57 protein-coding genes, 1 tRNA gene, 1 other RNA gene and 1 riboswitch (2 of these 60 running past the window's edge) are annotated in these 57,671 nt (G+C 43.2%); of the genes, 11 read left to right on the top strand and 48 right to left on the bottom strand.

Annotation, left to right across the window (positions count from 1 at the left end; all coding sequences use genetic code 11):
• Window positions 1-1,020: the 5' portion of a PucR family transcriptional regulator gene (locus ACXAD1_RS21170; RefSeq protein ID WP_474910897.1), read on the bottom strand. Its footprint begins 564 nt before the window's first position; 1,020 of the gene's 1,584 nt are visible here — the first part of the coding sequence; it begins with the start codon at window positions 1,018-1,020; its stop codon lies off the left edge, out of view.
• A 164-nt stretch (window positions 1,021-1,184) separates the two neighbouring features.
• On the opposite strand from ACXAD1_RS21170, the gene ACXAD1_RS21175 reads away from it, so the two are divergent.
• From ACXAD1_RS21175 to ACXAD1_RS21190, 4 genes are read left to right on the top strand one after another with little or no spacing between them, the layout of a single operon-like run.
• Window positions 1,185-2,789 carry an amidohydrolase gene (locus tag ACXAD1_RS21175; RefSeq protein WP_474910898.1) on the top strand — a complete coding sequence of 535 codons (1,605 nt, stop codon included), beginning with the start codon at window positions 1,185-1,187 and terminating at the stop codon, window positions 2,787-2,789.
• Between the two features lie 18 nt (window positions 2,790-2,807).
• On the top strand, window positions 2,808-3,011 hold the full coding sequence (locus ACXAD1_RS21180; protein WP_370223459.1) for a DUF3311 domain-containing protein: 204 nt from the start codon (window positions 2,808-2,810) through the stop codon (window positions 3,009-3,011).
• Window positions 3,008-4,492 (top strand): sodium:solute symporter family protein, encoded by a 1,485-nt coding sequence (locus ACXAD1_RS21185; RefSeq protein ID WP_206840223.1) that lies wholly within the window; start codon window positions 3,008-3,010, stop codon window positions 4,490-4,492. Before ACXAD1_RS21180 ends, ACXAD1_RS21185 begins: the two co-directional genes overlap by 4 nt.
• An 18-nt stretch (window positions 4,493-4,510) precedes the next feature.
• Window positions 4,511-5,737, top strand: coding sequence for a Zn-dependent hydrolase (locus ACXAD1_RS21190; protein ID WP_206840222.1), 1,227 nt, complete (start codon window positions 4,511-4,513; stop codon window positions 5,735-5,737).
• A gap of 63 nt (window positions 5,738-5,800) precedes the next feature.
• Here the strand turns inward: ACXAD1_RS21190 and ACXAD1_RS21195 are convergent, their stop codons facing one another.
• The 5 genes from ACXAD1_RS21195 to ACXAD1_RS21215 all read right to left on the bottom strand — a co-directional run bounded on the left by ACXAD1_RS21195 (window position 5,801) and on the right by ACXAD1_RS21215 (window position 13,143).
• Window positions 5,801-8,905 carry an MMPL family transporter gene (locus ACXAD1_RS21195; protein ID WP_474910899.1) on the bottom strand — a complete coding sequence of 1,035 codons (3,105 nt, stop codon included), beginning with the start codon at window positions 8,903-8,905 and terminating at the stop codon, window positions 5,801-5,803.
• Between the two features lie 218 nt (window positions 8,906-9,123).
• Window positions 9,124-9,573 carry a MarR family winged helix-turn-helix transcriptional regulator gene (locus tag ACXAD1_RS21200; protein WP_474910900.1) on the bottom strand — a complete coding sequence of 150 codons (450 nt, stop codon included), beginning with the start codon at window positions 9,571-9,573 and terminating at the stop codon, window positions 9,124-9,126.
• Window positions 9,574-9,673: 100 nt separating this feature from the next.
• Complete coding sequence (locus ACXAD1_RS21205) at window positions 9,674-10,645, bottom strand: nuclease-related domain-containing protein (RefSeq protein ID WP_474910901.1); 972 nt, start codon at window positions 10,643-10,645, stop codon at window positions 9,674-9,676.
• Between the two features lie 420 nt (window positions 10,646-11,065).
• Window positions 11,066-11,701, bottom strand: coding sequence for a DUF4352 domain-containing protein (locus ACXAD1_RS21210; protein WP_474910902.1), 636 nt, complete (start codon window positions 11,699-11,701; stop codon window positions 11,066-11,068).
• A gap of 65 nt (window positions 11,702-11,766) precedes the next feature.
• A complete protein-coding gene (locus ACXAD1_RS21215; protein WP_474910903.1) occupies window positions 11,767-13,143 on the bottom strand; it encodes an alkaline phosphatase in 1,377 nt (458 codons plus the stop codon).
• A gap of 174 nt (window positions 13,144-13,317) precedes the next feature.
• Between ACXAD1_RS21215 and ACXAD1_RS21220 the strand changes: the two genes are divergently transcribed.
• Window positions 13,318-13,857, top strand: a complete 540-nt coding sequence (locus ACXAD1_RS21220; protein WP_206840212.1) for a flavodoxin family protein — start codon at window positions 13,318-13,320, stop codon at window positions 13,855-13,857.
• Window positions 13,858-13,891: 34 nt separating this feature from the next.
• Here the strand turns inward: ACXAD1_RS21220 and ACXAD1_RS21225 are convergent, their stop codons facing one another.
• The 20 genes from ACXAD1_RS21225 to ACXAD1_RS21320 form a co-directional block, all read right to left on the bottom strand.
• On the bottom strand, window positions 13,892-14,992 hold the full coding sequence (locus ACXAD1_RS21225) for a mechanosensitive ion channel family protein (RefSeq protein ID WP_474910904.1): 1,101 nt from the start codon (window positions 14,990-14,992) through the stop codon (window positions 13,892-13,894).
• A gap of 100 nt (window positions 14,993-15,092) precedes the next feature.
• On the bottom strand, window positions 15,093-15,461 hold the full coding sequence (gene crcB / locus ACXAD1_RS21230; RefSeq protein ID WP_206840207.1) for a fluoride efflux transporter CrcB: 369 nt from the start codon (window positions 15,459-15,461) through the stop codon (window positions 15,093-15,095).
• Window positions 15,458-15,868, bottom strand: a complete 411-nt coding sequence (locus ACXAD1_RS21235; protein WP_474910905.1) for a fluoride efflux transporter FluC — start codon at window positions 15,866-15,868, stop codon at window positions 15,458-15,460. The genes crcB and ACXAD1_RS21235 overlap by 4 nt, the downstream gene beginning before the upstream one ends.
• A 23-nt stretch (window positions 15,869-15,891) precedes the next feature.
• Window positions 15,892-15,952, bottom strand: a riboswitch (Fluoride riboswitch).
• Between the two features lie 51 nt (window positions 15,953-16,003).
• Window positions 16,004-16,447 (bottom strand): hypothetical protein, encoded by a 444-nt coding sequence (locus ACXAD1_RS21240; protein WP_370224835.1) that lies wholly within the window; start codon window positions 16,445-16,447, stop codon window positions 16,004-16,006.
• A gap of 50 nt (window positions 16,448-16,497) precedes the next feature.
• A complete protein-coding gene (sinI, locus tag ACXAD1_RS21245) occupies window positions 16,498-16,650 on the bottom strand; it encodes a DNA-binding anti-repressor SinI (RefSeq protein WP_474910906.1) in 153 nt (50 codons plus the stop codon).
• Between the two features lie 44 nt (window positions 16,651-16,694).
• Window positions 16,695-17,333 (bottom strand): TetR/AcrR family transcriptional regulator, encoded by a 639-nt coding sequence (locus ACXAD1_RS21250; protein WP_474910907.1) that lies wholly within the window; start codon window positions 17,331-17,333, stop codon window positions 16,695-16,697.
• Between the two features lie 208 nt (window positions 17,334-17,541).
• Window positions 17,542-17,901, bottom strand: a transfer-messenger RNA (tmRNA) gene (gene ssrA, locus ACXAD1_RS21255).
• A gap of 144 nt (window positions 17,902-18,045) precedes the next feature.
• Complete coding sequence (gene smpB / locus ACXAD1_RS21260) at window positions 18,046-18,513, bottom strand: SsrA-binding protein SmpB (RefSeq protein WP_009331807.1); 468 nt, start codon at window positions 18,511-18,513, stop codon at window positions 18,046-18,048.
• A 152-nt stretch (window positions 18,514-18,665) separates the two neighbouring features.
• Window positions 18,666-20,990 (bottom strand): ribonuclease R, encoded by a 2,325-nt coding sequence (rnr, locus tag ACXAD1_RS21265; RefSeq protein WP_474910908.1) that lies wholly within the window; start codon window positions 20,988-20,990, stop codon window positions 18,666-18,668.
• Between the two features lie 37 nt (window positions 20,991-21,027).
• On the bottom strand, window positions 21,028-21,774 hold the full coding sequence (locus ACXAD1_RS21270) for an alpha/beta hydrolase (RefSeq protein WP_206840198.1): 747 nt from the start codon (window positions 21,772-21,774) through the stop codon (window positions 21,028-21,030).
• A gap of 208 nt (window positions 21,775-21,982) precedes the next feature.
• A complete protein-coding gene (gene secG / locus ACXAD1_RS21275) occupies window positions 21,983-22,216 on the bottom strand; it encodes a preprotein translocase subunit SecG (RefSeq protein ID WP_009331810.1) in 234 nt (77 codons plus the stop codon).
• Between the two features lie 332 nt (window positions 22,217-22,548).
• The gene (gene eno / locus ACXAD1_RS21280) at window positions 22,549-23,844 is read right to left on the bottom strand and encodes a phosphopyruvate hydratase (RefSeq protein WP_206840197.1); all 1,296 of its coding nucleotides are present in this window, start codon (window positions 23,842-23,844) and stop codon (window positions 22,549-22,551) included.
• Window positions 23,845-23,908: 64 nt separating this feature from the next.
• Window positions 23,909-25,444 (bottom strand): 2,3-bisphosphoglycerate-independent phosphoglycerate mutase, encoded by a 1,536-nt coding sequence (gene gpmI / locus ACXAD1_RS21285; RefSeq protein ID WP_474910909.1) that lies wholly within the window; start codon window positions 25,442-25,444, stop codon window positions 23,909-23,911.
• Window positions 25,437-26,198 carry a triose-phosphate isomerase gene (gene tpiA / locus ACXAD1_RS21290; protein ID WP_206840195.1) on the bottom strand — a complete coding sequence of 254 codons (762 nt, stop codon included), beginning with the start codon at window positions 26,196-26,198 and terminating at the stop codon, window positions 25,437-25,439. The genes gpmI and tpiA overlap by 8 nt, the downstream gene beginning before the upstream one ends.
• A 71-nt stretch (window positions 26,199-26,269) precedes the next feature.
• Complete coding sequence (locus tag ACXAD1_RS21295) at window positions 26,270-27,454, bottom strand: phosphoglycerate kinase (RefSeq protein WP_206840194.1); 1,185 nt, start codon at window positions 27,452-27,454, stop codon at window positions 26,270-26,272.
• Window positions 27,455-27,736: 282 nt separating this feature from the next.
• Complete coding sequence (gene gap / locus ACXAD1_RS21300) at window positions 27,737-28,744, bottom strand: type I glyceraldehyde-3-phosphate dehydrogenase (protein ID WP_474910910.1); 1,008 nt, start codon at window positions 28,742-28,744, stop codon at window positions 27,737-27,739.
• 45 nt (window positions 28,745-28,789) lie between these two features.
• Window positions 28,790-29,812, bottom strand: coding sequence for a sugar-binding transcriptional regulator (locus tag ACXAD1_RS21305; RefSeq protein WP_206840192.1), 1,023 nt, complete (start codon window positions 29,810-29,812; stop codon window positions 28,790-28,792).
• 135 nt (window positions 29,813-29,947) lie between these two features.
• On the bottom strand, window positions 29,948-30,196 hold the full coding sequence (locus ACXAD1_RS21310; protein WP_474910911.1) for a glutaredoxin family protein: 249 nt from the start codon (window positions 30,194-30,196) through the stop codon (window positions 29,948-29,950).
• Between the two features lie 17 nt (window positions 30,197-30,213).
• Window positions 30,214-31,545: an RNA polymerase factor sigma-54 gene (gene rpoN / locus ACXAD1_RS21315; RefSeq protein ID WP_474911338.1), complete on the bottom strand. Its 1,332-nt coding sequence runs from the start codon at window positions 31,543-31,545 to the stop codon at window positions 30,214-30,216.
• A 359-nt stretch (window positions 31,546-31,904) separates the two neighbouring features.
• Window positions 31,905-31,976: transfer RNA gene (locus tag ACXAD1_RS21320), tRNA-Arg, on the bottom strand.
• A 306-nt stretch (window positions 31,977-32,282) separates the two neighbouring features.
• On the opposite strand from ACXAD1_RS21320, the gene clpP reads away from it, so the two are divergent.
• Entirely contained in the window at window positions 32,283-32,888 is a 606-nt protein-coding gene (gene clpP / locus ACXAD1_RS21325; RefSeq protein ID WP_009331821.1) for an ATP-dependent Clp endopeptidase proteolytic subunit ClpP, read from the top strand.
• Window positions 32,889-32,931: 43 nt separating this feature from the next.
• Here the strand turns inward: clpP and ACXAD1_RS21330 are convergent, their stop codons facing one another.
• The 22 genes from ACXAD1_RS21330 to hprK form a co-directional block, all read right to left on the bottom strand.
• The gene (locus ACXAD1_RS21330) at window positions 32,932-33,189 is read right to left on the bottom strand and encodes an HPr family phosphocarrier protein (protein WP_009331822.1); all 258 of its coding nucleotides are present in this window, start codon (window positions 33,187-33,189) and stop codon (window positions 32,932-32,934) included.
• Between the two features lie 29 nt (window positions 33,190-33,218).
• Window positions 33,219-34,169, bottom strand: a complete 951-nt coding sequence (gene whiA / locus ACXAD1_RS21335) for a DNA-binding protein WhiA (RefSeq protein WP_206840189.1) — start codon at window positions 34,167-34,169, stop codon at window positions 33,219-33,221.
• 118 nt (window positions 34,170-34,287) lie between these two features.
• Window positions 34,288-35,265: a gluconeogenesis factor YvcK family protein gene (locus tag ACXAD1_RS21340; protein WP_206840187.1), complete on the bottom strand. Its 978-nt coding sequence runs from the start codon at window positions 35,263-35,265 to the stop codon at window positions 34,288-34,290.
• Window positions 35,262-36,155 carry an RNase adapter RapZ gene (gene rapZ, locus ACXAD1_RS21345; protein WP_474910912.1) on the bottom strand — a complete coding sequence of 298 codons (894 nt, stop codon included), beginning with the start codon at window positions 36,153-36,155 and terminating at the stop codon, window positions 35,262-35,264. Before rapZ ends, ACXAD1_RS21340 begins: the two co-directional genes overlap by 4 nt.
• A 28-nt stretch (window positions 36,156-36,183) precedes the next feature.
• Window positions 36,184-36,642, bottom strand: coding sequence for an 8-oxo-dGTP diphosphatase (locus ACXAD1_RS21350; RefSeq protein WP_113883709.1), 459 nt, complete (start codon window positions 36,640-36,642; stop codon window positions 36,184-36,186).
• 380 nt (window positions 36,643-37,022) lie between these two features.
• Complete coding sequence (trxB, locus tag ACXAD1_RS21355) at window positions 37,023-37,973, bottom strand: thioredoxin-disulfide reductase (RefSeq protein ID WP_474910913.1); 951 nt, start codon at window positions 37,971-37,973, stop codon at window positions 37,023-37,025.
• Window positions 37,974-38,102: 129 nt separating this feature from the next.
• Window positions 38,103-39,602: a tetratricopeptide repeat protein gene (locus ACXAD1_RS21360; RefSeq protein ID WP_370225193.1), complete on the bottom strand. Its 1,500-nt coding sequence runs from the start codon at window positions 39,600-39,602 to the stop codon at window positions 38,103-38,105.
• 147 nt (window positions 39,603-39,749) lie between these two features.
• Entirely contained in the window at window positions 39,750-40,295 is a 546-nt protein-coding gene (locus tag ACXAD1_RS21365; protein ID WP_474910914.1) for a hypothetical protein, read from the bottom strand.
• A 38-nt stretch (window positions 40,296-40,333) separates the two neighbouring features.
• A complete protein-coding gene (locus ACXAD1_RS21370) occupies window positions 40,334-40,750 on the bottom strand; it encodes a nuclease-related domain-containing protein (protein WP_474910915.1) in 417 nt (138 codons plus the stop codon).
• A gap of 243 nt (window positions 40,751-40,993) precedes the next feature.
• A complete protein-coding gene (hisIE, locus tag ACXAD1_RS21375; RefSeq protein WP_370225194.1) occupies window positions 40,994-41,638 on the bottom strand; it encodes a bifunctional phosphoribosyl-AMP cyclohydrolase/phosphoribosyl-ATP diphosphatase HisIE in 645 nt (214 codons plus the stop codon).
• Complete coding sequence (gene hisF, locus ACXAD1_RS21380) at window positions 41,635-42,393, bottom strand: imidazole glycerol phosphate synthase subunit HisF (RefSeq protein ID WP_206840175.1); 759 nt, start codon at window positions 42,391-42,393, stop codon at window positions 41,635-41,637. Before hisF ends, hisIE begins: the two co-directional genes overlap by 4 nt.
• Window positions 42,387-43,124 carry a 1-(5-phosphoribosyl)-5-[(5-phosphoribosylamino)methylideneamino]imidazole-4-carboxamide isomerase gene (hisA, locus tag ACXAD1_RS21385; protein ID WP_474910916.1) on the bottom strand — a complete coding sequence of 246 codons (738 nt, stop codon included), beginning with the start codon at window positions 43,122-43,124 and terminating at the stop codon, window positions 42,387-42,389. Before hisA ends, hisF begins: the two co-directional genes overlap by 7 nt.
• On the bottom strand, window positions 43,121-43,759 hold the full coding sequence (hisH, locus tag ACXAD1_RS21390) for an imidazole glycerol phosphate synthase subunit HisH (protein WP_370225199.1): 639 nt from the start codon (window positions 43,757-43,759) through the stop codon (window positions 43,121-43,123). The genes hisA and hisH overlap by 4 nt, the downstream gene beginning before the upstream one ends.
• Window positions 43,760-44,347, bottom strand: coding sequence for an imidazoleglycerol-phosphate dehydratase HisB (gene hisB, locus ACXAD1_RS21395; protein ID WP_206840172.1), 588 nt, complete (start codon window positions 44,345-44,347; stop codon window positions 43,760-43,762). It abuts the gene before it with no gap.
• A gap of 15 nt (window positions 44,348-44,362) precedes the next feature.
• Window positions 44,363-45,634 carry a histidinol dehydrogenase gene (gene hisD, locus ACXAD1_RS21400; RefSeq protein ID WP_206840171.1) on the bottom strand — a complete coding sequence of 424 codons (1,272 nt, stop codon included), beginning with the start codon at window positions 45,632-45,634 and terminating at the stop codon, window positions 44,363-44,365.
• 160 nt (window positions 45,635-45,794) lie between these two features.
• A complete protein-coding gene (gene hisG, locus ACXAD1_RS21405) occupies window positions 45,795-46,439 on the bottom strand; it encodes an ATP phosphoribosyltransferase (RefSeq protein WP_206840170.1) in 645 nt (214 codons plus the stop codon).
• Window positions 46,436-47,620, bottom strand: coding sequence for an ATP phosphoribosyltransferase regulatory subunit (locus ACXAD1_RS21410; RefSeq protein ID WP_370225203.1), 1,185 nt, complete (start codon window positions 47,618-47,620; stop codon window positions 46,436-46,438). The genes hisG and ACXAD1_RS21410 overlap by 4 nt, the downstream gene beginning before the upstream one ends.
• 271 nt (window positions 47,621-47,891) lie before the next feature.
• Window positions 47,892-48,443, bottom strand: a complete 552-nt coding sequence (locus ACXAD1_RS21415; protein ID WP_474910917.1) for an acyltransferase — start codon at window positions 48,441-48,443, stop codon at window positions 47,892-47,894.
• Window positions 48,440-49,087: a pyrophosphatase PpaX gene (gene ppaX / locus ACXAD1_RS21420; protein ID WP_474910918.1), complete on the bottom strand. Its 648-nt coding sequence runs from the start codon at window positions 49,085-49,087 to the stop codon at window positions 48,440-48,442. Before ppaX ends, ACXAD1_RS21415 begins: the two co-directional genes overlap by 4 nt.
• Window positions 49,077-50,024 carry a nucleoside recognition domain-containing protein gene (locus tag ACXAD1_RS21425; RefSeq protein WP_474910919.1) on the bottom strand — a complete coding sequence of 316 codons (948 nt, stop codon included), beginning with the start codon at window positions 50,022-50,024 and terminating at the stop codon, window positions 49,077-49,079. The genes ppaX and ACXAD1_RS21425 overlap by 11 nt, the downstream gene beginning before the upstream one ends.
• Before the next feature lie 19 nt (window positions 50,025-50,043).
• On the bottom strand, window positions 50,044-50,868 hold the full coding sequence (gene lgt, locus ACXAD1_RS21430) for a prolipoprotein diacylglyceryl transferase (protein WP_474910920.1): 825 nt from the start codon (window positions 50,866-50,868) through the stop codon (window positions 50,044-50,046).
• Window positions 50,869-51,089: 221 nt separating this feature from the next.
• Window positions 51,090-52,025: an HPr(Ser) kinase/phosphatase gene (hprK, locus tag ACXAD1_RS21435; protein WP_009331851.1), complete on the bottom strand. Its 936-nt coding sequence runs from the start codon at window positions 52,023-52,025 to the stop codon at window positions 51,090-51,092.
• 360 nt (window positions 52,026-52,385) lie between these two features.
• Between hprK and ACXAD1_RS21440 the strand changes: the two genes are divergently transcribed.
• From ACXAD1_RS21440 to nagB, 5 genes are all read left to right on the top strand, one after another.
• A complete protein-coding gene (locus ACXAD1_RS21440; RefSeq protein ID WP_206840162.1) occupies window positions 52,386-53,765 on the top strand; it encodes a PTS transporter subunit EIIC in 1,380 nt (459 codons plus the stop codon).
• 88 nt (window positions 53,766-53,853) lie between these two features.
• Window positions 53,854-54,921 carry a DUF871 domain-containing protein gene (locus ACXAD1_RS21445; protein ID WP_206840443.1) on the top strand — a complete coding sequence of 356 codons (1,068 nt, stop codon included), beginning with the start codon at window positions 53,854-53,856 and terminating at the stop codon, window positions 54,919-54,921.
• Between the two features lie 2 nt (window positions 54,922-54,923).
• Window positions 54,924-55,829 (top strand): N-acetylmuramic acid 6-phosphate etherase, encoded by a 906-nt coding sequence (gene murQ / locus ACXAD1_RS21450; RefSeq protein WP_474910921.1) that lies wholly within the window; start codon window positions 54,924-54,926, stop codon window positions 55,827-55,829.
• Window positions 55,830-56,019: 190 nt separating this feature from the next.
• The gene (gene nagA, locus ACXAD1_RS21455) at window positions 56,020-57,210 is read left to right on the top strand and encodes an N-acetylglucosamine-6-phosphate deacetylase (protein ID WP_474910922.1); all 1,191 of its coding nucleotides are present in this window, start codon (window positions 56,020-56,022) and stop codon (window positions 57,208-57,210) included.
• Window positions 57,207-57,671, top strand: the 5' portion of a protein-coding gene (nagB, locus tag ACXAD1_RS21460) for a glucosamine-6-phosphate deaminase (protein WP_206840159.1). The gene runs 273 nt beyond the window's last position; the window shows 465 of its 738 coding nt (coding positions 1-465); it begins with the start codon at window positions 57,207-57,209; the stop codon falls past the right edge of the window. The genes nagA and nagB overlap by 4 nt, the downstream gene beginning before the upstream one ends.

Here is a 57,671-nt window from a genome sequence, read left to right on the forward strand (position 1 = left end):
AAGCCTTTGCTTTTCTTCTAATAAAAATGGGATGAAGCCTTTATTTTCAAAAATATTGCGGGAATATAATTTATAATAGTTTAAATCATACTCTTTTTTTGTATTTTTGATTTGGTCGATTAATACAAAATAAGTGCAATTTAATAAATTATGAAAACCCTGTTCCTGTAAGAAGGATGTAATGGCAGAATCTTCAACTGTTCCATCCAACCAGGACTCCAATAAAAGGCGGGAGTGAATGTTTTGTTTCTCCTCTATATAGAGACTTCGCAGCAGATATTGTGATAAGGCAGTAACCGTTCTATCCAGCACCAATAATTCAAACTCATTTATAGTTCGGTTCTCTGTGAAGATACAAACTTCTCCATAGCTTTCTTCTAAAATATTTACTTCACATTTGGCGAAATGCTTTCCTTCCCCTTTTTTTTCGTACTTTTCCCTTAAGTTATGATATACATGATGCTTCTCATTTGGAATAAATAATGGCTGCTGCCCTTTTATAATGAATGCAACACTTAGATTTAAATATTTATAAAGCCTCATTAAAATATGTTCATAATGGGTTATTTTTAAAGTTAATTTATTAATATCCTGTGAATAATTTTCGAGACGTTTGATCATTTCGTACTGCTGGTTAATTAACATACTATGTATCTCTTGCGTTATTTCAATAAATGGGACGATTTCGTTAAATACAATAATCGGTAAATTGTACTGATTAGCGAGCTCAATTACATTCTTTGGAACAGTTTGAATATGTTCACCAAATTCAATGCATAATGCAGCAGCTTCTTTATTGATGAGCTGTTCAACAAATTCAAACAGTGTTTCTTCATGGATTAGCTGAATTCCCATCGTTAATATTAATTCATTTCCTTTAATGAAAGTGCCTATCTCTTTCGATTCCAGTATATGAACCCACTTGATCGTATTCAAAATTCCGTTATGACCTGCTATCACTTCTGCCTTTTGGAAATGGTTTTTATCAAATAAGTCTTGAACTGTCAGTGAATATGACATATTTTACCCTCCCAAGAAAAAAGGTTTATGAAACTTTATACAGAAAAATATAACATAATGTAAAACGATAGAGGGAACTACTTTACATAATGTTCATATCAAGCTCTTAAATAGCTATGTTATATTTTTTTTATAACTTTATTTGTGACAAGGAGGGTGAGCCCATGAATCAGACAGCTTTAATTAATGGCGAAGTGATTACAGTTAATAGTAAAAACGAAGTCTATGAAGCATGTTTGATAGAAGAGAATAAGATTGCAGCGGTTGGTACAACAGAAGAAATAAAAAAACTCGTTAAATCCTCGGCAAAAGTCATTGATTTGCATGGAAGATCTGTTTTGCCTGGTCTAATTGATGCTCATATGCATCTTTTTTTATACGGCAATACATTAATGCATCTCAACTGTAAAGACCCTGTGATTAACTCGGTTGAAGAACTTTTGAGCAAATTATCAGAAATTGTCCAAAAGACTAAAAATGGACAAATCATACGGGTTTTTGGGTTCAATGAGCTTATGGTACAGGAACAGCGTTATCCTTCAATTCAGGAACTTGATCACCTTTCACAAGAACACCCAATCGTCATTACCCGTACTTGCAGTCATATCGGCATGGTTAATTCAGCCGCCTTAAAGCTGGCCGATATAGATTCATCAACTTCTGATCCCCAAGGCGGAACCATTGAAAAAGACGGCCGCGGAAGATTAACGGGCCGCCTCATCGAGAATGCCTTTTTACATTTTAATCAGTATGTGACTTATAGTGATGAAGAATTATTTAACGCACTTTCAAAGGCCCAAGAACAATTATTTTCCTATGGAATTACAAGTGTACATGATGCAGGAGGATTTGATGAAAACAGCTTTAGAATTATGCAAATTGCTTCACACAAGAAGCTAATAAAGACCAGGATCTATGCAATGATCGGCAGTCTGAATGATTGCGAGAACTTTACTAAAAACATGCTGAATGCTGGTGTAATAACCCATACAGGCAATGACTTTTTCAAAATTGGTCCTGCTAAACTATTTACTGATGGAAGCAGTACAGGGCCGACAATTGCTACTCGTGAGCCCTATACAAGTGATGAAAATAATTACGGTTACTTGCAGTATACAGAAGATGAGCTATATGCAATTTTCTCCACAGCTCATCAAAATGGCTATCAAATTACCGTGCATGCTCAGGGAGATAAAGCAATAGAGCAATATTTAAATGTCGTGGAAAGACTGCTAAACGAGTATCCGCGCGAGGATCACCGCCATCGTGTAGAACATTTAGGCGTATGTCCCCCAGATTTGCAGGAAAAAGCTAAGGCGCTGAAGGTGATTCCGATTCTCAACCCTTCATTCCCCTATGAATTCGGAGAAAGTTATATCCGCAATTATGGTGAACGTATTCATTATATGTATGCCGCAAGAGATTTATTGGACCGGGGCATCATTTCAGCTGCTGGTTCAGATGCACCGATAACAACAGTTAATCCATTTGTGGGTATTTACACTGCTGTCAGTCGTTTAACACGCGAAAATACAGCCTTTGGGCAACAGCAAAAAGTATCTCTCATGGATGCCATCCGCATGTATACCTATAACGCTGCTTACGCTAGCTTTGATGAGGGTGAAAAAGGAAGCATTGAAGCAGGGAAATTGGCGGATTTAGTCATCTTAAACACTTCCCTGTTAAATTGCCATATTGAGGAGATTCCCAAGGTGAAAGCAGATTTAACAATGCTGGATGGTGAAATAGTCTACGCAAATGAAATCTAAGAATGGAGAGTGAAGCATGTGAAAAAGTACTCACAACTATTACTGCTTATTCCTTTCATAGGAATGTGTGTCCTTCTGCCGGCAGCTAATCGCATTGAACCCTATATTTTAGGATTGCCATTCTTATTATTTTGGATTGCCGTTTGGATGATTCTATCATCTGTCATTTTGTTCATCGTTTATAAATTAGACCCTGCAAATGAAGGAAGTGAAGTCGAATGAACGTCGCCTTAGTGATCATCTTTCTCGTTGCTGCTGTCGCTTTATACTTAGGTATTCGTGCTACTCGCGGAAAAGAAATGAACGTAAATGAGTTTGCGGTCGGGAACAAAGGATTCGGCACGCTGTTCGTATTCTTATTAATTGCAGGTGAAGTTTACACGACCTTTACTTTTTTAGGCGGCAGTGGATGGGCCTATTCAAATGGTGCAGCAGCTTACTATGTTCCAGCCTATATTTGCTTGGCTTATGTGCTTTCTTATTGGATCATCCCCAAAATTTGGCGTTTTGCAAAAAAGCATAACGTAATTTCTCAGCCTCAATACTTTATGAAAAATTATAACAGCAAAGCACTGGGTGTAGTCGTAGCTTTTATTGGTTTAATCGCTCTAGTTCCATATATTGTAATCCAATTAAAAGGTTTAGGAATTATTGTATCCGAAGCCTCATATGGAGCTATATCGCCATTAATTGCCTCTACCATCGGTGCAGTAATTGTCACAATTTATGTCACAGTCTCAGGTATCCACGGGTCCGCCTGGAATGCAGTATTAAAGGATATAATGATTTTATTTGTCATTGTATTTTTAGGCATCTATATTCCATATCATTATTTCGGCGGCATTCAGCCTTTATTTGAGGCCGTTCAAACAGTAAAGCCAGAAGCTTTAACCTTCGCAGCTGAAGGCTATAGTATGCCATGGTTTATTTCCACCATTATTTTAAATGCATTTGGTTTTTACCTGCTACCGCAATCTTTCAGTGTAGTATTATCTGCTAAAAGTGAACGCTCATTAAAGAAAAATGCGATCACCTTGCCTTTGTATACCATTTTAATATTATTTGCCTTTTTTATTGGATTTGCAGCGATTATTCAAGTGCCGGGATTACAAGGAGCAGAAGGTGACCTATCACTGCTGCGTCTTACTATGCAAACATTTGATCCATGGTTTGTAGGAATTGTAGGCGGGGCTGGCCTATTAACTGCGTTAGTGCCGGTATCCGTTATGGTTATGTCCGGTGCTGTAGGATTAATGACAGGTTTTTATAAGTTAATTAAGCCAAACTCCAGTGACCGCCAGCAACTTACTGTATCCAAACTATTTGTTTTATTGATTATTTTAATAGCTTATGTTTTCACTGTTACAGGCGGGAATGCATTGGCTATCCTAAACATTATGTCATATGGTTTGATCACACAATTAGTGCCAGCGCTGATTTTCGGCTTCTTTAATACCAAGTTTATGAATAAATACGGTGCTATGGCTGGAATTTTAACAGGAGTTTCGATTGTATTATATAACGCAATAACATCTTTTAAATTAATCAATATCTTCCCAAATATTCCAAGTGCTATTAATGATATCAATATTGGATTTGTAGCAATTGGGATTAATATATTCATCGGAGTGAGTGTCAGTCTCCTTACTAACGCAATCGTAGAAAGAGAAAATGCCCGGGTAGCAGAAGAAGTTGCCCAATAATTAAGGGAGGGTCATTCTTTGAAAAAGTGTAATGCTAATCGGCTTCAGCAATTAATTGAATTATTCAGTGGATATGGCAAAACCGCAAACAACGGAGTAACAAGGCTTTCATTATCGGCTGAGGATCTTGCAGCAAGGAAGAAATTCCAGGAATTATGCGAGGAACTGGACATGAAAGTAACCTGCGACGATATGGGAAATATATATGCAACTTTGCCTGGTAAGGAAAACCTGCCTCCTATTGTAATAGGTTCTCATTTGGACTCTGTAATCAAGGGTGGGCGTTTCGATGGCGTGCTGGGTGTCCTTACTGCTTTAGAGGCTGTCTATACAATTAAAGAAGATAATATCGAATTAGATTATCCTATTACGATTGTCAATTTTACTAATGAAGAAGGAGCCCGGTTTGAGCCATCCCTTATGTCTTCCGGTGTTCTATCAGGCAAATTTGATAAAACGAAGATGCTTGCTTCAACTGATACAAATGGCATTTCATTTGCCCAAGCATTAAGTGAAAGCGGTTTTGAAGGTCCAGAAACAAATCGCTTGCAGGAAGCCAGTGCTTTTATCGAATTGCATATTGAACAAGGACCTGTGCTAGAGCGGAAAAACTTAGATATTGGTATTGTTGAAGGTGTGCTTGGAATGGTCTGCTATGAAATCTCTGTCTATGGAGAATCCAATCACGCAGGTACTACTCCAATCAATATGCGTAGGGATCCAATGTTCGCCGCTGCCAATTTGATAGCAGATATCCAGAAGCAGCTGCAAAGACTGGATTCTGATATTGTCTACACAATCGGTCGTATAAATGCTTATCCTAATATTCATACAGTCATTCCTTCTGAAGTAACCTTTACTTTAGAGGCAAGACATAAGGATCCAAAAGTCATCGCAGAAGTAACGAGAATAGTAAATGGATTACCAGAAAACCCAAATTTCTGTTCAGTGGAATCGAAACGGCTTTGGGATCGGGATACAGTTGACTTTGATGCAGAAGTAGTTGATGCTGTGGAGTATGCCTGCAATGAATTAGGGTATAGGGGGCATCGAATGTACAGCGGCGCTGGACATGACGCACAATTCATCGCTTCATTTATTCCAACAGCAATGATTTTTGTTCCAAGTGTAAATGGATACAGTCACCGTGAAGATGAACTTACTTCATATGAAGACTGTGCTAAGGGAGCTGATGTTCTACTTAACGCTATATTAAAATTATGCCGGGAAAAGGTAAACTCATAGTCTGAAGCAGTTTTCTTTGCTAAAAAATTGGCTGCCTTCGTGAGAAAGCAGCCTCTCTTTTCTTTAGTTAGCACTTCTTTTAAACGGCCACCAGTTTGCCTGGCCAAAGTTCTTGACCATAACCGGAATAAATAGCGGCAGCACCACCAGTGCGTATAGCATCAATCCGACCAGAACGATGGACGCGATCTGCAATAGCGACAGCATTCCGGATGGCATCATTGCCGCAAATGTGCCACCAAGGATTATTGCAGCTGAGATAATAACAGTGCCCATCTTTTTCATGGATAACAGCATTGCATCTGCAATGGAAAGATCACGGTATTCATTAAAGCGATCCATTAAGAAAATGCTGTAGTCAACGCCAAGCGCGACCAAAATAACAAATGCAAAGAATGGAACCGCCCAGCTGATGCCCGAATATCCAAGCAAATTCACGAAAATTGCTTCATTCATTGCCATACTTGTATAGTAGGTCAAAATCAATGAACCAATTAAATAGATTGGCATTATGATAGATCTGAAAAGGAACACAAGAATAATCGAAATACCAAGCAGCATCAATACAACTGTACGGGAATAATCCTGATCTGACATCGTACTCAAATCAGCATTTGTGCTTGTAATCCCGCCTACTGCGACAACCGCGTTTTCAAGCTTAGTATCTTTAGTGGCTCTTTCCACAGCTGCTTTGATCTCATCCACCTGATTAATAGCTTCGTTGGAATATGGATTTGCTTCAAGCACCACATCCATTGTCATAACTTTACGATCCTCTGATAAATAGACATCAAATACCTGGGCAAACTCTTCATCCTCCAGAACTTCAGGCGGCAGATAGAAACCATCCATGTTTTCCGAATTCGATAGGCCTGCCAGATAATCCTGTGCCGAACCGAGACCTTCGGACACCTGTTCCAGTCCATCTGCACTCTGGCCAAGACCATCTGTCAGCTGGCTGATTTGTCCTCCAAGATCGCCGAATCCTGCCAGCAGCTGTTCCTGCCCGCCATTGATTCCTGCTAAACCATTTGTCAGCTTCGGAAAATTATTGACGATTTGCCCCTGGCCGTCAGCAAGCTGATTGAGGCCTGCCTGCTGGGCTTCGATTCCATCGATTAGCTGCTGGAGTCCTGCAGAAAGATTTGATTGTTCATTTAAAATCACACCAAATCCATTATTTGCTTCTGCTATTCCACTATTTAACTGTGTTAGCCCCGAATTTAACTCCGTTAAGGCCCCAGTAAGTTCACCAAGGTTCTTTTGAATAGCCTGTTTGTATGTTTGGTAGGTTCGATCTGTTTCTAAGTCATAATTTGCCTCAAGATGCTTATACAAGTTATCATTAGCTGCACTAATTTCACCAAGTCCTGAACCCACCTTGGCATATCCAGCTTGCAGCTGGGTTAACCCCTCTTGAGTAACCTGGTAACCATTTAATAGTTTTTGATAATTAGCTGTGAGTTTTTCCACTCCAGCCTTGGATTTTTCCAAACCATCTTTAATTTGATCTGAACCCGCAGACCCCTGACGAATACCATCTTCAATTTTAGCAAGGTTAGTTTGTATCTCACCAAGGCCGGACTTGATTTCATTGGTACCAGAAATCAAATCGTTGATTCCTTTTGTGGCATTCTGCAGCTCAGGCTCTGATTTGGACAGTTCGCTGCTTGCTTCATTTAAGCCGTCTGAAATTTTATTTAACCCTTCCTTACCTTCTCCAAGGCCTTCTTCAAGAGTCTCAGCTTGTTTGGCAACAAAGAAGTCTTCGATTGGGTCTCCAGTTGGTCTTGTGACAGAGCGGACTGTATCCACCAGATCTACTTTTTCAACCTCTCGGCTAATTTTTTCAGCCAGGCCTATATATTCAGCCGAGTCCATTTCCTCATCGTTTTTCAGGACGATTTGCGTTGGCATGGATTCTCCTGGCCCAAAGCTGTCAGCAATGGCATTAAACGCCTTAATGGAATTAACATCTCCGCCGATTTCCTCCAGGGAGTTGTAAGAAAGTTCTCCGTCATATGTCACCAGGAACGGCACACAAACGGCTGCCACTATAAGCAATGCCAGGAATGGACGCGCCAGCGAGAATCGGCCGACCGTTCCCCATAGCCTGCTTTCTCCATGCTCGGCACTCTTCTTTGAAGGCCAGAAAATTTTCTGTCCCAGCACCGCCATAAAGAATGGCACGATGGTAAATAAAGCAATTAATAATATTGCTACACCAATGGCCACAGCTGCTGCTGACTGATAAAGAATAAACTGCGAGAAGCCAATTGCAGCAAAGCCAATCATAACAGCCAAACCGCTGAAGAATACTGTGCGGCCCGCATTTCGGTATGTTGCCACAATGGCGTCCGCTGTGCTTTCATTATAGGAAAGTTCTTCTTTAAAACGGCTCAGCAGCAGGATACAATAGTCTGTTCCAATCCCAAACAGAATCGCAACAAGGAAAATCTGGGTATAGTTCGAAATCGGGAAATCAAGCCTATCGACTAAAAATGCCACTATGGACTGTGAGGCAAGATAGGTGAATCCCACTGTCATCAGCGGGATAATTGGTGCAACCACTGATCGGAATACCAGAAGCAAAACAACCAGAATAAAGACGACTGTGATTCCTTCTGTCTTTTTCAGTCCTTCCTGGGAACTGTTCATGAGATCTTCATTGATCAGCCATTCACTCGTATAATAATGATCTACCTTTACATCATCAATAGCTGAATAAAGCTCTTCACTCAGCTCCGCTGGCTCACGGTCATTCCAGCTTACATTGACAGAAGCCAGAATCGACTTGCCATCTTCTGAAACAAGCTGTTCTTTCAAGCTTTCTTCATTAAAATGGGTAAGAATTTCTGTAATTCCCATTTCGCCGCTTTTTTCTTCAAGCGTCCGGATAGCTTTCTCCGCTTCTTTGATTTCTTCTCCAGTAAGCTTTTTATCATTATGAAAAACAAGTGCAACCTGGGTCTCATCCCCTCCGCCTTCCTGCTTCTGCACTTCCTGCATGATATCCCCGGCAAGTGTGGATGAATACTCTTCAGGCACAGTAATCTGCCCTTTATCACGGACCAGATCTGCCATGTTTGGCGCTGCCATTAACAAGCCGGCAGCCACTGCGATCCAAACGACAATGACAAGCCATTTTCTTTTAATAATTGAATACACTCTTTAATCCCCCGCTTTGTTTTCTGATAAAGTGAAACTTCAATCAGTGGGGTTCTCTCCCCCCGCTGACTGTTTGCTGAGGCCCACAGGAAGTGAGTCACAAAGGCGTTGCCACAGGAAGTGGCGTTCTCTAGTCTTTGTCCCTCTTTCGGGGCTATACGCGCAGTTTGTCTTCCGCTCATACTCATTCGATTTCTCCTGAGTCTAGAACGGGAGTCTTACTGCCCGTTAGACTGCGATAGTACTTTATCCAATTTTTCAAAGGTTTCAATGAACTGCTGAATTTCGGCCTGATCAAATCTATTTATCAGTGATTCTACAAGGTTATGAATCTTTTCTTCTGCTTTGATGTACAACTCATTCCCTTTTTCGGTAAGAGTCAGATAGACAACCCTGCGATCATTTTCATCTCGTGTTCGCTGAATCAGCCCTTTTTCCCACATACGCGTGATCATCGCCGTAATCGCGCTCTTTTTCACGTCAAACACTTCAGCAAGCTCTGAGGAAGTACAAGAACCCACCTGATTTATGTACCTCAGTGTAAAATGCTGGTCATTGGTCAAATCGCTGCCAATCTGATTTTTCACAAGTGACGCAGCCTTTTTCTCCACGGAAAAAGAAACGGCAATATACCGGTCGACCAAGTCCTTAATATTTGGCACATTCACTTATATATTCACCTCACGGAGTAATTATTCTACCATTTAACTGTTCAACTGTTTAACTATTAACGTAGTTAACTTTAATACAGGGAAAGTTCATTGTCAATTAAACTTCATCAAAAGGAATAAAATAACGTTTCCCTTTTTTATCTCCTGTACTTACTCTGCAAGATTGCTTAAGAATCCGCTTTGCAGTATCACTGGATAGGCTGCCCAAAAAATATCTGGCCTCTTTATTTGTTATTGTGGGACTAATCAGGAGGGCATAATCATTTAATGCCTGAATATGTGCATTTTTTGAAACATGGCTGCATGCAAGGCATTTCCAGTTGCCATGGACCCTGTTCATAGGAAACGATAAACAGCTAGGACATTGAATACCCTTTATCAAGTCAGTTTTCTGTATTGCATATCTTTGAAAAATATCAATTTCTGCTGGAGTATGGTCAGCTATTAGGCGTGAATATAACTTCTTGAGCTGTCTTGAATTGAGGAACGAGGATGTAAATTTCTTTTCATAGAATCTCATTTTGCTGAGGATATCCAAAGAGGGGATTACTAAATATGGGGTTATTTTATCGCGGGGATCGAATTTAATTACAGTGTGTTCATTTGCCATAACAACGAGTGGTTCAATCGGAATGACAGGGAAACGGTACCTAACGAGCCAATTCTTTAAATCCTCTGCCTGCCGTTTTACCTGTGCCACCGGGTCGGCAAATCCTTCCTCCTTACCTTCAATGGTCCGGATAATTTGTTTAAATGAGGAATTGAAGAAGATAGATCCTGAAATATTTTTCACTTCGAGAATGGAAATAAAAAAAGGGGTAAGGAGCAGGACATCAATTTGGAAGAAATGCCTGCCATTCGAAAGTCTCAAATCATGGAATATTAAATAATCCTTGCCGGGGAGGTAGCTCAAGGGAAATTCAAGAAGTTTTTCACCTATATATCCAGCCCTTTGTCTGGCATAATCTGTTTTTATCAAAGAGTATTTTGGATGACCTTCCGGCAATCTTTTCAATAATGTCTCCAATTTAACCAGAAAGATTGGTTTTGCCCTAGGTTTTCCAATCAATTTATCACTCCTCTATTAATTTTTATAAAAAGAATTCGACTTTTCAGCAACCATTTCCTTTATTTGAATGATCGATCTGCTAAAAATTGATTTTTTCAGCGAAATTTAGAATATATCGGCGATATAACATTTTTATCAGCGAAATCTGAGATATATCAGCTAAACCTGACATTTTATCAGCTAAACCAAAAACAGTCCCCCCATTCGGAGGACTGCTGCATTTCAGGAAAAAATTCTTCCAGTTCTTCCTAAGCAAGAACCTTTGAAGCTGGATCTACTGCTTGCTCACCCATTAAGTCTGGCTTTGGGACTACTGTTGCTGCCATTTTTCCGTCTTGCCAAAGACTGCACTGCAACAATGGCAATCATCGATAATTTTAATTTCCATCAAAAAAGACCCCATCTTTGGAGCCTTGTCGGTTAAAATTCGATTTGAATCTTTTCTGCATCTTCAATCTTGTTCCCATCAGCACTAAACACATCGCTAGTGGTGATATCGAAATGTGTCAGATCCGATTTTTCTATAATAAAGCCAACATTGCCATCTTTGGTTTCGCTTGGCCCGATTTCTTCGGTTAGCCCATCAAGGTAAATATCCTTTTCCCAGGTAACTTGCTCACCTTTACTTGTTTCAAGGATGGCTGCCGGGGCAAAGTTCACTTTTTGATCAGAAGTGTTCTTTATTTCAACAAAGACTTTAACAAAGTCGAATTCCTCGTCATGAGTCAGGGTGTGAAAATAATCCACTAAGCTGTAGTCTGGCTTCAAATGCATTACTTTTGCGTCTGTCACTTTCATTTCAATGGGGCCGACGCTGTAAGTTCCATTAACGTTTTTTACTTTTTTCAAAGTAAGTTCACCTTTTTCGTCCAGGTGAGTCTGCCCTGCTTTTTTCAACTGCCGATCATCCGGAACCTGAGGGTTTGGTGCATAATTTTTCACAGCTTCACTTTCTTCCGGAGCTTCAGCACTTACATCAGAAGGCTGTTCCGGCGCGCCCGAGCAGCCAAATAAAACAAACGATAAGAGAGCAAGCATTGTGATCAGTTTTTTCATGATGATCCCCCTTCTATAGTGTAAAAAGTTCCCGCTGCTCCTTGAAAGCAGCGGGAGATTATACATTATTTATCTTCAACCTTTACATTGGACTTCAATATTTCAAAAATCAATTTAGCATGGTCTGTATTTTCGATTTGTCCTGCAAAGCGGTCACTTGAAGGGCCAAATGCATATACCGGCACGTCTTCACCAGTATGGCCGCCAGTTGTCCAGCCAGTATGGGAGCGCTCGTTGAAGATTTCCTCAATCGCGTTATCAATCTCTGTTACATTCTTCGTTTCAGCAGCATCTTTAACAGATTGGATCTCTTCACCAGTTAAATCGAGGTCGATATACTGGTTCAACGTTTTTTCTGCATCCGCACCTTTTGCAATTTCCGCTGCCATAAAGTCAGGTGTACGCTTTGCTGCTTTAATTGGCTCGCTGAACCAATTGTAGATGTCATCAGAACCGATGGAATAGCCGCCAGTTGAGTGGTCAGCCGTTGCAACAACAAGGGTATGCTTGTCCTTTTTCGCAAAATCAATGGCTGCTTTGAATCCCTTTTCGAAGTCTTCCATTTCGCTCATTGCCCCAACAATATCATTATCATGGCCAGCCCAGTCTACCTGACTGCCTTCTACCATCAGGAAGAAGCCGTCTTTATCCTTGTTCAGACGGTGGATTGCAGAAGTAGTCATTTCTTCCAATGAAGGAGTGTCTTCTGTGCGGTCAATCATTTTTGGCAGGCCACGCTCTGCAAATAAACCAAGAACCTGCTCATTGTCATCCGCTAATAACTGCTCGCGGTCTGTTACATAGCTAAATCCATCCTTCTTAAACTCTTCTGTAAGATTTCTGTCATTACGGACAAATAAATCTGTGCCTCCGCCAAGAAGAACATCTACCTTATGGTCGCCATTGATAAGCTCATCATAGTAATCATCCGCAATGGCATTCATATTCTTGCGGCTTTCGTCATGGGAGCCGAATGATGCAGGAGTCGCATGCGTAATTTCAGACGTTGCAACAAGTCCTGTTGCTTTTCCTTTCTCTTTTGCTGCTTCCAAAACGGTTTTCACTTCTGAGCCATCGTTATCTATGGCAATCGCATTGTTATAAGTTTTAATGCCTGCAGACATTGCTGTTGCTGCAGATGCGGAATCTGTTACATTTTGTTCCGGATCTTCCGGGTAAGTCATTTGCTGACCGACCAAATATTTATCCAGCTCGGAACGCTCAACAAATTTTGTGCTTGGGTCGTCTTTTAAATAACGGTATGCAGACGTATAAGATACGCCCATTCCATCACCGATAAGGAAAATAACATTTTTGATCTCTCTTTTATCTGATTGTCCTTTAGCTTCTGTTTGCTGAACTGTACCCATTAGTCCTCCAAACGCAACTGCAGAAGCGGCAAGAACCGGAATTGCTTTTTTTGTAAATTTCTTTAATGTCATTGTATGAACCTCCTTGTTGTTAACTTACATGTAAAAGTATAGAGACATAGTGTAAATAAAGAATTAATAGAGTGTAAAAATGATATAAACATATGTAAAGATACTATCTTTGCTTTCCAAAATCTTTTTATGTAAAATTCATAAAAAGACGATAGGAACGAAGGGGAGATTTTGATGAAGGTTTTGGCCCTGCTGGGAAGCACAAGAGAAAATGGCAACTCCGAATTCTTGGCGAAAAAAATAGTAGAAGGTACTGATCACACCCTGGTAAAATTATCAGATCTGCATATCGAACCGATTGTGGATAAGAGGCATGCGGATGGGGGCTTTACACCGGTTGATGACGACTATGAACAATTAGTGCAGCATATGCTGTCACATGATGTATTTGTATTCGCCACCCCTTTATACTGGTATGGCATGAGTGGTCCGATGAAGGATTTCTTTGATCGCTGGTCACAGTATCTAAGGGATGAACGCTTTAACCTGAAAGAAGAGCTGGCAAAGAAGAAAGCTTACGTTGTAATTACAGGCGGCAGCAGTGCTAAAGTAAAGGGACTTCCCCTTGTTCAGCAATTTCAATATATCTGTGAGTTTGTAGGCATGGAGCTTGAAGACTATATCATTGGAAGTGGAGTAAAGCCGGGAGAAGTTAAAGAGGACACTCTTGCTTTAACGAAGGCCGAACAGTGGAATACATTCTTTTCAAAATAAAAAGGCGGACTCATGGTTCCGCCTTTTTTACCTATCATGATTCCTGCCTTACCCTGGAATCTTTTTTCAGCTGGTTTTCCCCATCAGGGTCTAAATATAATTTCCTGCTTGGCATAGCGACATAAACACGCTCATTTTCAAGAATGTCCATGATCTCAAAATTAATTTCTTCCTTAATTTTCAGGAATTCGCCCCAATTTGTCGTTTTGGTAAAGAAATAAAGGAAGATATCGAGCCCATTTTCTTTGTAGTCGTCAAAGGTCACAAGAATGGTTTCCGGATGAATATCCGGATGATTTTTTAAAAGATACTCGATCTGCCCTACCACATTCGCCATTTGATCTTTAGTCGTATCATGAGTAACGCGCAATCTGAAGCTGATTTGCCTTTTCCCCATCTTGCTCCAGTTTGTAATCGATTCATTTGCTAAAGTAGCATTAGGAACTGTGACCAGCGCCTGTGCAAATGTCCTTACCCTGGTGCTTCGAAAAGAAATATCTTCAACCGTTCCCTCGACACTTGGAGTCATAATCCAATCGCCAATCGTGAACGGCTTTTCCGTAATAATGACAAATCCGCCAAACAAATTGCCCAGTACATCCTTGGCAGCAAAAGCAATGGCGACTCCGCCTAATCCAAGCCCCGCTACAAAGCCATTCACATCATAATCAAACTCCTGGGCAACCACGCTAATACTGATTGCCACAATAACAACTCTCAAGGCCTTTGAAATGAAAGGAATGAGAATATCATCAATTTCCAGATCGTACTTAACCTTAAGACTGGTAAAAAGGGCAGATGATGCAGCTGCCATATTGTACAAACCCCAGGTAATCATGATGATAACTGAAGCCCTAATAATATCTAAAAATAAAGAATTATGCTGGTTTAAGTAAGGAAAATAACCGACAGAAACATAGATTCCTATAATGATAAATAACCACTGAATCGGCTTTTGAAATGAAACAAAAATATGGGAGAAAAAGTCATTTGGCGCTTTTCTGCTGAGCCTTAATAATAGTGTAAATACATATTTGGTGAAAAGCTTCCTGAAAATGAGAAACAGCAGGAAAATCCCAATTGATATTCCCAGGTCCACCAATATATCTTCTTTCATGTAAGTTTCCCAGAACATATGAATAACCTCCTTGATGCTATTTGTTATCATAACATAATTCTATAAGACAGGTTATCATACGATATTCCCTAAAAAACAGATTGGAAAAACCTTCTCTTCATCCGAGGAGCATTCCCAGTTCAATCCCCAGAAGAGCCAGAAGGATTCCTCCGCCATAGCTCAATACATTATAAAGAATGAGCTCTTTTTTCCTTTTATCTATGTGGAGCTGTATAGCTTCCAGCTTGAATGTTGAAAAAGTGGTGAATGCCCCCATGAATCCTGTGCCAAGCAGCAGAAAAAGACTGCCTTCTATTCCTGAGCCCACCAGGATTCCAAGAAGAAGGGAACCAATTAAGTTAATAACAAGCGTGGCTGCAGGGAACCTCGAAACAATCCTTGTATTTATAACCTGACTGACCCACAGTCTAGATATTGCTCCAAAGAAACCGCCTATCCCCACCAGAAGAACATGAAACGTACTCATCCAGTTTCTTCTCCTTTCCTGACCTGGAATCCCAATCGGCTCATCCATAATCCGCCAAATATGCTGGCTGCAATATACAAAACTGCCAGAGCTGTCTTTCCATCGAGAAAGAGTGTTACCGTTTCAACGCTTAATGTAGAAAAAGTGGTAAAGGAGCCAACAAAACCTGTTCCCAGAGCTGTTTTTAAATAGGCTGGCAAGGAAAAACGCACAAGCATCCCCGTCATCAGCCAAGCGAGAAGAAAACTTCCCAGCAGATTAACCGTCAAAGTAGCAAATGGAAAAACGGCATTTTCATGAAAGAGAAAAACACCTGTGCTGTACCTTAAAGAGGCACCCAAAAATCCTGCAGCCCCAACCCATAAGTAAACCATCTCCATCCCCTCCATTTCTCTTAGTTTGTCCAAAATAAAAAGACTCCTGTCAGTTACTACTGACAGGAGTCATTAGCCATAAGGCGGTTAAAGATGAACTCCATCACCTAAAAAGACGTATCTTTACTAACACTATAAAACATTTGAACAAGGATTAAAAGCCTTTATTCATGGATCAATATGTATTCCCTTTTTTATAAAAAACACTGAAAGAAGCAGCCCATATAACAGATGGCCAAAAAGCCAAAAAACTATGGCAGAAATAGATGTAAGTTCAGGGGTTCGATCAGATAATGCAGTCGTTGGATAAAGCAGAACTCCTATGAAAAAGGTTATTAATAAAGTGCGGACGATGATCTGGAACCTGTTCCAGCGGTATTTTCTTATTAATAATAATAAGCTGACTGCTAAAACGGCAGAAATGATCAGATGAAATACAAATTCGATTAATTCGGGTAAATGATAGTTTTTCAAAATAGGGAAGTAATCCACATTTAAAAGCAATGTATACACTTTTACTCCAGAGGTTATCTCAATCATTTTCAGGAATAGCCCCAGGAATGTTCCAGATAGCAGTCCCGTAAATGCACCCTTTGCCCAAAGTCTCCGCATATTTATATTCTATCCTTCCCATTTAATGCAGGCATACGAAAAGAATATTACTATTTATGATTTTCCGTGAACTGGCCTATCTTAAGTCCAGCTTTGGACTGTCTGATAAAGTCCTGGATTTCCTCAATTGTTAACCCCAGCTGTTTTGCTGTCATTAATAGCTCTACCCATTCTTTATCCATTTTCCCCTCACAGTTTTCCATTCCCTTTCCACTCTCCCGTAAAGATTCTGTTCCCTCAGAAGTCTTCATTGAGTGCTGCTTTTATAAATCATTCCATATAGGAATAATTGGACAATTTCTTTTGCTAAACCTTCTGGAGTTTTTAACCCATTGAATAATTTTGTCAATGTCACGCGTTCAATAATTCCCGTCAGACATTCAGCGACAGTTCCCATATCAATATCTTCCCTGAAGTATCCTGCTTGCTGTTCTGATAAGAGGTTGGCTTCAATTTGACCAGCTAGTATCTCTTTAAATTCCTCGGCATCCGGGGCCATGAAAAAACCGATGCGGGTCAAATTTTGATTGTCCATAAGAAATTTAAAAATAGCAGAGAGGCCTGAGGTTATTCGTTCTGGCAATGCAGGTAAATCAATGCCAGATTCAACACGGCTATTGGACGTAAGTTCGGAAAGCCTTTCACGAAACAGATCGACAAGTTCTTGAAATATAGCGTCTTTGCTTTCAAAGTACAGGTAAAAAGAAGGCTGTGTCAGACCTGCCCTTTTCACAATCTCGCTTATTTTTGTATGAAAATATCCCTTTTGCGCAAATTCCTCCGCGGCAATTTCAAGAAGCAATGCGCGGCTCTGCTCCCCGCAGGCCCCTTTTTTCCGTCCTCTTTGTCCCATAAATAACAGCTCCGTCTGCATTATATTACTCATAAGTATTATCCACTATCATCTTTGGGAAAGTCAATCAATTATCTGAATTTTTAATAATATATGGAAAATTCATATTATTAAAAGGGAACATATATTCTTATTTTACACTGAGGGATGTGAAATGGAAAGTTACCGGAAGTATATTTAGAAAACTTTTTTGAGGAAGAAGCTTTAAAAAAAGACAATAAAAAACCACCAAATATGTATTTGGTGGAGACGGAGGGAGTCGAACCCTCGTCCAGAAATATCGGCACTTAAGCTTCTACGAGTGTAGTCGATATATTCGCGATTCGCTGATCCTTATGCCTATCGACGGGCGTCCGGCCAGCTAGCCTGGTTGTTCTCTTCCTTCATCCTCAGGCGGTGGAATCCGGCGTAGCCCACTAAGAGTGAGTCCGCTACCCTACCACATGGGCGATGGAGGGGCGAACCGCTAAAGGCCTATTAGGCAGCTAAAGCGAAGTTGTTTTGAGTTTTGCCAGTTATTGGCTTTGACGTTTTAACGAGGCCGATCCCCTCGACTCGCAACCTAAGCTCGAACTATCCCTGTCGAATCCGTAGCGTCCCCAATATAATAGGTCTGCGTCGAATCTTATTCAGCACGCTGACGTTCGGATCAGCTCGAAATAGATGAGCTAAAGATTGTGTCACTCGCTGTGACAATTACTATTATAGCACACTGAGCTAATTTTTCAATTGTAAGGTTCTGGATTTACATTTTCTGCCTTTCGCGGAAAGCACGCTCTACTTCACGCTTGGCTTCTTTCTTCTTCAGATCTTCACGCTTGTCATATTTCTTTTTACCACGTGCCAGTCCAATTAAAACTTTTGCATAGCCATTCTTAAGGTACATTTTTAATGGAACAATCGAGTAGCCGACTTCCTTTGATTCACCAATCAGCTTGCTGATTTCTTTTCTATGCAATAGAAGCTTTCTAGTCCTTAGCGGGTCGTGATTGTATCGGTTTCCCTGCTCATAAGGACTGACATGCATGCCGAAAAGATAGATTTCATTGTTTTGAATTCTGGCATATGAGTCCTTCAGATTTACCTTGCCCGCACGGATCGATTTAATTTCCGTCCCCTGCAGAACAATGCCCGCTTCGTATGTTTCTTCTATAGCATAGTCATGATATGCCTTTTTATTTTGCGCAACCATTTTGCCAGTTCCTTTTGGCATGTTAAATCCCCCTTTGCTCCTCTTTCCTGAAATCAGGAAATGCAGCATCCGTTCTATAGCGGTCCCTCTATTATAGCAAAATTGCGTGCCCCTCTCAACGAGGAGCCCTGCTGTGAAGGGAAAGAGAGAGCCTTTTGGCCCTCCCAGTTTTATTACCGCTTCTTTTTCTTCCGCTTTGCTTTTGGCGCATTTTCGTAATGTTTTTTCTCTTTTTTCTTTCTCGGGCCGCCTGAACTGTTTCCTTTTCCCTGATCGGCCTTGCCTCTGCGCGGCTTTTTCTCGGTGCTGCCTGTCTTGAACACCTTTGGCGCTTCACGAGTCTCCCGTCTGCGGGTTCCCTTCATGCCAACGATTTCAAAATCAATCGAGCGTTCGTCTTTGTTTACGTTAACGACACGGACTGTAATCTCGTCGCCAATTCGGAAGACATTACCCGTACGCTCCCCGATCATCGCCATCTGGCGCTCGTCATAGCGGTAATAATCGTCTGTCATATAGCTGACGTGGATAAGACCTTCAATCGTGTTTGGAAGCTCTACAAACATGCCAAAGTTCGTAACAGAACTGATGATGCCATCATATTCCTCGCCAATTTTATCAGCCATATATTCCGCTTTCTTCAGCTCATCTGTTTCGCGTTCCGCTTCAACTGCACGGCGTTCCATATTGGAAGAGTGCTCTGCAATATCCGAGAGCTGAGCATTCCATTTTTCTCTTGTCGCCTGATCCAGCTTGCCTTCAATTAAATAGGTGCGGATAAGTCTGTGGACAATTAAATCCGGGTAACGGCGAATCGGTGATGTGAAGTGTGTGTAAAACTCTGTTGATAACCCGAAGTGACCCAGGCTCTCTTCAAAGTACTTCGCCTGCTGCATAGAGCGGAGCATCACTGTGGATACAACCATTTCTTCCGGCTTTCCCTGAACCTCTTCAATGATTTCCTGAAGGGCACGCGGGTGAACGGCATTAGCTGTTCCTTTTACGATATAACCGAAGTTTGTAATAAACTCGAAAAATCTTCTCAGCTTATCTTCTTTCGGATCTTCATGGATACGGTAAATGAAAGGGACATCCATCCAATGGAAGTGCTCAGCAACGGTTTCATTGGCTGCGAGCATGAACTCTTCAATCAGGCGCTCGGCAATCGAGCGTTCACGCAATGCCACTTCTGTCGGATTGCCCTCTTCATCCACAATGACTTTTGCTTCTTTAAAATCAAAGTCGATGGCTCCGCGATGCATTCTCTTCTTGCGCAAGATCAGAGAAAGCTCCTTCATCAGCTCGAACATCGGAACAAGCGATTGGTACCTGTTGATAAGTTCTTCATCCTGCTCTTCTAAAATCTTATTCACATCTGAATAAGTCATCCGTTCCGTTGTTTTAATCACACTCTGGAATATCTCGTGATTCACCACTTCCCCATCCGATGTGATTTCCATCTCACAAGAAAGGGTAAGCCGGTCCACTTTCGGATTTAATGAGCAAATGCCGTTTGATAAGCGATGCGGTATCATCGGGATTACCCGGTCCACTAAATACACGGAGGTTGCCCGTTCTTCCGCTTCCCTGTCAATCGGGGAATCCTCACGGACATAGTATGTGACATCGGCAATATGAACGCCCAGCTTGTAATTGCCGTTATCCAGTTTTTTAACCATTACTGCATCATCAAGATCCTTTGCATCTGCACCGTCTATTGTGACAATAACTTCGTTTCTCAAGTCACGGCGGTTTTCAAGCTCACTTGGATCAATCGTATCCGGCGTTTCCTCGGCCTGCTTAAGCACCTCATCCGGAAATTCAAGCGGAAGGCCATGCTTGTGAATAACAGATAGAATATCCACACCAGGGTCATTTTTATGCCCGAGAATGTCGATAACTTCTCCTTCTGCACTCTTTCTCCCCTCAGGATAAGTGGTCAGTTTTACAACGACCTTGTGCCCTTCAACAGCACCTTTTGATGCTGACTTGGGGATAAAAATATCACTGGCAAACTTTTTATCATCCGGGATAACAAATCCAAAATGCTTGCTTTCCGTATAGGTTCCGACAATTTGTGTTACACCGCGTTCTAAAATGCGGACAATCGTACCTTCCCGCCTCTGTCCCGAACTCTCTGTCGTCACACGCGCAAGCACGATATCGCCATTTAAGGCATTATTTGTTTCATTGGGCGGGATAAAAATATCATCCATTCCCTGCTCTTCCGGAATGACAAAGGCAAATCCCTTTGCGTGTCCGGAAAGCTTGCCGCGGATCAAATTCATTTTTTCCGGCAAGCCGTAGCGATTACTTCTCGTTCTGACGACAAGCCCTTTTTCCTCCATGACAACAAGTGCCTTGACGAAATCTTTGAAGCCAGTGGAATCCTCTATTCCAAACGCGGCTTCAAGCTCCTGAACTGTCAATGGCTTGTACGCTTCATCCTTCATATAATGAAGCAGCTTGTCAATCAGCTGTTGTATATTATTTTCCATATCTTCATCCCTCCTTGGGGAGATTTTTATTCTATTTTTATTCTTCCCAATCAAGCTTTTCTAAAAACGCATACACATCTTCATGAAGCTGGTCACGCTCTTTATCGAGAGTAATCACGTGCCCGGATTCTTCGTACCACTTCAGCTGCTTTAAGTCATTCTCCACTTCATTAAAAATGATATTAGCACTGTCCGTGTTGATCATATGGTCATGTCGTGCCTGTACAACAAATGTTGGGGAGTAAATCATATCCACATGATTGCGTACATCCGCGATTAGCTCCTGAAGTGCCTTTAATGTATTCATCGGTGTTTTTTGGAACTCTTCCATTTCCTGTTCAATCTGTTCTTCCGGCTTTCCTTCAAGTCTCTTATATTCTCTAGCATAACTCAGAATTCCTTCATACATGACTTCTTCGCTTTTTATGTACATAGGTGCGCACATCGGAACAATACCCTTTACAGGTACAGTGTAACCCAATTTAAGGGAAAATACGCCGCCAAGGGAAAGTCCGGCCACTGCAATTTCTTTATGTCCCTTGTTTTTCAGAAATTCGTACCCTTCCATCACATCTTTCCACCAGTCTTCCGGACCTGTATGAACAAGTTCCTCGGGCGGAACACCATGTCCCTTATACTGCGGGGCATGGCAGGTGTAGCCCTTTGTTTCAAGAAACCTCGCCATCATTCTTACATCTGCTGTATTTCCGGTGAAACCATGCAGCAGCAGAACTGCTCTTTTTCCATTTCCAAATGTAAATGGTTTTGGTGCAACAACTCTCATTGATAAAACTCCTTTTACCTTTATAATTCCTATAATTTTATTAATCAAACGTTTGATTGAATCTGCATTCCTTATTTTTAGCAAACAGCGGGGCAACATGCCAATAAAAAGCTTTCTTATGTAAAAAATGTGGACGTTGGAAAACATATGCAAATGTACAGAGCAAAAATAAAAGCCTGACCTTCTGAAGGCCAGGCGCTGCATTCATTTATATCGCGAAATAAGAAACTAAAACAGTAAGGATAAAGAATAAAACAGAAAGAACGATCGTAATGCGGTGAAGAATCAGATCAATTCCGCGTGCTTTTTGCTTTCCAAAAAGCTGCTCAGCTCCCCCTGAAATGGCACCGGAAAGACCTGCGCTTTTACCAGACTGAAGGAGTACAACTACAATTAGGCCAATCGAAACAATGACTAATAGGGTAATCAATAATGTATGCATGAAGCCACCTCCTGAAAACGTACAATCACATTATTCTTAATTTATCACATTTTCATTGTATAAACAATAAGATTTTAAGGCTCGGCACAAGAGCAGCAGCTAAATAGTTCCTATCGGGTGATTTTTCAAATGAAATCATCCATTACTGCTTTACATTTACTTCAAAAAAATAGTTTATGTGCGGATAGCACTGATTTATGTGCGGATAAAAATATTTATGTGCGCATAGCAAGAATTTATGTGCGGATAAATTATTTTATGTGCGTTCAGATAGCTCTTAGCCAATTTAATCAAAAACAGCCGCCCCACCCGGGACGGCTGCACAAGCAAGATTACTTGCTCAAGTTATAGAAAGATTTAAGGCCATCGTATACAGCTAAATCGCCAAGCTCGTCTTCGATGCGAAGAAGCTGGTTGTATTTAGCAATACGGTCTGTACGTGACATTGAACCCGTTTTGATTTGGCCAGCGTTTGTTGCAACAGCGATGTCAGCGATTGTAGCATCTTCTGTTTCACCGGAACGGTGAGATACAACTGCTGTGTAGCCAGCGCGCTTCGCCATTTCGATGGCTTCGAATGTCTCTGTTAATGTACCGATTTGGTTTACTTTGATCAGGATTGAGTTGCCTACGCCCTGCTCGATTCCTTGAGCAAGCTTTTTCGTGTTTGTAACGAACAGGTCGTCACCAACAAGCTGCACTTTGCCGCCGATGCGCTCAGTTAATAGCTTATGGCCATCCCAGTCGTTTTCGTCAAGACCATCTTCAATTGAGATGATCGGGAACTCGTTTACAAGCTCTTCGTAGAAGTTAACCATGTCTTCAGAAGTTAAGCCATTGCGGCCTTCGCCAGCAAGGTCGTATTTGCCCGTTTCTTTGTTGTAGAACTCAGAAGAAGCAACGTCCATTGCAAGGTAGATGTCTTTGCCAGCTTCGTAGCCAGCGTTAGAGATCGCTTCGATGATTACTTCTAAAGCTTCACGGTTTGAACCCAGGTTTGGAGCGAATCCGCCTTCGTCACCTACAGCAGTGTTCAAGCCTTTGCCAGATAGAACTTTCTTCAATGAATGGAATACTTCAGCACCCATGCGGATTGCTTCCTTGAAAGTAGGAGCTCCTACAGGCATAATCATGAATTCCTGGAAGTCTACATTGTTGTCAGCGTGAGATCCTCCATTGATGATGTTCATCATTGGTGTTGGAAGCTGCTTCGCGTTGAAGCCGCCAAGGTAACGGTATAATGGAAGTCCTACAGACTCAGCAGCAGCATGTGCACAAGCCATGGATACGCCAAGGATTGCGTTTGCGCCAAGCTTGCCTTTGTTTTCAGTTCCATCTAATGCGATCATTGTGCGGTCGATGCCAACCTGGTCTGTTACATCCAAGCCGATAACAGCGTCAGCAATTAGATTGTTCACGTTGTCTACTGCTTTTTGAACACCTTTTCCAAGGTAGCGGGACTTGTCGCCGTCACGAAGTTCTACTGCTTCGTGCTCACCAGTGGATGCTCCGGAAGGAACGATGGCACGGCCAAAAAATCCTGATTCTGTTAAAACTTCAACTTCAACTGTCGGGTTCCCGCGGGAATCTAATACTTCACGAGCATATACTTGTTCGATAAATGGCATAGTAATTCTCTCCTTTTTTATGAAAAATCGTTTTCGACAAAATTCGGGTGGTGCCTGTCACCGATTACTTTTTCAATAAAGTTGTTCCTGTCATTTCAGCAGGTTTTTCCAGTCCAAGCAGGTCCAGGACAGTTGGAGCAAGGTCTCCTAAAATTCCGTCTGTGCGGAGCTCTGCACCATCTTCTGTAACGATGACTGGAACTGGGTTTGTCGTGTGGGCGGTCATTGGGCTTCCTTCCAGGGTAACAACTTCATCGGCATTTCCATGATCAGCTGTGATGATCGCTTTTCCGCCTTTTGAAATAATGAGATCAACAATTTTGCCAAGGCATTCGTCAACTGTTTCAACCGCCTTGATCGTTGGTTCAAGCATGCCTGAATGCCCCACCATGTCTGGGTTGGCAAAGTTCAGGATGATCGCATCGAAATTGTCAGCCTCTATTTCCTTCAGCAACGCGTCCGTCACTTCATAAGCACTCATTTCAGGCTTAAGGTCATAGGTAGCTACTTTCGGTGAGTCGATCAGGATCCGCTCTTCGCCAGGAAACTTCTCTTCGCGCCCGCCGCTCATAAAGAACGTCACATGAGGATACTTTTCTGTTTCCGCAATGCGGAGCTGTGTTTTTCCATTTTGGGCTAAAACCTCACCCAGGGTGTTATCAAGGTTAGTCGGTTTGAACGCTACATACCCGTCAACCGTTTCACTGAAGTGAGTCAAACATACAAAGAACAAGTCTTCAGGATGTCCTGGCCCTCTATCAAAGGAACGAAAGTCTTTATTTGTAAAAGTGTTCGAGATCTGGATTGCCCGGTCCGGACGGAAGTTATAGAAAATGACTGCATCATTTTTCTTTATCGTTGCAACCGGTTTACCATCTCCTGCAGTAATGACAGATGGAATAACGAACTCATCAAAGATACCATTTTTATAGTTATCTTCAACTAAGTCCAAAGGATCGCTGTATGAAGGGCCATCACCATACACCATGGAACGGTAAGACTTTTCAACACGCTCCCAGCGTTTGTCGCGGTCCATGGAATAATAGCGTCCGGAAATCGTCGCAAATTCGCCGACTCCGTACTCCTTCATTTTTTCCTGCGCTTCTTTAATGTAGCCTGCTGCTGTTTGCGGGCCAACATCACGTCCATCCAGGAAACCATGAACATAGACATTCTTCACACCTTCTTCAGCGGCCATACGAAGCAGTGCGAATAAGTGCTGAATATGGCTGTGAACGCCTCCATCTGAAAGAAGTCCCATCAAATGAAGATCCGTGCCATTCTTTTTAACATGGTCAATCGCAGAACGGAACGTTTCGTTTTTCTCAAACTGTCCTTCACGAATGGCCACATTCACTCTTGTTAAGCTCTGATATACAATCCGGCCTGCACCGATGTTTAAGTGGCCTACTTCAGAGTTTCCCATTTGCCCTTCCGGAAGACCTACTGCTTCACCGCTGGCTGTCAGCGTTGCGTTAGGGTAGGTATTCCAGTAGCGTTCGAAGTTTGGCTTCTTTGCCTGGGCAACGGCATTTCCCATCCGCTCGCCGCGAAATGCGAAACCATCTAAGATGATTAATGCAACTGGAGATTTACTCATTCTTTCCTGCCTCCAATAATTGAAGGAAGCTTTGCGGCTCAAGGCTTGCGCCGCCTACAAGAGCTCCATCAATATCAGGCTGGCTCATATATTCTTTAATATTTGCAGGCTTTACACTGCCGCCGTACTGAATGCGGACTGCATCTGCAGCAGCTTGTGAAAATTGCTTCGCAACAACAGAGCGGATATGTGCACATACTTCATTCGCATCTGCAGATGTTGAAGATTTACCTGTTCCGATTGCCCAGATTGGTTCATACGCAATAACAGTCTGTTTTACCTGATCTTCTGTTAAGCCATTAAGAGCTTTTTCCACCTGTGTGCCCACAAGATCCATTGTTTCACCGCTTTCACGCTGTTCAAGCGATTCACCGACACAAACGATAGGAGTTAAATTGGATTTAAAAGCAGCCAACGTTTTTTTGTTAACGGCCTCGTCAGTTTCATTAAACATTTCCCGGCGCTCGGAATGACCAAGGATTACATATTTTACTCCAAGGTCTTCAAGTGCCACAGGGCTGATTTCGCCTGTAAAAGCACCGCTTTCTTCAAAGTGCATGTTTTGCGCGCCGATTTCAACATCAGAACCCTTTGCGCTATCCACAAGGCGCTCCAGGAATAGTGCAGGGGCACATACAACTGTTTCTACCTGTTCTTTCCCCGGTACTAACCCATTGATTTCTTCAAGAAATACTTTCGCTTCCGGAAGTGTTTTATGCATTTTCCAGTTTCCAGCGATAATTGGTTTACGCATGTTGCACGTCCTTTCATGCTTTTTATTATTGTCATGTATTCGACAAATTTCGGGTGGTGCCTGTCACCAAATTATTTATCGTTTAAAGCCACTACGCCTGGCAGAGCCTTTCCTTCCATAAACTCAAGGGAAGCCCCGCCGCCTGTTGAGATATGGCTCATGCGGTCTGCAAGATGGAACTTCTCAACTGCAGCTGCAGAATCTCCGCCGCCAATGACTGAATATGTATCGTTTGCTTCTGCTAAAGCCTCAGCCACTGCTCTTGTGCCGCCGGCGAATTTTTTCAATTCGAATACACCCATTGGTCCATTCCAGATAACAAGCTTTGAATTTTGGATTACATCGCTGTAGATATCACGCGTTTTAGGCCCAATATCAAGTGCTTCCCAGTCAGAAGGAATTTCTTCAATTGCTACTGTTTTAATATTTGCTTCCTCAGAAAAATCGTCTGCTACCACGACATCAACAGGCATATAGAAGTTCACGCCTTTTTCTTTCGCTTTTTCCATAAACGATTTTGCAAGGTCAATTTTATCTTCTTCTAAAAGTGACTTTCCTACTTCATGGCCGTTAGCTTTTACAAACGTATAGGCAAGTCCGCCGCCAATAATCAGGTTGTCTACCTTTTCAAGAAGGTTTTCTATTACACCGATCTTATCTTTAACCTTTGCACCGCCGATAATGGCTGTAAATGGACGTTCCGGATTTGAAAGAGCTTTTCCAAGTACATCAAGTTCTTTTTCCATTAATAGTCCTGATACTGCAGGAAGATGCTGCGCAATTCCTTCCGTAGAAGCATGTGCACGGTGTGCTGCTCCAAAAGCATCGTTCACATACACATCAGCAAGCTCAGCAAATGCCTTTGCAAGTTCAGAATCATTCTTTTCCTCGCCAGGATAGAAGCGCACGTTTTCAAGAAGAAGAACATCTCCTTCACCTAACGTGTCAACCATTGCTTTTACAGAATCTCCATATGCTTCATCTGCCTTCTTCACTTCTTTGCCAAGAAGCTCGGACAAACGCTTTGCTACTGGTGTTAAACGCAATTCTTCAACAACTGAACCCTTCGGACGGCCCAAATGGCTCGCTAAGATCACTTTAGCACCCTGGTTAGTCAAATATTCAATCGTTGGAAGAGCTGCGCGGATACGAGTTTCATCTGTAACCTGTCCATCCTTCATAGGTACGTTGAAATCAACGCGGCAAAAAACTCGTTTCCCTTTTAACTCCACATCTTTTACGCTTTTTTTGTTCACAGCAAAAGGACCTCCTTACCAGGAAAAACGGAAGCGCCTTGCCCGGCGGCTAAAAAGCTTGAGCCTCCAGGTTCCGGAGCTAAACACGATCCCAGTTAATTATTTTTACTTTTTGCTTTAAAACAAAAGGGAGAGGGATTGTTTCCCTGCTCCCCTTTTACCCTTATCCATTATAGACGTTAGCGATTTTAATATCCAACAAGATGAGGTATTTTTTTAGAGAAAAAATCCACCTTGAGAATGCTTCGCAAAACGAAATTTTTTCTGGAAAAGATTTATCTATTAAAAGCCTTTTTGAGCGATGTAATCAACAAGGTCCACTACACGGTTAGAATAACCAGATTCGTTGTCATACCAAGAGATGACTTTAACCATGCTGCCTTCCATAACCATTGTAGAAAGTGCATCGATTGTAGAAGATGCAGGATTTCCGTTGTAGTCGCCAGATACTAATGGCTCTTCGCTGTATGCAAGGATGCCTTTTAGTTCGCCTTCAGCAGCTGCTCTAAGAGCGCTGTTTACTTCTTCAGCTGTTACATCTTTGTCAAGTTCAGCAACAAGGTCAACTAGAGAAACGTTTGGAGTTGGAACACGCATAGCTCCACCGTTCAATTTGCCTTTTAGTTCAGGCAATACTAGAGATACTGCTTTTGCAGCTCCAGTAGTTGTTGGGATGATATTTTCTGCTGCTGCACGGGCACGGCGATAGTCTTTGTGAGGCAAGTCAAGGATTTGCTGGTCATTTGTGTATGAGTGAACAGTTGTCATCATACCGCGCTTGATTCCGAAGCTGTCGTTTAATACTTTTGCAAATGGAGCCAGGCAGTTTGTTGTACAAGATGCATTTGAGATTACATGGTGGTTTGCAGGGTCATATTTATCATGGTTAACACCCATTACCACTGTGATATCTTCGTCAGTTGCAGGAGCAGAGATGATTACTTTCTTCGCGCCAGCTTCAAGGTGTTTCGCAGCGTCAGCACGCTTTGTGAAACGGCCAGTAGATTCTACTACTACTTCTACGCCAAGATCTCCCCATCCTAATTGAGCAGGATCGCGCTCAGCAAGAACTTTTACTTTATGGCCGCCAACAACAAGGTAATCGCCGTCAACTGTTACTTCTTCATTTAATGTTCCGTGTACGGAATCATATTTTAAAAGGTGTGCAAGCATGTTTGCATCTGTCAGGTCATTTACTGCTACAACCTCTACGTTAGGGTTTTTAAGAGCTGCACGGAAAACAACACGCCCGATTCTTCCAAATCCGTTAATACCAACTTTAACTGCCATGAATATTTCCTCCTTAGAAAGGTAGATTTTATATTTGAAAAGGGATTACCCTTTTAACAACTGTTGTGCTGCACCTTCATCAGTTACCAAGATGGTAGAGGATGGTGCCCGATTCATGTATGCCGCGATGGCTTTCGCCTTTGAGGAACCGCCTGCCACTGCAACGACGTGTTCAATATGGGATAGGTCATCCAGCTGAAGGCCGATGGTCTGAACCTTATGTACAACCTCGCCGCCTTCATTGAAGTAATAGCCGAATGATTCTCCTACTGCTTTGGCATGCTTGATTTTAACAAAATCTTCTTTACTGGTTTTGCGGCGTTCAGCCATTGTTATAGCGTCCCCAATCCCGTGTAAAACCATGCTTGCAGATTTGATCTGGGTGATTACTTCTTTAATATTGGGTTCTTTGATGATGCTTTCATACATCTCCCTGCTTACCTGGTCAGGTACATAAAGGACGCGGTGCCTGGAATCTGTATGATCAGCCATTTTTGCACAAATGGTGTTAGCCTGGTTTTTAACATCTTCGCCAATTCCGCCCCGTGCCGGCACAAACAGCCAATCCCGTTCAGCAAGATCTGGAGTAAGCATCTCTGCTACGGCTGCCATTGTGGATCCGCCGGTAACTGCGATGATATTTTTTCCTTTGAGCCTTGATTTCATACACAGCGCTGTGGCCCTGCCAAGTTCCTGCTTCACCCATGGAGATTCATCGCTGTTTCCGGAAACAATGATCGCCTGGCGAATGCCAAGTTTTCGGGATAACTCCTGCTCCATTAAGGCTATACCCGAAATATCCCTCATTATTCCTTCAAGAGCTTCAAGCAATTCCCTCCCATCGGAAGTAAGACTCATTCCCGTACTCGAGATGCGGATCAGGTTCTGGTCTTTTAAAAACTCAACCTCACCTCTCAGCACTCTTTCCGTCAGGCCTAAACTAACCGCAAGGCTCCTTCTTCCAACCGGCTCCATCAGCCCTATGTAATGAAGAATCCCATAGCGCTTCTGCATAACCGCAAGCATATCAGGCAATAATCTTTTTTGAATATCAATTAGTGAGTACATCCGGAAAACTCCTTCATCATATGTGGTCATTTTTTGTCCCGCATAGACATATTATGTCCCACTTACCACAAAAAAAATCACCCTTGCTTCTCCTTCATAATAGCAAGAGTGAGTATTGAAATCAACTGATAAAACTCAGTTTTTTTCTGTAAGCGCTTCACTTAATGTAATGGCGTCAATATGCCCGAACTGAATTTCGTTCCCATCAATTTCAACCACCGGGATCATGAGCCCATACTTCTCGGTCAGTTCATCGCTCACATCAATGTCTTTTTCAATTAAGGTAAAATCATATTCTTTCTTTAATTCCACTATTACTTCCTTAGCTTTATCACACAGCGGGCATCTGCTGCGTGAATAAAACACTAGCTCTGGCTGTTTCAATCAGCAAATCTCCTTTGTCAGTCATACCTTTTCCGTTTCGACGATGATGGGATGCCCAGCTGATCCCGATATTTTGCGATCGTCCTTCTGCTGACAACCATCCCCTCTTGTTCCTTCAGCAGCTTCACAAGCTCTTGATCGGATAAAGGCTTTTGCTTATTTTCCTCTTCAATCATTTTACCAATAATCGTCTTTACCTGCTGTGAAGACGTATTTTCATCGGAGGTTGTTTTGATTGTGCTTGAGAAGAACGATCTCAGCTCATACGTCCCATATGGCGTTTGTGCATATTTTTCCCGGACAGCACGGCTGACAGTTGATTCATGTATTTCGAGTTCATCTGATATTTCCTTCATGGTCATCGGCTTCAGATGAGAAGGTCCTTTTATAAAAAAGTCCTGCTGTTTTTCAACGATTTTAAGTGTCACATTCGCAAGAGTCTCTTTTCTCTGCTGGATGCTCCTCATGATCCATTGGTAATCCTGTTGCTTTTCCTGTAAAAAGCGGCTGACATTACGGTCACCAGTTGCCGAAAACTTTTTATAATAGCCTTCATTAAAACTGATTTTAGGAAGCACTTCATCAAAAACACTGACAGAAAAAGAGCTTCCATCCCACTTAATAATCACGTCCGGTGTTATATATGCGGATTTCTCACTTTGAAAGGATGAAGCCGGTCTTGGATTCAAGGTCTGAACAAGGTCGAATACCTCTTGAATCTCTTTGAGCTCCACACTGAGCTGTTTGGCAATCTCCTTCCATTTCTTTTCCGCAAAAAAGGTAAAGTAATCATCTATAATGATTTCAGCCAGTTCATTTCTCTCTGGCAATCTCTTAATCTGCAGGGACAGGCACTCCTGAAGATTCCTAGCACCAATGCCAGCAGGTTCGAGTTCCTGCAGCTCTTCAAGCATTTGTTCCACATATTCAAATGGCATCTGGAGAGTCTTGGCAACTGTCTGCAGATCCGCTCGAAAGTAACCGTTTTCATCAAGGCTCTCAATAAGGTGCTCAATCACTCTTTGTTCGTCCTTGTTTAATTTCAAATGAAGCTGCGATCTCAAATATTCATCCAGCATCATCGTCTTACCGCAGCCAATCTGCTCAATCCAGTTTATTTTATCCTTTTCCACTTTTGTTCTAGTCAGTTTGACACGGTCATAACGGGGATCCATTGTCTGGACATGTCCGGACTCAACTTTTAAAAGGGGATTTTCAAGCGCTTTGCTTTCCAGGAATTCAGAGAGCTCCTGTGTGCTGTATTGCAGAAGGGCAATCGCCTGCGTCAGCTCCTGTGTCATTGTTAATTTCATTGTCTGCTGCTGCCATAACCCAGCTTTCAAATTCATCATACATTCCCCCTGTCCCCATTTTACAATATTCCCGGTAAATGTTGTATGGAAATATGTTGGCAAATGCCATTCGCACCGGCACTTCTCCATCTTTCTGAATACTTCACAATATGCATGGCAGAGGGAAAAATATTCATTTTTTATGGTGAAAACTGCGGATTTTAAGGATTTTTTTGAAATTCAGGTTTAAATTCAGGAAGTTTTTTTGATTTATGTGCGGATAGAGGAAATTTATTTGCGGATAAAGCCAATTTACTTGCGGATAAAATTTTTTATGTGCGTATAGGCCGGATTTATTTGCGGATAGCGTAAAAAGTAAAAACTCCCTGTCCATATCAGACAAGGAGTTTTGGCAGCGCCCTCGGCAGGAATCGAACCCACATCTTAAGAACCGGAATCTCACGTGCTATCCGTTGCACCACGAGGGCAAATATTTTATTAGGTGGCTGACCAAGCGCTCAGCCGCTACGATAACTAATTATATGATATGTTTATTCACTTTGCAAGCCTCCTTTTAGTTTTAAAAGTTAGAACAATGGGTATCATGGAATGAGATAGTGCAGCACAGAAAAAAGTGTCGAACGAATCAAACACGATTTCCATGCGATTCGTTTGACCTTAATTGACCATCAGTGTATCATTATAATACATAGGAGTTAAAAAATTTTCTTTACTTGGAAGAACATGCTTGTTCATCTTGTATGTTGACCTTATCTTGAAGGAGGAATTGGAAAATGAACTTAATCCCTACAGTTATTGAACAAACAAACCGCGGGGAGCGCGCTTATGATATCTACTCCCGCCTTTTAAAAGACCGCATCATTATGCTGGGAAGCGCAATCGATGATAATGTGGCAAATTCAATTGTTGCCCAGCTTTTATTCCTTGAAGCAGAAAATCCTGAAAAAGACATTTCCATTTACATTAATAGCCCGGGTGGAAGCATTACGGCAGGTATGGCTATTTATGATACGATGCAATTCATCAAGCCGAAGGTACAAACCATTTGTATTGGTATGGCAGCATCCATGGGTGCGTTCCTTCTTGCTGCTGGTGAGAAAGGCAAGCGTTTTGCCCTTCCAAACAGTGAAGTCATGATTCATCAGCCGCTGGGCGGAGCTCAGGGACAGGCGACTGAAATCGAAATCGCTGCAAAGCGCATTCTTTTCCTTCGTGAAAAATTAAACACAATTCTTTCAGAGCGCACTGGACAGCCTCTTGAAGTCATTGCGAGAGACACTGACCGCGATAACTTTATGACAGCTGAAAGAGCTCTTGAATACGGTTTGGTTGACCAAATCATTACTAGAAACTCTTTGGATGAGAAGAAAGATAAATAATAAGCATAAAAAAACAACTCGCATCTTCCCGATGCGAGTTGTTTTAGTTTTCCTTTTGAATATAGTTCGCAAGTGCCTCAAGGGCTTCGTTTTCATCGTTTCCTTCGGCCTTGAGGGTAATGACTGATCCTGAGCTTACAGCCAGACTCATCAAACCCATTATGCTTTTCGCATTTACCTTCTTTCCGTCCTTCTCCAGAAAAATATCGGATGAGAACCGATTGGCCTCCTGTACGAACAATGCCGCCGGACGTGCCTGTAATCCTGTTTTCAGCTTAACTTCAACCTGTTTTTCCGCCATTGTACATCTCCTCCCTGCTGATCCCTCTGTCAGTGAGCATCTATAGTGTCGCCTGACCGAAGTTTCTCAGCAATTTCATCTATTTTTCTTAATCTGTGATTAATACCCGATTTACTGATATTTCCTCCTGAAACCATTTCCCCAAGTTCTTTTAAAGTGACATCCTGGTAAGCTACACGCAATTCTGCAATTTCCCTCAGTTTGTCAGGCAGAACCTGAAGTCCTACAGTTTGATCGATGAACCGGATATTTTCCACCTGACGCAAGGCCGCTCCGATTGTTTTGTTTAAGTTCGCTGTTTCACAATTTACGAGTCGATTGACCGAATTTCGCATATCTCGGACAATCCGGATATCTTCAAATCGGAGCAGAGCAGCGTGTGCGCCAATAATATTTAGGAACTCCGTTATTTTTTCGGCTTCCTTTAAATAAGTGATATAGCCTTTTTTACGTTCAAGCGTTTTGCTGTTCAGCCCGAACGAATTCATCAGTTCACAAAGGGAGTCATTATGCTCCTTGTAAAGCGAAGAGATCTCAAGATGATAGGAGGAGGTCTCCGGATTATTAACAGATCCCCCGGCAAGGAATGCACCGCGCAGATAAGAACGCTTACAGCATTTCTTTTTTATAAGCTCATTGGAGATATCGTGTGTAAATACGAATCCCTCGCTTAAAATTTCCAGATCATCAAGAATCATGCTGGCCTGTTCGGTTAGCCTGACAATATAAACATTGTTCTTTTTCAGCCGCATTTTTTTCCGGACCAGAAGCTCAACCTGAACGTTGTAATTCCTTTTAATCAGTGTGTAAATCCTTCTTGCGATTGCTGCATTTTCCGTCTGAATATCCACAATCAGTTTCCGGCTGGAAAAAGAAAGTGAACCATTCATCCTGATCAGGGCGGACAATTCCGCTTTGCCGCAGCAGTCTTTTATTTCCAGGTTCGTCAATTCCTTTTTCGTTTCCGAAGCGAAAGACATCCCTTCACCCCCTATCCGCAAAAGCGCTAAGCCAGTGGCATATAAAAAGATATTCTTCACTGAGCAAACGTATGCACAGTTTATTTTTTACCGGCAAAAGCCCTTTCACACCTATATATTACGCGTTAAAACGCCTATTGGTTTCATGTAAAAGCAAATTATAAAGCATCTGGGCAACTTCTTTTGTATCATGGCGAATGATGCCGCCTTCGTGGCTGACAATTTCACCGTGCATGATTTCAAGGCCCAGTTCGGTAAGAGCACCTGTATCATACACAACAGGCTTTGCCATTTCTTCGCTGTACCGCTCCTGAATATGGGGAGGGATTTCTTCATTGTTTACCAGAATGGTATTGATAAAAGCACTTCCCATATGATCATACAGTGCTTTTACATGATCGCTTGCTGTATAATCGAGCGTCTCTCCTGCCTGTGTCATTAAATTGCATATATATACCTTTTTCGCTTTCGAATGGCAGACTTCACGTCCCAGCCTGGGGACAAGCAGGTTTGGAAGAATACTGGTATATAAACTGCCAGGCCCGATGATAATCATATCAGCCTGTCTGATAGCCTGCAGTGATTCAGGCAGGGCTTTAATATTTTTTGGGGTTAAAAATACCCGCTTTATTTTTTTACCGGAATAGGGTATTTTTGATTCTCCCGATACTATGGTCCCGTCTTCCATTTCAGCATGAAGGACCACGCTCTGGTTAGCAGCCGGCAACACCTTGCCCCTTACGTTTAACACCTTGCTCATTTCCTGAATCGCATGAACAAAGTTTCCGGTAATCGAGGTCATTGCCGCGAGAATTAAATTGCCAAGCGAATGCCCGGATAACTCATTGGATGTCGCAAAGCGGTGCTGGAACATCTCCTCAATGAGCGGCTCCACATCTGAAAGAGCTGCCAGCACATTGCGGATATCACCGGGCGGCGGAATATGAAGATCATTTCTCAATCTTCCGGAACTGCCGCCATCATCGGCAACTGTCACAATGGCAGTTATATCAACAGGGTATTGTTTCAATCCCCTTAAGAGGACAGGAAGCCCTGTTCCTCCTCCGATGATGACGATTCTTGGCTGTCGGTTCATTTGATGTTTTCCTTTCTCCTCTCGATGTCACGGTGAGTGATTGCCGTATGGTAATCCTTGCTGTAAAAGTCAGCGATATATTCTGTCAGCGCCACCGAACGATGCTGGCCTCCCGTACAGCCGATTGCAACGACCAATTGAGCTTTCCCTTCCCGTTTATAATGCGGAAGCATAAAGCTCAGCAGATCCGTAACCTTTTCGAGAAATTTACTAGTTTCCGTCCATTTCAGCACATAGCTGGATACTTCTTCATCCAAACCTGTCTTCGGCCTCATATGTTCAATATAATGCGGATTCGGAAGGAATCGGACATCGAATACCAGGTCGGCATCAATTGGAATTCCATGCTTAAAGCCAAAAGACATGACGTTAACCGTAAATATTGTTTTTTTATTCAATGAGAATTCCGTTAGAATTTTCTCGCGCAATTCCCTCGGCTTCATTTGCGATGTGTTATAAATAAGCTGGGCCCTGCCTTTTAATTCTTCAAGCAGCTCCCGTTCAAGCTTTATGCCTTCAAGAGGCAATCCTGATGGTGCAAGGGGATGGAATCGTCTTGTTTCTTTATATCTTCTGACGAGTGTAGAATCATCTGCATCAAGATATAAAATTTGCGGGGTGACCCAGGATGTTTCGGATAATTCATCCAGCGCTTTAAATAAGTGGTCAAAGAACTCACGGCCGCGCAAATCCATCACCAATGCGACCTTATTCATTTTATTCCCTGATTCCTTCATAAGTTCAAGGAATTTCGGCAGCAGCGTCGGCGGCAAATTATCTACACAGAAGAAGCCAAGATCTTCAAAGCTTTGGATGGCTACTGTTTTCCCTGCCCCTGACATTCCCGTAATAATCACCATTTGAGTATCATTAACTGCACCCGTACTCATTTATAATTTCCCCCTGTTTCTGTCAAATTCAGCTTGGATCCAGCCTGTAACTAAGCAGTTCAAAATCTGGCGTATACGTAAACGTTCCATAAATCATGCCCTGGCCATGAATCATATACTCCAAAATATGTGAATCTCCGGCAGCCATCGGCAGATTCTTAATCTCTGAAAACGGATGCCAGCGAAGCTTGCCTTCCTCTGATTCATCCAGGTTCAGCCCATCAGAAGCTGTAGCCAGAAAAGTAAACATCATCCACTCCTGTACGACCTTATCGCCATCTTTCATGATGAACGTAAAAATGCCTTTAATATTCGGATTGCGCAGGTAGATGCCTGTTTCTTCCCTGAACTCACGTATGCACGAGTCCCTCACTGATTCACCAGGCTCCATCTTTCCGCCCGGAGCCACCCACCAGCCTCTTCTTGGCTTTTGTAAAAGCAATACTTTATCGTCTTTAAGTAACACACAGTTCGTGACTCGCTGCAACACATTTCACCTCTAATTTCCGAAATCATACCGCTGCCGCCTTTCCATGAAATCGCTTAAAGTAAAAGCTGGCTAACGTTCTTTTCTTATTCATTTCATTATACTATTTTTGTCTTAGAGCCACAATGAATACAGATTTCCAAAATACATTCTTCAAAAGTTACAGTTATAAAAAAAAGAGCACAGGCATATGCCTGTGCTTTAAAAAGGATTATATCTTTAAAAGGGGGTCAATTTCTATTCCTATATTACCCGAAATTTATTTCATCAAGGTTACAGGAGAATTAAAACCACATGACTTTTTGTAAATCTTTTCAACCAGTGGCTATTTTTACTAAAACAAAAGGCATACAGCCCATAGGATCATATGCCTATTCACATTATTTCTTCACTTTAAGGCGTTCTTGCAATTCTTCCACATAGTGCTGGGCGCTTTGTGCAGCGATGCTTCCATCACCAGTCGCAGTAACGATTTGGCGAAGGGATTTTTCGCGGATATCCCCCGCTGCAAAAATACCTTCCACCTTTGTTTCCATTCGGTCGTTTGTTTCAATATAGCCATTGCTGTTTGTGATGCCAAGGCTTTCAAATGGCTTGGAAAGAGGAACCATGCCGATATAGATGAAGACACCATCTGCTTTGAATTCTCTTTCTTCACCTGTTTCAGCAGACACAAGCGTTACACTGCCTACTTTTCCGTCCTTATCATTGACTTCCTTCACTGTCGTGTTCCAGATAAAGTCAATTTTTTCATTGTCAAATGCACGCTGCTGCAGAATCGCCTGCGCACGAAGCTGGTCCCGTCTATGAACGATTGTCACTTTAGAAGCGAAACGGGTCAAATATACGCCTTCCTCAACAGCAGAGTCGCCGCCGCCGACAACAACAAGCTCTTTGCCTTTAAAGAATGCTCCGTCACAGACTGCACAATAGGATACCCCGCGTCCGCCAAGCTCTTTCTCACCAGGAATGCCAAGCTTTTTGTATTCGGCACCAGCTGAAATAATGACTGAGCGTGCTTTATATTGCTTCGATCCAGCAACAACTGTTTTATATTCTTCGCCGTCAATGATTTCTTTAATATCTCCATAAGCATATTCAGCGCCAAATTTCTTCGCATGATCAAACATTTTAGTGGATAAATCCGGGCCTAGAATATGGTCAAAGCCAGGATAGTTTTCAACTTCTTCTGTATTGGCCATTTGCCCGCCCGGAACACCGCGTTCAATCATTAGAGTAGACAGATTTGCACGAGATGTATATACAGCAGCAGTCATTCCTGCAGGGCCTGCGCCAGCGATAATGACATCATAAATTTTTTCTTCAGTCACAGCGAATCACTCCTTCAGTAATCAGAAATCCAGTATTTTAAATAAAACACTCTATAAATACGCATATTATAGTATGACCTTCTTACTGTTATCCTATAAAATTGGCGCGTGTTTCGTCCAAACATCTGCTCACTGAAGGCGGTCATTCACCGATTTTACATATTTGCCCATCGTCGAAGCGGAAATCCCGTATCTCCCTGCAATTTTTGATTGGGAAACCTTTTCGTTTCGAAGCTTATGCCAGACATACTCAATGGCTGCAGCCCAGGCCTTTTTGTTTTTAATATTCTGGCTGTTGTTTGTCAATTCAGCAAAAATGGTAAACCACATTAAATATAGGCCGGCTTCCACCGTGCCAATCGGATGGTAGTTTTCATAGAACAGTTCTGCTGTCTCATGTGCGGCCTGAACCTGGGCAGGCGCTTCCTGGTCTGTTTTCACAAAAGAGAGATATTCCTTCTCTATAGCTGAAAACTTATTGTTCTGTACAATTGCTTCAGAGATCAAAATTTCATCTCTTCTGCTGGATACGGACGTAAGGAAAAGGCCGAATAGCCGCTCTTCTATATAGTCGCTTTCCAGCTTTTTTAAAATGGATGAATAATGGTCTTCAAAGCCGCTGCTGGTTACTTTTTCATCGTTCCAGGGCTCAAAGCCTTCTTTTTCCGGATTAATCTCGATGGCTTTCTTCCATGCCGATTTCGCCATCTCTTCCCGGCCTGTAAAATAGGCGGAATAGGATAACCAGTAATAAAATGGTCCGTCCCCTTCAAAGCCTTTCTTTTGAAGCTTGCGAAGCCATGCAAAGGCAGCCTCATACTCGCCGGTCAGAGCAAAAGTGGCACCAAGCTTGAATTGATGTTCTATTGAAAGCGGCTTAATTTTTTTCAGCGCCTCTTTTAACAAGCGCACCTGCCTGAAATTCCGCTCGTAAAAAGCAAAGACAAGCTTGTTGCACAAAGCGTGGAGATTTCCCGGATTTTCTTCAAGGACCTTCTCTAAAATATCTGATGCCTTTTGCACTTCTCCAAGATAAAAATACGCCAGGGCCAAATTGTTGTATGCGGACCAATATTCCGGATACTCATCAATAACAGAGTTCAGGATCTCAACCGCTTTTGGAAAATGGCCGGACTCCAGCAATTCCCGTGCGTGTTCCTGCTTCGTAATCAGGTCATCCTGCTCGTAGAGCTCATCATCCAAATCTTCCCCTTCAAGCGTCAGAAGTTCCAGCAGATCCTCTGTATCTTCCGTAAACTCTCCGTCCCGATCCAAATCCAGATACGTATTTGCATGTGTGTAAGCATCTTTGAAAAGGCCCATATGAGCATAGTTGTTGGCAAGGAAATAATGGCATTCCACCATATCCTCATCAAGCTCCTCCAATATCATATGAAGCAGCTGATTCGACTCCTGATACTCACCTATTTCTGAATGAACAATCGCAAGCTGGCAGATAATCATCGGTTCACCCGGCTCAAGCTGCATTGCCCTCATTAAATATTTCTTTGCTTTATGAAAATCCCTGCGGTGGTACGCCTTAATCCCTTTGGAAAAATAGTACTCACCATTCGGGATAAATGACAGTAACTTTCCCTTTTGGTGTCTAGCTTTAGAGTCTTTACTCATGAAATCCTCCATAAATGTTAGTAACTAAAGTAGTATATCACACGAACAAGCCTGTGGAGAAGGGAAGAAATGACAATACTATTCCCATTCTTAATTTTTTATTGGAAATCTTATTGCGGTTATGTTTTAAAGGGTTGTTGCGGTGGTTTAGCGGTGCTGGTGTTTAAGATCGGTAAAATTCTGGCAGTTTAACTGCGGGTGGTAGCGGCGGCCTTTGTTGGTGCCTGTGTGGGGGAGATTGAGGGACTGGATAAGTTTTAAAGTTACAGTGCGGGATGTTATACCAAGGAAATGCCGGATCTCTTGGTTTGAAACTGGCTGATTATTATTTAATAGAAACAGATCAACTAGTGCATGGCTGTGAGCTTCTCTACTTATTGAATTGCATTTTAGGCAATGCCACGCTGCGAAGAGCCGTTTCATAAACGTTGTGTGGCAAGAAGGGCAAATAACACCAGCTTTTATATCTGAAAAGGGAATCTTATAAAAATTTAGGGCATCAAATGTTTCAGGATGATTCTCTTTCATTAGCTGGCGGGAAATTCTTTTTAATTCTTTTAAGTCAATATGCTCATTATAGGTTTGGCTTAACTTCTCTATTTCGCTGGTCAGGTATTGGACGTGTTTAACTTTTTGGAGGAGATGAACAGAATTGGGGTTTGTTTTTATAATTGTAGTTGGCTTGCTTATCACAACGAGGAATTCAATAGGGAGTTTACTATCTTTATGATTTAACCATTTTTTAACTCACGCAGCTGCTGATTTGCCTGCTCAACTGGATTTGCATAACCTTTCTCCTCTCCGGAAGAATTTGTTTGAATGAGCTGATTACAAACTGGATCAAAAAACAGAGTACCTGCATAATTTTTTATTTCAAGAATAAGTGCATATCTTGAAGTCAGAATGAGTGTATCGATTTGAAAAAAGTTTTTACCGTTCGTCAGCCGAAGTCCATGAAAAATATAAAAGTCCTTTTCTGAAAGTTTACTTAAGTGGAAATCAACAGCCTGTTCACCTCTGTAACCGGCTATTCGTCTTGCGAGATCATTTGTAATTTCAACATAGGCTTTGTTATTGTTTGGCAGCCGCCGAAGTAATGCATGATTTTTTAAGATTCTTATGGGTACGTTCCGTTTTTTTACAATCAATTTATCACTCCTTTGTTATTATCCTCTATGTAATTTCGGTTCTTAAGGCTATAAAACCTTTATTCTGAAAGAAAAAATAATATATGCGTCACTATTATGAATTATGTATTAACTAATTGGATTTTTGAATCACTTTTTATTTTTTTGCTCCACTTCGCGGTAAATATGCGTCACTTTTAAAATATATGAGTCACTCCTTGATATAACTAGATTCCTGACACTGCAAAACAAAAACCGCCCTCCCTATTCGGAGGCCGGTTCTTTTTTCGAGTCATGCCGTTTATTGAGTACTTTCAAAACTTCATTAAAAGGCAGCTCCTGCTCACGCAGCAGCACCATCAAATGATAAATCAGGTCGGCCGCTTCCCATTTCAGTTCGTCCTTATCACGGTTTTTCGCCGCGATGATGACTTCTGCGGATTCTTCGCCGACCTTCTTCAGGATTTTATCCACGCCTTTTTCAAAAAGATACGTCGTGTATGCTCCTTCAGGGCGTGTCTTTTCACGTTCTTCAATAACTTTTTCAAGAGTATAAAGGATTTCATAGCCAGATAAGCCGCCTGACTCTTTCCCGTATACTCTTTCCTCAAAGCAGCTGACTGTTCCATTGTGGCAGGCAGGTCCTGCCGGTTCAACCAGAACCACAATGGCATCCTGGTCACAGTCAAGCTTCATTTCAACAATTTTCTGTGTGTTTCCGCTTGTTGCCCCTTTGTGCCACAGTTCATTGCGGGAACGGCTGAAAAACCAGGATTCACCTGTTTCCGCCGATTTTAAAAGGGATTCGCGATTCATATAGGCTAACGTTAATACCTCTTTTGTTTTCGCATCTTGCACAATTGCAGGGATCAGTCCCTTTTCATCGAACTTTACACTTTCAATATTCATCGGACTACCACCCCTTTTTCCTTAATATAAGATTTCACTTCTGCAACAGATGTTTCTTTATAGTGAAAAATTGATGCAGCCAATGCAGCATCCGCTTTTCCGTCGATAAACGCCTCAGCAAAGTGATCGGCATTTCCGGCCCCGCCAGAAGCGATTACCGGAATCGAAACCGCTTCACTGACTGCTTTTGTCAGCTTGATATCGAAGCCCTTTTTCTCACCGTCAGAGTCCATGCTTGTCAGTAAAATTTCTCCGGCTCCGCGCTCCGCAGCTTCACGCGCCCAGGCGATAACCTCAAGATCGGTCGGTGTCCGTCCGCCATGAGTGTACACGCGCCAGGAACCGAGCTCTTCATCGTACTTAGCGTCTATCGCAACAACAATGCACTGTGATCCGAAGAAATTTGCCCCTTCTGTAATTAGATCTGGATTGTTTACGGCAGCTGTATTGAGAGAAACCTTATCAGCCCCTGCCCGCAAAATTCGTTTCATATCTTCCAGGGCGTTAATCCCGCCGCCGACTGTAAATGGAATGGCCAGCTCAGACGCAACTGCCTTCACAACCTCAACCATTGTTTTCCGTCCTTCATGAGAGGCGGAGATATCGAGGAAGACCAGCTCGTCAGCTCCCTGTCCATCATAAAACCGGGCAAGCTCAACCGGGTCTCCAGCATCACGCAGCTGCACAAATTGCACCCCTTTTACCACACGGCCGTCTTTTACATCCAGACAGGGAACGATGCGTTTCGTCAGCATGATTCCTTCACCTCTTTCAGAGCTTCCACTACGGTAAAACGGCCTTCATAAATGGCCTTTCCGACAATGGCGCCAGTAACACCTTCAGAAGCATACTCCCGCAGCTTCGCCAAATCAGCCAGCTGGCTGACACCGCCAGATGCAATGACACTTTTCCCGGTTTCCCCTGCAAGCAGACGAACAGCTTCAATATTTGGCCCCGATAGCATTCCGTCTGTTGCGATATCTGTAAAAATAAATGTTTCCGCACCTGCGTCGGCAAATCGCCTGCCTAAGTCAACTGCCTTCATTTCAGATGTTTCCAGCCAGCCATGGGTAGCCACATAGCCATTTTTTGCATCAAGCCCTAACGCTATTGCTTTGCCGTATTTACGGATCATTTCAATAGCAAACTCAGGATTGGAGACGGCGATGCTTCCAATGATTACGCGTGTTACGCCATTATCCAGGTAATGCAGGATGTCTTCTTCCGTACGGATTCCCCCGCCGATTTGGACGGAGGCGCCAAGTTCCCGGGCAGCCTGGATGACATATTGATCATTAACCCGCTTCCCATCCTTTGCCCCGTCAAGGTCTACCATATGAATCCAGTCTGCTCCTTCATCAGCAAACTTTTTGGCCATATCAAACGGAGAGTCGCCATACACCGTTTCCTTATCGTAATCCCCCTGCAGCAGCCGGACGCACTTGCCGCCTCTCATATCGATCGCCGGATAGATCGTAAAACTCATTTCACAGACATCCTTTCTTCAACCAGCTCGGTAAAATTGCGTAATAGCGCCATGCCGAGCGAACTGCTTTTTTCAGGGTGGAACTGCATGCCGAACACATTGCCCCTTCCGACAACTGCCGGCACTTCTACATCATACATACTTCTGCTGATAACAACTTCTCTATCATCTGTATCTACAAAGTAGGAGTGGACGAAATAGACATAATCTTCATCAAGGCCTTTTAAAATCGGCGAACCCTGTAAGAATTCAAGACGGTTCCAGCCCATATGCGGAACTTTATACGTTTCGCCTTCTGCTGTCGTACCGGGAAAACGCCTCACATGGCCAGGGAGAAGCTGCAGGCCTTCCGTCATGCCATTCTCTTCGCTATCTTTAAATAAAAGCTGCATGCCAAGGCAAATGCCAAGAAGCGGCTTGCCTGTATCAGCAAACTCCTTTACCAGATCTGCCAGGCCTGTAGAATTTAAGATGGCCATGGCATCTTTGAAAGAGCCGACACCCGGCAGAATCAAGGCGTCTGCTCCCAGAAGCTCGTCTTTATTTTCAGAAAGGAAATAAGGAACCTCCAACCGTTCAAGCGCTTTACTGACACTGAACAAATTCCCCATTCCGTAATCGATGATGCCGATCATTTACAACATCCCTTTCGTTGATGGAACTCCCTTAATCCTTGGGTCAATCGTTGTTGCCTCATCAAGCGCACGAGCGAGTGCTTTGAAAATGGCTTCGATAATGTGGTGTGTATTCTGTCCATAGTGAACGATGACGTGCAGGTTCATTCTCGCTTCAAGTGCAAGTTTCCAAAGAAACTCATGAACAAGCTCGGTATCAAATGTACCAACCTTTTGGCATGGGAACTCAGCACGCATCTCCAAGTGAGGGCGGTTGCTGAGGTCAACTGCAACTTGAGCCAGCGCTTCGTCCATCGGAACAAAAGCATTTCCATAGCGCTTGATGCCTTTTTTATCTCCTAAAGCATCTTTAAGTACTTGGCCAAGGCAGATGCCAATGTCCTCTGTTGTGTGGTGGTCATCTACATCCGTATCGCCATTTGCGACGATGTTCAAGTCGAATTGACCGTGCTTGGCGAACAGGTCCAGCATATGGGTCATAAAAGGCACACCTGTTTCCAGATCGCTTTTGCCTTCGCCGTCTATATTTAAAGAAAGAGTGATATTCGTTTCATTGGTTTTACGTGAAATTTCTGCAGTTCTGGCCATGATTATTCCTCCAGCTTATTTTCTTAGTCTTGTTTCAATGGATCTGGCATGGGCTTCAAGTCCTTCCAGACGCGCAAAGGCTGCAATTTTTTCGCCGTTATCCTTTAATGCTTTTTCACTGTATAAAAGAATGCTTGATTTCTTTTGAAAATCCTCCACATTAAGCGGGCTTGAAAAACGGGCCGTCCCGTTTGTCGGCAGAACGTGGTTTGGACCGGCAAAATAGTCGCCGACCGGTTCAGGGCTAAATCGTCCGAGGAAGATCGCACCCGCGTGACGAATCCGTCCGAGAAGCTCCATCGGATTTTCTGTTAAAATCTCCAGATGCTCAGGAGCGAGGCTATTCACCGTTTCGATGGCCTCATCCATGTTTTCGGCCACATAGATAGCACCATAAGTTTCGATGGACGGAGCAGCGATTTCCCGCCTCGGCAGCTCAGCCAGCTGGCGGTCCACTTCGCTTGAGACCTGTTTTGCCAGAGCAGGTGATGGTGTGACAAGGACTGCACTTGCCATTGGATCGTGTTCGGCCTGTGATAAAAGATCTGAAGCCACTTCATCCGCGTGTGCCGTATCATCTGCTAAAATGGCAATCTCACTGGGACCTGCGATCATATCAATATCAACATCCCCAAAAACTTCACGCTTCGCAAGAGCCACATAGATATTTCCGGGACCGGTAATTTTATCAACAGGTGCAATCGTTTCCGTTCCATATGCCAGCGCGGCAATTGCCTGGGCACCGCCAGCTTTATAGATTTCTTCTGCCCCTGCGATTTGGGCTGCAGCAAGGACTGCAGGAGGCAGCTTTCCAGTCTTTTTATCAGGAGGAGAGGTGATGACAATCCGTTTGACGCCCGCCACTTTTGCCGGAATCACATTCATAAGGACTGATGATGGATAGGCAGCCGTACCGCCCGGGACATACAGGCCGACTGAATCAAGCGGTGTGATCTTTTGGCCAAGCACTGTGCCGTTTTCTTCCGTTGTCATCCAGGAAGGACGCAGCTGCTTTTCATGAAAAGACCGGATGTTTTCAGCAGCTTTTTTAATGATTTCAAGGATTTTTCCATCCACTTGACTCAATGCTTCTTCTACTTCAGCCTGCGATACCTTGAAATCATCCAGGGAGATGCCATCAAATTTTTTTGTGTAATCTTTTAATGCCCGATCTCCGTTTTGGCGGACTGATTCAATAATATCTTTTACAATCGCCCGCTGTTCTTCTGTTCCGTTATCAACAGACCGTTTAATTGAAATCTGGTCATTAACTTTTAAAATTTTCATAGACCTCTACATCCTTTATCGCAGATTAACGGGCAGTAATACCCTACCTCATATTTCCAATCAAGACCTAATTAGAATCAGGCAGGGATAAACTGCCCATAAAGGCCCGATTGGTTCAACTAACCATCAGTGGAAGAACGCCACTTATGGAAGTTTCACTTTAAGTACGAATTTCTTCTCCTGCTATTACTTCCGTAAGACGTCCAACCAGATCACTTATGCGTTCATCCTTCATGCGGTAGCTGACAGGATTGACTATCAATCTTGAAGTGATGCCGACAATGGTTTCGTATTCAACGAGGCCATTCTCTTTTAGCGTACGGCCAGTTGATACGATATCGACGATCCGGTCGGCCAGCCCGATCATCGGCGCCAGCTCTATGGAGCCGTTCAATTTAATGATCTCCACCTGCTCCCCCTGCTCTCGGAAATAAGCTGCCGCAATCTGCGGATACTTTGTTGCAATTTTAGGAGCAACATCATTCAGCCTTGTATTTGGCAGTCCTGCAACCGCAAGATAGCAGGCACTGATTTTCAAATCAAGAAGCTCGTAAACATCTCGCTCTTCTTCAAGCATTACGTCTTTCCCGGCAATCCCAAGGTCTGCTACCCCATGCTCTACATAGGTTGGCACATCCATCGGCTTGGCGAGGATAAAGCGGAAATTCTCTTCCGGCACATCTATAATCAATTTTCGAGAATCATCAAATTCCGGCGGCAATTGAAAGCCTGCCTGGCGGAGCAATTCAGCCGCTTCTTCAAAAATGCGCCCCTTTGGCATCGCAATCGTTAAAACATCACTCATTTTATGCTCTCCTTTCCAGCTTTTCCGACTAAAAAGGTAATATCCTCGTATTGGCTGGTGCAGGCATCGATATCCTTGACACCGCTAATATCCTGCAGGACCACTTTCTTTCCGGCAGAACGTTCTTCTTTCGCAAAATCGAATGCCTCTTTGCGGCGTTCCGGACTGTATAAAATGCAGTACACAGGTTCTGCTGCATTGCTGTCTTCAAGCGCCTCGAGCAAGCGGTCCATTCTGATGGCAAAGCCGGTTGCTCCCGTATCTTTTCCGAACTTTTGGAGGAGCAGATCATAGCGGCCGCCATTTCCGATCGGGAAACCAACATTTCCTGCATATACTTCAAAAAGAATTCCTGTGTAGTAGCTCATATGGCTGACGAGTGTTAAATCAAATTTAACTGTGCCTTCCTGGCCGTAGTCCTGCATAATGCCCCAAAGCTGTTCGAGCTCGGATAAGGCTTTTTTTCCTGTGCCGTTTTCCAGAAGCCCATAAGCAATCTCAATGACTTCTTCCCCGCCTCTTAATTTAAGAAAATCAAGAAGCCTTTGTTTATCAATGGATGAAAGAGCCAGGCTCTTTACATGTTCCCTGTATCCTACATAATTCTTCTCATATAAAAATCTTGTCAGGTTTTCCACTCTTTCTTCTGTTCCTAAAATTTGCTGGAAGAAGTCCCGGACAAAACCGATGTGGCCGGCGGAAAGCTGGAAGTTCTGAAGCCCAGCTTCTTTCAAAGCAGAGATCATCATCGCCATCCCTTCTCCATCCGCACTGATCGTATGGTCGCCAATGCATTCAACACCGATCTGCTCAAACTCAGCCGGCCTGCCGCCCTCCCGCTGCTGGGCGCGGTATACATTGGCAGAATAGGCAAGCCTGATCGGCAGCTCGTCTTTTAATAGACGGGATGCTGCCACCCTTGCGATCGGTGCAGTCATATCCGGACGCAGCACAAGGGTATGGCCCTGCTGATCAAGCAGCTTGAACAGCTGCTGATCAAGTATTGCTGATGCCGCTCCAACTGTTTCGTAATATTCAAGTGCAGGCGTTTCGATAAACTGATAGCCCCAGCGTTTCATTTCCCCCTGGATGGATGACCGGACTGCTGCCTTTCTTTCATATAAATCCGGTAATGTATCTCTCATGCCTAACGGCTTTTCAAACATAAATAATCGGCTCAAGCGTATTCACCTCTATGACTTAAAAATTCCGAATCCTTTAGTTCGCTAATATGGTAGCAAATTGAAGTTATATGTAGTTTAACGCGCAAACTCCATGCCGTCAACCAAAAGGAGCAGAAAAATAAAAAAGACTCCCTTTTTTAAAAAAGGAGCTTTCTTATAGTTTGTACTTTTTTGGAAAGGTTATTTAAGTTAAGACTTACATCTAAAAATATCTGCATCTTTTGTAATCTATCCAACATCTCACACAATAATAAAAAACCCCGCCAGCCTAAGCTAGCGGAGTCTTCTCTTTATTACCACCATATATCGGATCATCCGCCCAGCGTGCGGCAAGTTCTTCCTTTGTATAGATGACACGCATCGGGTTTCCGCCAACAAAAGCGCCAGATGGGACATCTTTATGAACAAGCGTTCCAGCTGAAACAACCGCACCATCTCCGATCGTGACGCCGGGAAGAATGGTTGAATTGGCGCCAATCATGACTTCGCTGCCAATTTCAACCCTGCCGAGGCGATATTCCTTAATCAAATATTCATGGGCGAGAATCGTCGTGTTATATCCGATGACCGAGTTGCGGCCGACACTGATTTTTTCCGGGAACATGACATCCAGCATAACCATGAGTGCGAATGATGTCTGATCCCCTACCTTCATTCTCAGGAAATTACGATAGAGCCAATTTTTCATGCCCAGAAATGGCGTATAGCGCGCAAGCTGGATCACAATAAAGTTTTTGACCACCTTTAAGAACGGAACCGTTTTATACACATGCCAGAGAGAATTGCCTCCCTCTACCGGAAAACGCTCCGTTTTTCTCATTGGTTTTCTGCCTCAAGAATATCGAGCAGGTCAGCCATATTGCCCAGCATATAATCCGGTTCAAAGCGCTCGAGGAAATCACGGCCTTTCGCTGTCCAGGCAACACCAGCCGTTTTCGTGCCGGCGTTTTTTCCTCCATCGATATCGTGCGAATTATCGCCGACCATAATTGCTTCTTCAGGCTTCGCATCCAGCAGGCTCAATGCCTTCAGGATTGGCTCCGGATCGGGCTTTGGCTTATCCACATGGTCGAGCGTAACAACCACGTCGAAAAACTGGTCAAGATTTGTCAGCTTTAGGCCCTTTTCAACTACATTGGAAACTTTCGTCGTAACAATGCCCAGTTTATATCCCGACTCTTTTAATGTCCGAATCGTTTCAAACACACCGGCAAATTCCTTTACAAGCACGTCGTGGTTCTTAATATTGTACTCCCGGTAAACCGAGATCATCTCCTCCACTTTTTCCGGGTTGATGGACTCGAAAGTTTCATGCAGGGTCGGCCCCATGAACGGGAGAACATCTTCCCGCTGATAGCGGTCAGGATAATATTTTCCCAGCGTATGCAAAAACGAGGAAATAATCAATTCATTTGTGTCAATCAATGTTCCATCTAAGTCAAATAATAGTGTGTTAATGCTCATATGTTGCTTCCTTTCTTTTTGCCAGATCAGCACGCTTCCAGATCGATGCCACTGCTAACGTCAGAATAATTGCCACTCCCAGGCGGATCAGCAGAAGCGGTAATACCGGAATGCCAAGCGGCACAAAAATCAAAGTATCTTCAACGACGGCATGGCAGGCAACGAGGAAAATAAATGCGATCGTTACATCTCGTTTGCTGACGCCATCTTCCTCTACTGCCTGAATCATGACGCCCGCCCCATATGCAAGGCCAATCAGCAAACCGGCTGCAAGAGTGGTAGACGTATTTTCTTTCATTCCAAGTGCCCTGGTCACAGGCGCCATCCATTTTGAAAAAACAGCAAGCCATTGCTTATCTTTTAAGATTTGAATAATAATCATCAGCGGTATGACGATGATGGCAAGCTGGAGAATACCGAGCAATGCAGTCTGCAGTGCATCCATCAGGATTGGCATTGCACCTGATACCTGTTCTTCTTTTGCCGGAATAAATCCGTACTTAGCCGTTTCGGATCCTCCCTGCCAAACAAGGTTTATGACAATTGCGCTTAAAAGCGCCAGTCCGATGCGAACTGCCAGAACGACCCAAAGCTTAACGCCGACCTTCAATGCCACTCCTGTTTCAATCAGCATATTATGTGAAAAAGACAGCATGACGGCAATAATAAATACTTCTTTTACCGAGAGATCGAGTGTTAAAATGGCTCCAATCCCCGCATACAAATTCAAGAAGTTCCCCAATACAAGCGGTATGGCTGCATCTCCTGACAGCCCAATCAGATTCATAAGGGGCGTGATCAGCCTGATGACCCATGGAAGCACTGGCGTATGCTGCAGCAGTGCCACAATCAGCGTGACCGGAAATATGACTTTCCCCAGTGTCCATGTTGTCTTTAAGCCGGCCATCAGCCCCCGTTTGCAAGATTCAACCAGCATCTCTATTCTCCCCTGTCCGTTATTTCCCCTCGGCTTTATCCAAATAACGAGCTTTGGCAAGACCCTCTGCTCTTCTATAAAAAATCAGGACTAGCGCCCCAATAATAAGAACGATAGATATCGTCTGGGCAATCCTTAAAGTCTCAGTAAGCATGAGGCTGTCGGTCCGCAGCCCTTCTACGAAGAAACGGCCGATCGAATACCAGATTACATACGAGAGGAATAGCTCCCCGCGCCTTAAGTTTGCTCTTCTTAATAAGATAAGAATGATAAATCCAATGATATTCCAAATTGATTCATATAAAAACGTCGGATGATAATAGGCTCCGTTAATATACATCTGGTTAATGATAAATTCAGGCAAATGCATATTTTCAAGGAATGCCCGGCTGACTTCCCTGCCATGGGCCTCCTGGTTCATGAAGTTGCCCCAGCGCCCGATTGCCTGCCCTAAAATGATGCTTGGGGCAGCTATATCGGCCAGCTTCCAGAACGATATCTTCTTTTTCTTTGCAAAAACATAAGCTGTGATGACAGAACCAATCAAGGCTCCATGAATGGCAATTCCGCCATTCCATATTTTGATGATTTCACCCGGATTCTGTGAGTAAAAATCCCATTGAAAAATAACGTAATAGATTCTTGCAGAAATTATCGCAATGGGAATAGCCCACAGCATTAAGTCGGCAAAGGTATCTTTAGGGAGTCCCCTTCTCTCCCCTTCTCTCATTGCGATTATGAGAGCCAGTGCAATGCCAACACCGATAATCAGGCCATACCAGTGGACCTGAATCGGCCCAAGGGAAATGGCAATTGGATCTAACGGCTGAATATTGTTTTCCATGATCACTTCTCCTTCTCATCGAAAAGCGCAAGGCGCCCGCTTAAGTTATCTAAGTTCAATGGTATAAATTCTATTATGGCAGGAAAAGCGCACACACCTCTGGGCTGGTCTTTTGCCACAGGCGCTAATGCCAGACATTTTCCTAATATTCTTCTAATTAAGCTATGCGTGAGGTTTATCAGGTTTCAATCAAACGTTTGATTGAACGTGTTTTGCCCTCTTTAACGATCATCATGGTCTCCATCCTCAATCACATCCGACAGGCGGTTCGTGAACTGTTCCGCTGCATTCATGCCCATTCTCTTTAAACGGAAGTTCATGGCAGCCACTTCAATGATGACAGCAAGGTTTCGTCCGGGTCTTACCGGAATGGTCAGCTTTGTCACTTCTGTATCGATGATTTTCATCTTTTCTTCATCAAGCCCAAGACGGTCATACTGCTTTTTCGGATCCCAAAGCTCCAAATTCATGACCACAGAGATTTTCTTATAGCTGCGGACAGCTCCAGCACCAAAAAGGGTCATGACATTGATAATGCCGAGGCCGCGGATTTCAAGCAGATGTTCGATCAATTCCGGTGAGTTTCCGACCAGATAATCTTCATCTTCCTGTCTGATCTCCACGCAGTCATCTGCAACAAGGCGGTGACCCCGCTTAACAAGCTCAAGCGCCGTCTCGCTCTTACCAACTCCGCTTTTTCCAGTTATCAATACCCCCACCCCATAAATATCGACAAGGACGCCATGAACTGCCGTGGTTGGAGCAAGCTTGCTTTCCAAAAAGTTGGTCAGCAAGCTGGAAAAACGGGTCGTTTTCTGCTTGGAGCGGAGCAGCGGAACCGATTCCCTCTCTGCCGCTTCAATCAGTTCGTCAGGTATATCCAGTCCTCTCGTGACGATTATGCCGGGTGTAATATCTGTACAGAGCCGTTCAAGCCGGATCTCCCGCTCGGAGTTATTTAACTTTTCAACGAAAGACAGCTCGGTTTTTCCGACCAATTGAATACGTTCAGCCGGATAGTAATCAAAATAACCAGCCATCTCCAGGCCTGGACGGGAAATATCACTCGTCGTAATCGGCCGGTTAATGCCTTCCTCTCCGGCAATCAATTCGAGCCCAAATTTTTCTATAATATCTTTTGTGCGCACTTTTACCAAAATAGGTTCCTCCTTTAATGCTGGCACTTCTGGATGATCTCTTTATATGTAACTTATAATTTCAAAAAAAATTCACTCTGAAGTTTCACTCTATTTTAGCACTTTTTAACGCAGAACCAAATTTCTGAAAACGATTTTTACAAAATTAACACTAGGCCCATATGCTTAATCCTTCTCAATAGGGACAATTTCCAGGGATATTCTGCGTATAAATATGATGATATGCTTTTTGTAAAAATATTCAGATGGTATAGACAACTATACTAAACCTTGGTAATATGATTATGTAAGCGAATTCATTTACATTTTTTAGCCTTTATTACGTTCATTTATTTTTTAAAAAAAAAGGGGGAAAAACTCATGCGTAAAGAAGAACGCTTGGCGAAAGAGATTACGGAGCAGTTGGGCGGCACCGGCAATATCGCGGAACTGGCCTCCTGCATGACCCGCCTTCGCGTGAAGCCGGTCGATGAGAGTAAAGTCAACCTGAATGGCATCAAGGATATTGATGGCGTTATGGGTGTGGTGGAAGCAGAAACACTCCAGATCATCCTCGGACCTGGGATTGTCACCAAAGTAGCTGACGAAGTTTCCAGGATGACAGGCAAAAATGTTTCATCCGTTGATGATGACGAAGAGATTGACACATCATTGGAAGGACTGGCAGCCCGGACAAAAGCGGGACTCAATGAGAAAAACGCTACTCCTTTCAAGTTATTTTTAAGAAAGATTGCCAGTATCTTTATCCCGCTGATTCCAGCTATCGTTGCTTCAGGTTTGATTGCAGGGATCAATAATGTAATCATCAAATCAGGCGGAGATCCGGAATCCACGCTCGTTCAAATGCTTGATCTGATTGGATGGGGTTTATTCGGTTACCTGGGCGTGTTTGTAGGTATTAACACAGCGAAGGAGTTTGGAGGGTCTCCTGCTCTGGGCGGTGCGGCTGGTATTCTATTAATCAACCCAGGCCTTGCCAATATAACTCTCTTCGGTGAAGCGCTGGTGCCAGGCCGTGGCGGCTTGATTGGAGTCATGCTCGCTGCTGCGCTAGTGGCCTTTTTGGAAAAAAGAATCCGCAAAGTCGTTCCATCAGCAATTGATATCATCGTAACACCAACATTGGCATTATTAATAACAGGCTTTGCGACATTCTTTGTTCTGCAGCCTGTTGGCGGATTCCTTTCTGACATTATCACAAAAGGTCTCCTTGGCGTTCTGGATGTTGGCGGCATCCTGGCAGGCCTTGTACTTGCCGGAACCTTCCTTCCGCTTGTAGTAACTGGGCTGCATCAAGGGTTAACTCCAGTTCATATGGAATTGATTAACTCAATCGGCGACGATCCGCTCCTGCCAATCCTGGCAATGGGTGGTGCCGGCCAGGTAGGTGCGGCATTCGCCATCTACTTCAAAACAAAAAATGCCCGTCTGAAGAAAGTGATCAAAGGCGGACTTCCGGTTGGAATGCTCGGTATTGGCGAACCGCTTATTTTTGGGGTTACCCTGCCGCTGGGACGTCCTTTCTTAACAGCATGTCTGGGAGCTGCTGTAGGCGGTGCTTTCCAGGCGTTCTTCAAGATTGCTACAGTAGCCATCGGGGTTTCCGGCATACCGCTTGCCTTCCTCGTTCACACAAATCAAATCGTACTGTATCTGATCGGCCTATTAATTGCCTATGCATTTGGATTCCTGTTCACATGGCTGTTCGGATTCAAAGAGGAAATGGCTAAGAATATATAATAAAACAAGGAGAAGGAGGAGCCATTCCTCCTTCTTTACTTATGAAATTACATTTTTTTAAAAATTCAGACTTATAGAGGTGACCATGATGCTTGGAATATCAGTTTATCTATCAGAAGAGCGCCAGCTTCAAAATGAAAAATGGATTGAACGTGCAGCTTCTCACGGCCTCACATCCATCTTCACTTCCCTCCATATTCCCGAAGATGACCACAGCACTTATAAACATTTGCTTCAGAGCCTCGGTGCTCTTGCAAAGCACCATCAAATGGAACTCCTCGCCGACGTTTCCCCTCAATCATTGGACCATCTGGGGCTGGACTGGGAATCGCTCGATACTCTTCTCGAATGGGGTCTCTCCGGAATACGGGCAGACTACGGCTTTACTTCTGAGCAGATTGTTGAACTCTCCAAAAAAATGAAGCTTGGAATCAATGCGAGTACTATCTCTGCTGAGGAACTGCGGGAGTGGATGGAGCTGGGCTTAAACGCCCATAATGTTGAAGCCTGGCATAATTTTTATCCGCGGCCTGAAACGGGTTTGGATAAGGACTTTTTTATAGAGAGAAATCGGTTCCTAAAAAGTATGGGGATAACCACCATGGCGTTTGTGCCTGGTGACGCTGAACTTCGCGGGCCTATTTTTGCCGGGCTTCCCACTCTTGAAAAACACCGTGTCTGTTCACCCGCTGCGGCGGCGGCTGAATTGATGAACAGCTGCTATACTGACAAGGTGCTGATCGGTGACCACTCAGTAAAAGACGGGACTCTTGCACAACTGAAAAAAATTGCTGAAGGTGTTTTGCCTCTCCGAATCGAGCTGATTGGCGGACAAATCTATGAGGAGCTTTTTAACAAACCCCATACAAATCGGATGGATCCTGCCCGGGATGCTGTAAGGTCAGTTGAATCAAGGTCATATGCTGGGCAGGGATCAAAGACATGGGAACCTATGAACCAGCTGGAACGTAAAAAAGGCAGTGTCATAATTGATAATAGCCTATACGGCCGCTACGCAGGCGAGATGCAAATTACCTTAGCAGATCTGCCCCGGGATGAACGCGTGAATGTGATCGCAAGAGTTATTGATGAGGATCTGCCGCTTCTTGATCAGATTAAGGCAGGAACTAAATTTCAATTAATAGTGAGGGATTAACAATGAATATTACAAAGCTAAATACCGAACAGCGAAACCCAAAAACAATGAAAATAGATTTAATGACAACCGAAGAAATTATTACAATTATAAACCAGGAAGATACGATTGTTCCTAATGCCATTGCAAGAGAAATCCCTCACATTGTAAACGTGGTGGATGAAATTACGGATAGTTTTAAAAAAGGAGGCCGCTTGATTTACGTTGGAGCCGGCACGTCAGGACGTCTTGGCATTATCGATGCTTCAGAATGTCCGCCAACGTATGGAACGGACCCGGAAATGGTTGTCGGCATTATCGCCGGCGGCAAAGAAGCCATGACGGAAGCAGTTGAAGGCGCCGAGGATGACAGCGAACAGGGACGTCAGGATGTCGCAGATATTCAATTATCGGACAAGGATGTGCTTGTCGGCATTGCAGCGAGCGGCCGTACGCCTTATACGATCGGAGCTCTTCAATATGGAAATGAAGTCGGTGCTGTTACTGTTGCTGTTGCCTGCACCAAAGACTCCGAAATGGGAAGAATCTCTAAATATACGATAGCACCTATCACAGGTCCTGAAGTGGTTACAGGCTCTACAAGAATGAAAGCAGGCACCGCACAAAAGCTCGTCCTGAACATGTTAACAACAGCTGCCATGATCAAACTCGGAAAAGTGTACGGCAATCTGATGGTGGATGTGCAAATGACAAATGAGAAGCTGTTTAAACGTGCTGAAAATATCGTTAAAATGGCAACAGGTGCATCTGATGCAGAAGCCCATGCTGCTCTCAAAGAACAAAACCATAATACAAAGGCTGCGATTCTTCAAATTTTAACAGGATTAAAAGGTGAAGCAGCTGCCAGGCTTCTGAAAAAGCATAATGGCTACTTACGCGAAGCCATTGCGGAATATCATACTAAATAAACAGATATATATTGTATGAATTTACCTTCAAATTCAAAATAATAGGATAGAAAGCGTCCAGCCGCTTTCTATCCTCTTTTAGTTGTATAGACCAAAACACCATATTGAGCTAATTATCTCAACTGGTATAGACATCTAAACACAAACCTTTTATAATAAAAGTATCATTCAAACGGAGATGAATTAAAAAATGTGCCGTCTATTACTGAAAAACGCTAGAATTATTCTGGAAAACCGCATGATTGATCAAGGATTTATTTTAATGGAAAATGACCGAATCTTAAAAACTGGAACTTTGGAGGAGCTTCCTGCCGTCGGCCAGGATACAGAAATCATAGAGCTTTCCCCTGAGCATACAATCAGTCCGGGGTTTATTGATGTTCACATTCACGGTGCTGGCGGTGCCGATACAATGGATGCAACATTTGAGGCACTTAACACGATGGCCAGCGTGTTGCCTGAAGAAGGGACTACCAGCTTCCTGGCCACGACGATCACACAGGAAAAGGAAAAAATAGAAGCCGCGCTGGTCAATGCAGCTCACTTTCAAAGAGAACAAAATACTCCTGGCCAGGCAGAAGTTATCGGAATTCACCTGGAGGGCCCGTTTATTAATGAAGCAAGAGGCGGAGCCCAGCCGAAGGATCATATACTTGAGCCTGATATTGAACTTTTTAAGCGATGGCAGGAAGCAGCAAATGGAACTATCAAGCTGATTACACTTGCACCTGAGAAAGCAAATGGCTATGAGTTTATCCGCTACTTAAGTGAAAACGGCGTTGTTCCTTCAATCGGCCATAGCGATGCCATTTTTACAGAAATGGAGAAAGCTGTACAGGCGGGAGCTAAGCAGGTGACTCACCTTTTTAACGGAATGAGAGGCATGCATCACCGTGAACCAGGAGTAGCCGGTGCTTCGCTTTTATTCAAAGAATTAATAGTTGAAATGATTGCTGATGGAATCCATGTCCGGCCTGAGATGATCAAGCTTGCACTGAACGCCAAGGGCCCGGATGGTATGATCCTGATAACGGATTCCATGAGAGCAAAGTGCCTGAAAAATGGCCATTATGATCTTGGCGGACAGGATGTAAAGGTTGAAAATGGCCAGGCACTGCTTGCTGATGGCACACTGGCTGGAAGCATCTTAAAAATGAAAGATTCCATAAAAAACATGATTGATTTTACTGATATTCAGCTGTCTGAAGCTGTCCAGCTTGCGAGCAGCAACCCTGCCAGACAGCTCAATATGTTTGACCGGAAAGGCAGCATTTCGGAAGGCAAGGATGCCGACCTGGTTGTACTTGATGAGAACCTTGAGGTTGCCATGACTTTCTGCAGAGGAGTCAAAGCCTTTGAACGCGAGGTGAAAAGACCTTGAAAATCATTCGAACAGCCGATTATAACGATATGAGCCAAAAAGCGGCCCAGCTGATGATTGAAAAAATTCGGCTGCAGCCAGATATGACATTAGGGCTTGCAACCGGCAGTACACCAAAAGGAGTTTATGCCGAACTGATTAATGATCATCAAAAAAATGGCACTTCTTACGAAAAAATCACGACGATTAATTTGGATGAATATATCGGCCTGCCACCTTCCGACCCTAGCAGCTACAGGCATTTCATGAATAGTGAACTATTTGATCAATTGGACATCCGGCTGGAAAACACGCACCTTCCCAATGGAGCAGCAGAAGATATGTCACAGGAATGCGAACGGTATGAGCAGCTGATTAAGGAACTGGTCGATATTGACCTGCAGCTGCTGGGAATTGGACGCAATGGACATATCGGCTTCAACGAACCGGGAACGTCTTTTCACAGCCGTACCCATGTCGTG

The sequence above is a fragment of the Cytobacillus sp. ABV4_503 genome (genome assembly GCF_056158445.1).

Excerpts from the sequence above, each read along its gene's own strand:
- ACXAD1_RS21175 (WP_474910898.1), top strand. The coding sequence starts at position 1,185 with ATGAATCAGACAGCTTTAATTAATGGCGAAGTGATTACAGTTAATAGT.
- ACXAD1_RS21185 (WP_206840223.1), top strand. The coding sequence starts at position 3,008 with ATGAACGTCGCCTTAGTGATCATCTTTCTCGTTGCTGCTGTCGCTTTA.
- ACXAD1_RS21210 (WP_474910902.1), bottom strand. The coding sequence starts at position 11,701 with ATGAAAAAACTGATCACAATGCTTGCTCTCTTATCGTTTGTTTTATTT.
- ACXAD1_RS21215 (WP_474910903.1), bottom strand. The coding sequence starts at position 13,143 with ATGACATTAAAGAAATTTACAAAAAAAGCAATTCCGGTTCTTGCCGCT.
- ACXAD1_RS21220 (WP_206840212.1), top strand. The coding sequence starts at position 13,318 with ATGAAGGTTTTGGCCCTGCTGGGAAGCACAAGAGAAAATGGCAACTCC.
- ACXAD1_RS21225 (WP_474910904.1), bottom strand. The coding sequence starts at position 14,992 with ATGTTCTGGGAAACTTACATGAAAGAAGATATATTGGTGGACCTGGGA.
- crcB (WP_206840207.1), bottom strand. The coding sequence starts at position 15,461 with ATGAGTACGTTTCATGTTCTTCTGGTGGGGATAGGCGGTTTCTTTGGA.
- ACXAD1_RS21240 (WP_370224835.1), bottom strand. The coding sequence starts at position 16,447 with ATGCGGAGACTTTGGGCAAAGGGTGCATTTACGGGACTGCTATCTGGA.
- sinI (WP_474910906.1), bottom strand. The coding sequence starts at position 16,650 with ATGGAAAACTGTGAGGGGAAAATGGATAAAGAATGGGTAGAGCTATTA.
- ACXAD1_RS21250 (WP_474910907.1), bottom strand. The coding sequence starts at position 17,333 with ATGAGTAATATAATGCAGACGGAGCTGTTATTTATGGGACAAAGAGGA.
- smpB (WP_009331807.1), bottom strand. The coding sequence starts at position 18,513 with ATGCCAAAAGGAACTGGCAAAATGGTTGCGCAAAATAAAAAGGCATAT.
- rnr (WP_474910908.1), bottom strand. The coding sequence starts at position 20,990 with ATGGAAAATAATATACAACAGCTGATTGACAAGCTGCTTCATTATATG.
- ACXAD1_RS21270 (WP_206840198.1), bottom strand. The coding sequence starts at position 21,774 with ATGAGAGTTGTTGCACCAAAACCATTTACATTTGGAAATGGAAAAAGA.
- secG (WP_009331810.1), bottom strand. The coding sequence starts at position 22,216 with ATGCATACATTATTGATTACCCTATTAGTCATTGTTTCGATTGGCCTA.
- eno (WP_206840197.1), bottom strand. The coding sequence starts at position 23,844 with ATGCCATTTATCGAACAAGTATATGCTCGTGAAGTATTAGATTCCCGC.
- gpmI (WP_474910909.1), bottom strand. The coding sequence starts at position 25,444 with ATGAGTAAATCTCCAGTTGCATTAATCATCTTAGATGGTTTCGCATTT.
- tpiA (WP_206840195.1), bottom strand. The coding sequence starts at position 26,198 with ATGCGTAAACCAATTATCGCTGGAAACTGGAAAATGCATAAAACACTT.
- gap (WP_474910910.1), bottom strand. The coding sequence starts at position 28,744 with ATGGCAGTTAAAGTTGGTATTAACGGATTTGGAAGAATCGGGCGTGTT.
- ACXAD1_RS21305 (WP_206840192.1), bottom strand. The coding sequence starts at position 29,812 with ATGTACTCACTAATTGATATTCAAAAAAGATTATTGCCTGATATGCTT.
- rpoN (WP_474911338.1), bottom strand. The coding sequence starts at position 31,545 with ATGAATTTGAAAGCTGGGTTATGGCAGCAGCAGACAATGAAATTAACA.
- clpP (WP_009331821.1), top strand. The coding sequence starts at position 32,283 with ATGAACTTAATCCCTACAGTTATTGAACAAACAAACCGCGGGGAGCGC.
- ACXAD1_RS21330 (WP_009331822.1), bottom strand. The coding sequence starts at position 33,189 with ATGGCGGAAAAACAGGTTGAAGTTAAGCTGAAAACAGGATTACAGGCA.
- whiA (WP_206840189.1), bottom strand. The coding sequence starts at position 34,169 with ATGTCTTTCGCTTCGGAAACGAAAAAGGAATTGACGAACCTGGAAATA.
- ACXAD1_RS21340 (WP_206840187.1), bottom strand. The coding sequence starts at position 35,265 with ATGAACCGACAGCCAAGAATCGTCATCATCGGAGGAGGAACAGGGCTT.
- rapZ (WP_474910912.1), bottom strand. The coding sequence starts at position 36,155 with ATGAGTACGGGTGCAGTTAATGATACTCAAATGGTGATTATTACGGGA.
- ACXAD1_RS21360 (WP_370225193.1), bottom strand. The coding sequence starts at position 39,602 with ATGAGTAAAGACTCTAAAGCTAGACACCAAAAGGGAAAGTTACTGTCA.
- hisIE (WP_370225194.1), bottom strand. The coding sequence starts at position 41,638 with ATGAATATTGAAAGTGTAAAGTTCGATGAAAAGGGACTGATCCCTGCA.
- hisF (WP_206840175.1), bottom strand. The coding sequence starts at position 42,393 with ATGCTGACGAAACGCATCGTTCCCTGTCTGGATGTAAAAGACGGCCGT.
- hisA (WP_474910916.1), bottom strand. The coding sequence starts at position 43,124 with ATGAGTTTTACGATCTATCCGGCGATCGATATGAGAGGCGGCAAGTGC.
- hisH (WP_370225199.1), bottom strand. The coding sequence starts at position 43,759 with ATGATCGGCATCATCGATTACGGAATGGGGAATTTGTTCAGTGTCAGT.
- hisB (WP_206840172.1), bottom strand. The coding sequence starts at position 44,347 with ATGGCCAGAACTGCAGAAATTTCACGTAAAACCAATGAAACGAATATC.
- hisD (WP_206840171.1), bottom strand. The coding sequence starts at position 45,634 with ATGAAAATTTTAAAAGTTAATGACCAGATTTCAATTAAACGGTCTGTT.
- hisG (WP_206840170.1), bottom strand. The coding sequence starts at position 46,439 with ATGAGTGATGTTTTAACGATTGCGATGCCAAAGGGGCGCATTTTTGAA.
- ACXAD1_RS21415 (WP_474910917.1), bottom strand. The coding sequence starts at position 48,443 with ATGAGAAAAACGGAGCGTTTTCCGGTAGAGGGAGGCAATTCTCTCTGG.
- ppaX (WP_474910918.1), bottom strand. The coding sequence starts at position 49,087 with ATGAGCATTAACACACTATTATTTGACTTAGATGGAACATTGATTGAC.
- ACXAD1_RS21425 (WP_474910919.1), bottom strand. The coding sequence starts at position 50,024 with ATGCTGGTTGAATCTTGCAAACGGGGGCTGATGGCCGGCTTAAAGACA.
- lgt (WP_474910920.1), bottom strand. The coding sequence starts at position 50,868 with ATGGAAAACAATATTCAGCCGTTAGATCCAATTGCCATTTCCCTTGGG.
- ACXAD1_RS21440 (WP_206840162.1), top strand. The coding sequence starts at position 52,386 with ATGCGTAAAGAAGAACGCTTGGCGAAAGAGATTACGGAGCAGTTGGGC.
- ACXAD1_RS21445 (WP_206840443.1), top strand. The coding sequence starts at position 53,854 with ATGCTTGGAATATCAGTTTATCTATCAGAAGAGCGCCAGCTTCAAAAT.
- murQ (WP_474910921.1), top strand. The coding sequence starts at position 54,924 with ATGAATATTACAAAGCTAAATACCGAACAGCGAAACCCAAAAACAATG.
- nagA (WP_474910922.1), top strand. The coding sequence starts at position 56,020 with ATGTGCCGTCTATTACTGAAAAACGCTAGAATTATTCTGGAAAACCGC.